Here is a 55620-nt window from a genome sequence, read left to right as displayed (position 1 = left end):
AGTTAATTCAAACGGTTGCCTTTCAATTTCTGACCCGCCTCAGGGGCGTGTCCCTCGAAAGAGATGCGTATTCTACAGAGCTCACTTGAGGTGTCAACGCGGTTTTCGATATTTTCTCAAAAACCCCGGGTTCCGTTCAATCCTTAACCAGAACACGGGCAATCTTCTTTTTGCCGGCCTGGACAACGCAGTCATCACCGAGCGCGAACATCCGCTCATCTGTTACCTGCTCGCCGTTAATATAAACGGCGCCGCGACCGAATACGTCTTTGGCGGCCTTACCATTGCTTGCCAGATTGGCTTCTTTCAGCAAAGACACGATGTGCAACTCCCCACGCCCGTTCAGGGAAACCTCGACCACGGGGACGTTCTCGGGGATCTCACCAAGACCGACCCGATTACCAGCCGACTTGTGAGCGTCCGCCGCCGCTTCCGCATCATGAAAACGGGTAATGATCTCTTCCGCCAGCAGCTTCTTGTACTCCTGAGGATTGGCACCGCTATCTACTGCCGCGTGAAACTCTTCTACTTCCGCCAGTGGCCTGAAGCTCAACAGCTCGAAGTAACGCCACAGCAGATCATCCGGCATGGAGAGCAGCTTGGTGTACATCTCCCCGGGCGAGTCGTTAACACCCACATAGTTCCCAAGGGACTTCGACATCTTCTGGACGCCATCGAGCCCTTCGAGTATCGGCATGGTAAGAACCACCTGGGGAGCCTGCCCATAATGCCTTTGCAGAATACGGCCCATCAGAAGATTGAATTTCTGGTCCGTTCCTCCCAGCTCGACGTCGGCTTCAAGAGCCACAGAGTCATAACCCTGAACGAGAGGATAAAGAAACTCGTGAATGGCAATCGGCTGTTCCGCGCGATAGCGCTTGGTAAAGTCGTCCCGCTCCAGCATTCGTGCGACCGTGTACTGACCGGCCAGGCGAATCATGTCTGCTGCCGATAGCTTGTTCATCCACTCCGAATTAAACACCACCCGGGTTTTGGCAGGATCCAGGATCTTGAATACCTGCTCTTTATAGCTAGTAGCGTTTTCGGCAACCTGCGCCTCTGTCAGCGGCGGACGGGTCGCACTTTTTCCAGTGGGGTCGCCGATCATTCCGGTAAAGTCACCGATAAGAAAAATAACTTCGTGACCCAGGTCCTGGAACTGGCGAAGTTTGTTGATCAGTACCGTATGCCCGAGGTGCAGATCCGGCGCTGTCGGATCGAAACCCGCCTTGATCCTGAGAGGACGCCCCTGCTGCAACTTTTCAATCAGCGCCTCTTCGGAAATCAACTCATCCATGCCGCGCTTGACTACGGCCAGTGCCTCATCAATAGATGCCATGAACCACACATCCTCAATTCTGATGGTTTGGGCGAAAGATCGGTTACAGACATCTACAAAAGAAATCTGTGCGTTACCGACCTCCCTGCTAAAGTATTCCTGCTCAGTTATTAAACAGGGCCGCATATTTAAGGCGGGGGATTATAGCAACCCTGGCCAAGGAAATCCGGTCTGAATCCAGGCAACGGTAATGTTTGAAGGTGTCCTGAGCGCATTTTATACGGTAATCTGTTGGACTATACTTCAACAACAGCTTTAATTAGGCAGTACAAATTGCCGGAATGCCGATCAAAACGGATGCGACACGTGCTCAAAATGTTCCCCAAAACACATATTACCATTGCCGCTGCGACCACTGTTGTCGTTGCTGCCGCCATTCTTATGAGCCCGAGCGCTGATGTGGAAGCCAACAGAATGGCTTACGCGCTGGATCTTGATAAAGGTACCATCACTGAATCAGACAAACGGTCTGTGGATCAGGCTGAAACCTATAAAAAGCCCGAGCCGGAAGCACAAGCAGACGCAGAGATAATCGCGATCATGAATGAGCCTCAGGTGCCTGAAGCACTTGATACTGCGGCTGCCACGGCGGAGGCCAGCGAGCCGGAGTTGCAATGGCAGGAATACAAGATCAAGTCAGGCGACACTCTGTCGTCACTGTTCGGCAGGGCCGGCTTCAATGATGGCGTCATGCTCTCGGTCATTCACGGCGAAGGAGAAGCCGACAAACTGCAGCGGCTATATGCTGGTGAAACCATCTCGTTTGCAACCGATGACGCCGGCGAACTGGCTGCAGTCGACCTCCAGCGCAACCTACTTGAAAGCCTTCGGGTCGAAAAGACCGAAGACGGCTTCAAAGGTGAGACCGTTGAACGTGAACCCGACGTGAAACCTGCTTTTGCTTCCGGCATTATTGATGGCTCGCTTTACATCGCCGCCCGTGAAGCCGGATTGACTGACAGGCTCTCCATGGAGCTTGCGGGCATCTTCGGCTGGAACATCGACTTTGTCTACGATGTTCGCAAGGGCGACCGGTTCGAGGTGGTGTACGAAGAGCTGTATCTGGACGGTGAAAAATTCGACACCGGCAATATTATCTCCGCCCGCTTTGTTAACCGGGGCAACGAAGTCGTTGCGCTTCAATACACCGACAGCAATGGCGATACCGACTATTACAGTCCCGATGGCAGCAGCATGCGCAAGGCGTTCCTGAGAACTCCGATCAACGCGCGGGTTTCCTCTTCCTTTAACCTCCAGCGTCGCCACCCGGTTCTGGATGTGGTTCGCCCACATGAAGGAACCGACTACGCCGCGCCTCCGGGCACACCGATCAAGGCCGCAGGCAATGGCAGGGTTCAGTTTGCCGGCTGGAAAGGTGGTTACGGACGCACCGTCGTCCTCAAGCATGGCGACAACATCACCACTCTCTATGCCCACATGAGCCGCCTCGGCAAAGGCATCAAGAATGGAACACGGGTCAAGCAGGGAGACACCATTGGCCATGTTGGCTCTTCCGGCATGGTAACCGGCCCACACCTGCACTATGAGTTCCGTGTGAATGGGTCCCCACGAAATTCCCGGACTGTGAAACTGCCGGATGCCAAGCCGGTCCCGCAGTCTGAAATGGCCCGCTTCCAAAAGTTCGCCAACCAGCAGGTGGCCAAATTCGAGCTGTTCCGCCAGGATTACCAGCAGCTGGCTCTGGCCGCAGACGAATAAAGCATGGAAGCATGGATTGGTCTGATGTCCGGCACCAGTATGGATGGCATTGATGCCATACTGGTGTCGTTCGAGGCACAGCGTATCCGGATTCATGCCACCCACACGACTGAATACCCTGCCGATATCCGCCAGCGCCTTTGCAGCCTCAGCCAGAACCACGGCACTCCCGACGACCTTGGCGAACTGGACCACACGACAGGCGCGCTGTTTGCGCTGGCCGCACGCAGCGTTATTGAAAAGTCCGATCTCCCATCAACGTCCATCAAAGCCATTGGCAGCCACGGGCAGACAGTTCGTCATCAGCCCGACGGCTCAGCCCCGTTTTCAATTCAGATTGGCGACCCCAACCTCATCGCAGAAAGTACCGGTATAACAACCGTTGCTGACTTCCGACGTCGTGATATGGCCGTTGGCGGCCAGGGCGCGCCTCTGGTGCCCGCGTTCCATAACGCGTTCTTCAGCTCTGCCGGCGAAGATCGATGCATTCTTAACCTCGGTGGTATTGCCAATATCACTCACTTGCCTGCTGATGGCCAGGCACCCGTTACCGGTTTCGATACCGGCCCATCCAATGCACTGATGGACGCCTGGTGTATGGACCAGACCGGCCGGGCTTACGACAAAGATGGTGCCTGGGCAGAGGAAGGTATCGTTGACCAGAGTCTTCTGGGGGACATGCTTTCCGAAGCCTATTTCTCGCGAAAGCCGCCTAAAAGCACCGGCACCGAAAAGTTCAATCTCGAATGGCTGAAAATACAGTTGAACCGGCATCCGGATCTGTCCGGCGCGGATGTGCAGCGAACGTTGCTGGAGCTGACCGCCGTAACCGTGGCACAGCAGATACCCCACTCTCCCGGAATGACCATTTTCGTATGCGGCGGGGGCGCAAAGAACCGAGTGTTGATGAGAGAATTGCAGCGTACCTGCAGCCCCTCCCGGATCGCCTCTACCGCGGAGCTGGGCCTGGATCCACAATGGGTTGAACCGACGGCGTTTGCCTGGCTGGCAAGCCAGACGCTTTCAGGAAAGCCCGGAAACCTTCCGGACGTAACAGGGGCAAGTGGGGAGAGAATTCTGGGCGCGGTCTATTTCGCCTGACCTGGCGTGATGCGCCCGGCGGCGCCTCAGATGGAGAAAGAGCTACCGCAGCCGCAGGTGGAACTTGCATTGGGGTTCTGCACAACGAACTGGGAGCCTTGCAACCCTTCCTGGTAGTCCACCGTTGCGCCAACCAGGTACTGGTAGCTCATGGGATCCACCAGCAACATCACACCATCCTTTTCGACCACGGTATCTTCGTCGTCCTGAGCCTCGTCAAACGAAAACCCGTACTGGAACCCGGAGCAGCCACCACCGGTCACAAACACGCGAAGCTTGAGGTCAGAGTTGCCCTCTTCCTCAACCAGTTCACGTACTTTGGACACCGCGCTAGCACTGAAAAACACCGGTGTCATTGCCTGTTGCTGAACTACACTCAAGTCCGCCTCCGGTTTGCCAAGAAAAGATCTGACCTGATTATCATATTCCTGACTAAAACAATCAACTATTCCTTGTCGGACACAGTCGCATCGTCATGACCCTCGGCCTTGTCTTCTTCAATAGCGGGGGTACTTACCTGTTGCTTATCGCGACCAAGCAGCCCGACAGGTTCGTTCTGGTGAACCAGGCTGCCATTGACCGACGCGCCCATGGCCATTTCAATCAGATTGTAATAGACGTTGCCGTGGATGGAGGCTTTTTCCGCCAGTTCAAGATGCGTGGCCGCGTAGACGTCACCGTGCACTGTGCCATTAATGATGACGTGGGGAGCCACGATGTCGCCTTCCACAGCGCCCACCTCAGAAACCCTGAGCACTGCATCGCCACCTTCTTCCGCGACTACCCTGCCGCGGATTGTACCGTCAACGTGGAGTCCGCCGGAGAAGTGCACATCCCCCTCCACGGTTGTCCGTGACGAAACGAGGGTATCGAAATGCCCACTGGGGCGACGGGGTTTCTGTTTTTTCTTGCCAAGCATGTCAGTTCTCCGTTAGTTCATCCCAGTCAAAGGTACGCTCAGCCTGGGACGATTTATTACCTTCGGCACGTGCCACCACCTGAACCTCAATGGGCTCAAAACCATCCGGTAGCCGCAACAGGCCCTCAATATCCTGGAAGTATCGATAGCGGAACCTGACGCCGAGGTCATCAATGTCATCGGACAGGTCTCGCAGTGCGATTACTTCCTTTTCGTCGTTACGCATGCCGATTACGTTCACCGCAACCACGCCTGCGATATAGCTTTTGTTGTCGCCTACCTGAGTCAGTACCAGTTTGAAGCTGTAGGCTCTGTCCTGACGCGCACTCTGCACAGCCAGACGATCGACCTGCAACCCCTTGCTGGTTTCCGAGGGCGCCATAATGTTTTTATAGAATGTCAGGTCCGCTTTCAGTGATGCGATCTGCGTTTCCAGATCAACGATGGTTCTGCGGGCCTGATTCAATGCCTGGGCGTCGATGGTTCGACCCCGCTCCAGGTTGACCAGTTGCTGACTGGTCTCCCGGTTCTGATCCCGAAGCTGTTCTACCTGGGCTTGAAGGCGATCGCGGGATTCCTCTGCGGTTGAAAACCGGAATCCACCCTGAGCCATGCCTGTCACATAACCCAGAACGGCCGCGGTAATGGTAAACACCAGCAGAATCAGGGTACGGCGAAGCCGATAGCCCGGGCGATGCCGGATTACAACGTATTCTTCAGCAGGTTTTCTGGATTCGCTCACCTGACCGACCTATGGCAGCAATGCGGGCGCTTCCAGCCCCATGGTTTCCTGCAGACCAAACATGATGTTCATGTTCTGGATCGCCTGGCCCGCAGCACCTTTCACCAGGTTATCAATAACCGACGACACGATAACGATATTGCTCTGTTCCTGGCGGTGGAGCGCCATACGGCAGTTATTGGCACCGCGGACACTGCGGGTTTCCGGATGGCTGCCAAACGGCATCACATCCACAAAAGGCTCGTCACGGAATCGGTCTTCGTAGAGTGCCTGCAGGCGATCGAAGTCCGCCGGGTTACTCAGCTCCGCATACAGGGTGGCTTCAATGCCACGGATCATTGGAATCAGGTGCGGCACAAAGGTGACCCCCACCTCACTGCCGGCCGCCAGCGACAGCCCCTGACGGATTTCCGGGAGATGGCGGTGGCCGGAGGCTCCATAGGCCTTGAAACTTTCACCCACCTCTCCATGCAGCATACCGATCTTGCCCTGCCTGCCTGCGCCGCTTGCGCCCGACTTGGCGTCGGCAATCAGTCGTGACGGATCAACCAGACCGCTTTCCAGCAAGGGCAGAAAACCCAACTGAACTGCTGTCGGATAGCAGCCCGGGTTGGCCACAAGCTGGGCGTCGCGAATTTCGTCCCGCACCACTTCCGGAAGACCATAGACTGCCTTATCAGCCCATTCGGGACTCTCGTGGGGCATGCCGTACCAGCTCGCCCAGACATCAAGATCCTTGAGGCGAAAGTCTGCTGACAGATCTACAACACGCGCACCCGCGGCCATCAGTTCCGGCATCATCCGCATTGCCACGCCATGGGGGGTTGCGAAAAAGACCAGATCACAGGCTGCCAGTGTTTTAACATCAGGCTCAGAGAACGCGAGATCGTAATGGCCACGCAGGTTCGGAAACATGTCGGCGACCGGCATGCCCGCCTCCGAACGCGATGTAATGCAGCTCACCGTCGCCTGCGGATGAACCGCCAGAATTCTCAGAAGCTCAACACCGGTATAACCGGTTCCACCTACAATGCCTACTTTTATCACCAGTTACTCCAGCTACAATTCAGGTTCCCGAAAGCACAATAGTCTAACATGTAAACCAACGACTTATTGCAGCCCGACAGGCGCTGGTTACAATATCGTCAGGAAATCACTCACCTCCGGAAAACCAGCGTTCATGCGTAAATTCTGGCACAAGACTACCGAGAACCTGATCCCTGTTTTCCGACGCCGGCTGTCCGGTGTGGATGCGCTGCCACAGCTTGCAGTACTCGGCCTGCTGTCCGGCCTGTTTACCGGCGGAGTGATCCTGATTTTCCGGCTGGCCATAGAATGGCCACTGGAATATTTCCTGCCCGGCGACGGCTCAGAATCCTTTGAAGAACTGGGCATTCTGACCCGGGCAATCCTCCCCCTTGCCGGCGCTGTCGGGCTCGGCCTGCTGATGCACAATCTTGCCACCCACGACCGCAAGGTGGGGATTGTGCACGTCATGGAACGCCTGAACTACCATCAGGGTTATATTTCCGTGCGCAGTGCTCTTGTCCAGTTCGTGACCGGTGTCAGTACCGTTGTCACCGGCCAGTCGGCGGGCCGGGAAGGCCCGGCGGTTCATCTCGGTGCAACCGTTTCCAGTCTTATGGGCCAGTGGATGCGGCTGCCCAACAACAGTATTCGCACGCTGGTCGCTTGCGGTTGCGCCGCGGCCATCTCTGCGTCTTTCAATACACCGATTTCCGGTGTCATCTTTGCCATGGAAGTGGTGATGATGGAGTACACCATTGCCGGGTTTACGCCGATCATCCTGGCTTCGGTAACAGCCGCCGTGGTGAGCCAGGCCATGTATGGTTCCGAGGTAGCGTTTACCGTGCCACCGCTGACCATGAATTCCCTGCTGGAAATTCCCTGGATTATCGCCATCGCCATTATCATCGGCGTTGCTGCGGCGGTATTCATTCAACTGGTGGACACCACTGGCCGGCATCATCACCGCCCGGTACTGCTGAGGCTGACGATCGCAGGGCTGCTGATGGTGCCTTTTGCCATCGTGGTGCCGGAAGTTATGGGTATCGGCTACGATACCGTCCAGCACACTCTCGACAACCAGTTGCCATTCTGGCTTTTGCTGGGTGCCGGCATCGCCAAGCTGATCATCACATCCGTCACGCTTGGCCTGGGCATGCCCAGCGGCGTAATCGGCCCCACCCTGTTCATGGGGGCAACCCTGGGTGGGGCCATGGGCCTGATCGGTGCACAGATCTTTCCGGACACGGCGTCCTCGGTGGGCTTCTACGCCATGCTCGGCATGGGGGCAATGATGGGGGCGGTATTGCAGGCCCCGCTTGCAGCCCTCATGGCGCTGATGGAACTCACCAGGAACCCGAACATCATATTGCCGGGGATGCTGGTGATCACGACGGCGAGCCTCGTTACCAGCGAAGCCTTCGGCAAAAAATCCCTGTTCCTGACCATTCTCAAGAGCCAGGGGCTGAGCTACCAGAACTCTCCGGTTATACAGGCACTGAGGCGGGTATCCGTTGGTGCCATCATGGACCGGAGCATTCTTCGTACCGAACGCTTCCTGTCCCGTGAAGAAGCCGGCAAGATTCTGAAATCAGAACCCAAATGGCTGGTGGTTGAAGGCAGCAACGGCCCGACGGCCCTGCTACCGGCGGTGGATCTGGCACGATACCTTGAGGACACCAAACCGTCTGCCAGCAGTGGGCAGGAAGACGAAGCGGAAGTTCCTGAACAGGTTGATCTGATGGATATTCCCGCCAATCGCCGGGATATTGCCCCGGTGCAATACCAGGCCACACTGGAAGAAGCACTGAACGAGTTCGAGCACACCAGCGTAGAAGCCCTGTATGTTCAGCGCCACGTGGCGCCGATGATTCAGCGGATATACGGCGTGGTACTGAAAGCTGATATCGAAAGCTATTACCAATACCGACGGAGTTAGCCAATGCTTTGGGTCAAAGCCCTGCATATTATTTCAATGGTGTGCTGGTTCGCCGGCATCTTTTACCTGCCCCGGCTGTTTGTCTATCACGCCGCCTGTGACGACGAGCCCGGCCGTGAACGCTTCAAGATCATGGAACGCAAGCTCTACCGGGGCATCACCACTCCCTCCATGGTGGCGACTGTCGTTTTTGGAGTCTGGCTCATCGGTTACAATGTGCAGGGCTACATGAGCCAGGGCTGGTTACATGCCAAGCTGCTATTGGTGGCTCTGCTGATTGTCTACCACTTCTACTGTGGTCATCTGGTAAAAGTGTTCCGCGACGACCGGAATACCCGCAGCCACGTGTTCTATCGCTGGTTCAATGAGGTGCCAGTTCTGGTTCTGGTTGCCGTTGTCATTCTTGCTTCCGTCAAACCATTCTGAGGAGCCTGACCATCAAACTTCACCACCGCCCTCACGTTCTTATCGTTTCCGGCCTTGACCCTTCCGGGGGAGCCGGCATCCAGGCCGACATCCAGGCCGTTACCGCACTGGGCTGCCACCCCATGCCTGTGCTTTCATGCCTGACTGTGCAGGACACCCGGAATGTCTACAATGCCACTGCAACAGACCCGGAGATTATTCGCCAGCAGCTTGAATGCCTGGCGGCCGATTCCCCCATTCATGCCATAAAGACCGGCGCCCTGGGCAATGCCGCTGTGGTGGACGTGCTGGTGGATTTCCTGGCCGCGCATCCGGACATTCCGCTGATCACCGATCCGGTCATCAAGGCTGCCGGAGGCGGCGACCTGGCAGACGAGGCGCTGATTGAACGCATGAAGGAGCGCCTGTTCCCACACGCAGAAATCATCACGCCCAACAGCATTGAGCTGGCCCTGCTGGGAGGCGATAAAGACCCCGCCCGCGCAGCGCAAAATCTGCTGGAGGCCGGCTGCGAGTCGGTACTGGCGACAGGCGGACATGGCGAAGGCGAGGAAATCATCAATTCGCTTTATTACCACGACCAGGATCCGCTGCACTTCTATATCGAGCGTATAGGCGGTGAGTATCACGGCACCGGCTGCACCCTGGCAGCGTCAATTGCTGCCGGCAGGGCTTCCGGGCTTTCCGCCCGCGCCTCTATTGCCCAGGCCCAGAATTACGTTCTGCGCGCCATCCGGCACGCACTCAAAGTAGGTGAAGGCCAGCCGGTACCAGACCGGGGCATCCCATGGGAGAACTGAACCGCAAGGGCCTGCGGCCCGGCCTGTATGCGATTACCGACAGCCAGCTGTTAACGGCAGACCGGCTGCTACCGGCAGTGGCAGCCGCCCTGCGTGGTGGCGCCGTACTGGTGCAGTACCGCGAGAAGACTGCGCCGCAGCCCGAGCGGCTGAGGCAGGCCCGGGATCTGGTCGCCCTGTGCAACAATGCCCGGGTACCGCTGATCATCAACGACGACCCGGAGCTGGCCCGGCGTTCCGGTGCCGCGGGGGTTCACCTGGGGCAATCCGACAGCTCTCTGGTGAATGCCAGACAACAGCTTGGTGAACATGCGATCATAGGGGCAACCTGCCATGCGGACCTTGCCCTGGCAGCAAGCGCAGACCGGGACGGTGCCGATTACCTGGCGTTCGGGCGGTTTTTCAACTCGAATACAAAGCCGAACGCACCCGCCGCTGACACCTCGGTACTGGCCAGAGCCCGCCAATTCGGCAGACCGGTGACCGCGATTGGTGGTATCACAGCAGACAATGGCGAAGTCCTGATCCGCGCCGGCGCGGATCTGCTGGCAGTGGTTGGTGGACTGTTCGACGGCGATCCGGCCACGATTGAGGGGCGCGCTCGCCAATTTGCCCGGCTGTTTGCAACCCATCACCCACTTTTCTCATCTTCCGTACATCAGGAGTCCTGAATCATGACCCAGTCCGAAACCCTATTCGCCGAGGCTCAGAAATACATTCCCGGAGGCGTCAACTCTCCGGTACGAGCCTTCAAGGGAGTCGGCGGTACACCGCTGTTTTTCAAGCACGCTGAAGGCGCTTATCTGTTCGACGAAGACGACCGCCGCTATATCGACTACATCGGCTCCTGGGGGCCCATGATCCTGGGCCACGGCAACCAGATCATCAAGGATGCCCTGCACGCCCAGGTGGACCAGGGGATCGGTTACGGCGCGCCTACTGCCCTGGAAACCGAAATGGCAAAGAAGGTCTGTGAGCTGGTGCCGTCCATTGATCTGGTACGCATGGTGAACTCCGGTACCGAAGCCACCATGAGCGCGGTGCGCCTGGCACGGGGTTATACCGGTCGCGACAAGATCGTGAAGTTCGAGGGATGCTATCACGGCCATGTGGATTCACTGCTGGTGAAGGCCGGCTCCGGCGCCCTCACCCTCGGCGTGCCCAATTCCCCGGGCATTCCCGCCAGCCTGGCAGAACACACGCTGACCCTGACCTTCAACGACATCGACAGCGTGCGGGAAACCTTCGCAAAAATGGGCGATGAAATTGCTGCCATTATCGTTGAACCGGTTGCCGGCAACATGAACTGCATCCCGCCGGTACCGGGTTTCCTGGACGGCCTTCGGGAAGTGTGTGACGAGCACGGTACGGTACTGATTTTCGATGAAGTGATGACCGGCTTCCGGGTATCCCTTGGCGGCGCCCAGGGCCTTTATGGTGTTACTCCCGATCTGACCGCACTGGGCAAGGTGATCGGTGGTGGCTTGCCAGTAGGCGCCTTCGGGGGCAAGCGGGAAATTATGGAACACATCTCGCCCCTGGGGCCGGTGTACCAGGCAGGCACACTCAGCGGAAACCCGCTGGCCATGTGCGCAGGGCTGGCGACGCTTAACGCCATTTCCGAACCGGGCTTTCACGACCGGCTGACTGTAAAAACCAATGCTGTTCGGGACGGCCTGAAAGAAGCGGCGGACAGCACCGGCATTCCCCTTGCCGTGCAGAGCGCCGGAGCCATGTTCGGGTTCTTCTTTACCGATGCGCCCGCCATTACACGCTTTGACCAGGTAATGGCCTGCGACGTGGAGCGGTTCAAAAAGTTCTTCCAGGGCATGCTCAAAGAAGGTATCTACCTGGCTCCGTCTGCCTTTGAAGCCGGATTTACCAGCATTGCGCTGACCGACGACGACATCCACCAGACCACAGAGGCCGCCCGCCGGGTTATGCACATGCTCTGATCTTTGCCCCCACGCTTTTGCTGGCGCCGGTTCCCAATCGCAGCATTTCCCCATCGTAGGCACTGAAATCGCTTCCACCCTTAATGCTGGAAACCGAACCGCTGATGCTGCAATCAATACCGGATGTCAGGGACGCAAAAGGACAATGATCGGGGCGGTACAAAGCCTCTAGCCGGACCCCACGCTCGAGGGCATCTCCTCCGAACCAGGACCCTGCCAGACTGAGGGTGGAGGTTAGCTCACCGGCATCGAAAGCTGAGAGCCACGAAGCGCCGACGCTGAGGTAACTGTTGTCGAATTCGGTATTACCGGGCAAGCCTTACTCTGGAGCTAATGGTGTGGCGTCCAATACCCCGCACTCAAACGTCAGGTGCGAGGAAAGCAGACCGGAGAGTATAGCAAAGATCGAAGTATTTCGTTGCGGCGGGATTTTACCAAGACAATGGATATCAGGACCTCGGCGATGAATCATGCATTGATCAAGGGTTTTGCTATTAACGCACTGGCGGCGGCTGTTGCAGCCTGTGGTGGAGGTGATAGTGGAAGTGACGATTCTGCCACTGGCACCGCGTCGTTTGGTCTGACGGATGCAGCAGTCGATAGCGTCCAGGAAGTGAACATCACGGTGGTGGGCGTGGAACTTCATTCTGGGGAAGGCGACAGAATCGGCTTTGAAGTGGAAAATCCCGAAAAACTGGGGAACATCAATCTTCTCGATCTTCAGAATGGCTCAGTCGAAACCCTTTTGACCGATCAGGAGCTGCCGGCCGGCGGGTCCGCAAGCTTTACCATCGATTTTGACGTTCGCAAGTCCCTGATAAACCCGCCTGGGCTCGAAAACTATCTGCTCAAACCGGTACTCCGGTTGGTCGATAACACCGAGCCCCCGCCTTGTGCGGGGGCATTTCAAAGGGCCCCGGCCCGCTCCTCAGCCTGATCCGCTCCCGCCACATTGCCCCTGGCACGACGAATATCCGCCAGCAGCATCCATCCCGAGCGTTGCAACGCAGAATCACTGCCTGCCAGCGACAACCCCTTGAGGGTAAACTGCTCCGCCGAACCCAACTGGTCCAGCGCCACATAGGCTTCCGACAGCTTGAAGTAAACCTCCGCAGAGCGTGGGGCAATTCGCTGCGCCCGTTCAAGTTGCGCGACGGCGGCCTGGGTGTCACCGGCGGCCATCAGGCTGTCTGCGCGTTCAATAAGGCTTCTGGCGGCAGGAGAGAGCTCATCACCTTCATCCTGATAGCTGGGCGAACTCCGTTCCGGCTCACGCACCGGCTCTTCAGGTTGCTCGCTCTTTCGCTCCACCCTTGGCTCGTCATCCCTGTCACTGGTCTGTGGTGGTTCCGGAGCTTCATCGCGGGATGAGGAATCGCCCGCCGGCACATAAATGGAACTGCCACCCGGGCCCGAAGCACAGCCTGCCACGGTGAACGCCACGGCCATTAATCCTGCATATCTGAACATGGTCACTTTCATTGGAAGAGTCCTTCAAACCAGCCTCGTACGCGCCTTTCCAGATTACCACCGCAGGAGATTTCCCTATCAGGCTCGCTGCCGGCCATAAACGGCACAAGGCGTGCATTTTCACAGTGTTCGTCGGTCAGTGCGCCCTCTATGGGATTGACCCAGTGGTAGGCCACACCATCTGGTACCACTGGCGAGAATCCATGCTGGGGTACCCGGCCCATGAACCGCGACCAGACCGGCAATGCCCCGGTAGCGCCGGTCAATGATGTGGGCCCGTTATCATCACGGCCCACCCAACTGACTGCGAGCAGATCACCGCTGAAGCCGGCAAACCAGGAGTCGCGGCCATCATCGGTGGTTCCGGTCTTGCCTGCAAGCGTAAGCTCACGGGGCACAGTGCGATAAACGGAGCGGCCGGTGCCCTCCTGCATGGTTTCCTGCATCACGTACTGGACAAGGTGCACCGCTGCCGGGTCGGCCACCTGGTTCACTTTCAGGCTGTAGCGGGAAAGCGCTTTGCCCTGTGCATCGGTTACCTGTCGGATCGTTCTCAACGGCGTATTGAAGCCCGAGGTGGCCAGGCCCTGGTAGATCTGCGCCACGGTTACCGGTGTCATGGCGACGGAACCCAGCAACATCGAAGGGTACTCTGATATACCGCTGGTTACCCCAAAGCCCTGGAGCGCGGACTTCACCTCTTCGATCCCGACATCAAGCCCGACCCTTACGGCCGGGAAGTTATAGGAGTGTGACAGGGCCTCGTGCAGGGGCACTTCCCCTCTCTCCTCGCCATCGTAATTTTTTGGCTCCCAGCGCTGGCCGTCATCAAACACCAGTGAAAAGCCCTTGTCTTCCACCGGTGTAATCAGGCTGTACCGATCAGGTCGCTGAAGGGCCGTCAGGTAGATAAAGGGCTTGATCAGCGAGCCAATCGGGCGACGGGCATCCAGGGCGCGATTGAAACCGGCGTATCGCGGATCACGGCCGCCCACCAGTGCCAGCACTTCGCCACTGTCGCGGGAGGTGACCACCAGCGCGGACTCCAGCGTGGTGTCTGAACTTCCTTCCATGCGCGACAGCATGTCCTGGACCGAAAACTCCGCGGCATACTGGATGGCGGGGTCCAGGGTGGTAAAAATGCGCAGGCCTTCACTTTGCAGGTCTTCCTGCTTGTAATCCCGTGACAGGTGGCGGCGCACCAGATCAATGTAGGCCGGGTAGCGGTTCTCCGAATACGAAGCGCGGTCAGTCACCCCAAGGGGTTGGGCGCGTGCCCTCGCGGCATCTTCCTCACTCATCAGCCCGGTTTCCGCCATTACATCAATCACCAGGTTACGACGGGAAAGCGCCTGCTCGGGTCGACGGCGTGGATTGTAATAGCTGGGTCCCTTCACCATTCCCACCAGCAATGCCACCTGATGTGGCTCGATATCACGAATGGATTCGCCGAAGTAGAACTGGCTGGCCAGGCCGAAACCGTGAATCGCGCGGGTGCCGGCCTGCCCCAGGTAGACTTCGTTGAGGTAGGTTTCGAGGATGTCGTCTTTTTCGTAATGCAGCTCCAGCAAAAACGACATCAGCGCTTCATTTCCCTTGCGCAGCAACGTCTGCTCGCGGGTCAGAAAGAAGTTTTTCACCAGCTGCTGGGTCAGCGTGCTGCCACCCTGCACAATCCGGCCGGCCTGAATGTTGGCCAGCATGGCCCGGGCAATGGACATTGGTGCGACGCCATGATGGTCATGGAAGTTGCGGTCTTCCACCGCCAGTAAGGTATCGGTGAAAAGCTCCGGCACCTCATCCAGCTGAACCAGCACCCTGTCTTCCTTATGGGCGGGGTAGATACCACCGATCTGGGCCGGCTCCAGGCGAACTATGGGCGAACTGTCACCCGACAGCACTCTGAAGTCCTGTACCCTGTCCCCGGATATGGTCAGCGACAGCCGGCGGCGGGGCTCCAGTCCGTCTGTGAACAGAAAACCACGAGTGCTGATGGTGAAGTGCCCGCCGTTTCGGCGGTAAGTACCCGCTTTGCTGCCATCTCCCGCCCGATAGCCGGACAACTCAAGCTCCCGCTGGAGCGCTCCGGAACTGACACTGGCACCATCGTACAGTTCAAGCGGCCTGGCGTAGACCCGGGACGGCACCTCAAAACGGCGGCCCTCGAAGCGGGATGTCACTACGGCATCGAGATAGACCATCCAGCCGGCGAGCAACACCACTCCAACAAAAAACACACGGAAGAACAACGGCCAGAACCAGGACGTGCGGGCGCTCTTGCCTTTGCGGTTGCTCTTTTTCGGGGATTTTCTAGGGGAGACGGATTTTTTCATGGCGGGATTATAACGAATCCGTGCATCCCTGAGGCAGGCTATCCGTGTGTTATTTCTGTAATCTGCCCGTTATGATAGGCGCAAGAAAAATCAATGAGTTCGAGGAACCCGAGGAGAGCACCGTGAGCGAAGCAACTTCCGACAACCTGATTCTGGCGCTGCAGGATCCGGCGCTGTATGACCACCCGGTGAAGGAATTTCAGGTTCTCGAAACGCATATTTCCTGGGTCATCCTCACCGGCGATTACGCCTACAAGATCAAGAAGCCCATGGATTTCGGCTTTCTGGATTTCTCGAGCCTGGAACGCCGCAAGCGCTTCTGCGAAGAAGAGCTACGCCTGAACCGACGCCTGGCCGCAAACCTCTACCTTGAGGTGCTGCCCATCACCGGCTCGGCAGCTGCGCCGGAGCTGGGTGGCCATGGTGAGGCTTTCGAATACGCCATTCGCATGCGTCAGTTCGACCAGAACGACCTGTTCGACGTGCGCCAGGAAAACAGCAAACTGACACCGGATCTGCTCACCAGCCTTGCCCGCCAGGTGGCGGATTTCCATGACAAGCAGCCACCGGTCGCTGCCGGCAAACCCTTGGGCACGCCGGACGCCGTCTACGCTGCCATGCAGGAAAACTTCGACCAGATCCGCCCGATGATTGACGATGAGGCGCTGTTACTGCAACTGGACAACCTGGAACAATGGGCCCGCACGACGTTTGAACGCCATTCATCGCTGATCGCACAACGTTACGACGAAGGCTTTGTGCGTGAATGCCACGGTGACCTGCACCTGGCAAATATCACCGTGTACGAGAATGAAGTAACGGTGTTCGATTGCATTGAATTCAGCGAGCCTTTCCGCTGGATCGACGTTATCAACGACCTGGCCTTCCTGCTGATGGACCTGGAGTCCCGCCGCGAGCCGGAACTGGCCAACCTGGTTCTCAACAGCTATCTGGAATACCGGGGTGATTTCGATGCCCTGCCTCTTCTGCCCATGTACAAGGCCTATCGCGCCATGGTGCGGGCCAAGATTGCCCTGTTCACCATGGGCAATCCGTCACTGACCGAGGCTGATAAAGAAGGCCTGATGCAGAGGTACCGCGACTACGCCCAGCTGGCAGAAGATTACAGCACCATCCCCAACCCCTACCTGCTGGCGACCACCGGGCTTTCGGCCAGCGGCAAATCGGTGGTGAGCAGCGCCATGGCCGCAGAGCTGGGGCTGATCCGGTTGCGTTCGGATGTAGAACGCAAGCGACTTTTCGGTCTTGGGCCGCTGGACCAGAGCAAATCACCGGTCGGTGGAAACCTCTACACCGAAGAAGCCAACCAGCATACGTATCAGCGACTGGCAGACCTTGCCGGCGAATTGCTGGCCGGCGGCATGCCGGTCATCGTGGATGCCGCCTGCCTGAAACAGGCCGAGCGCGACATGCTGGCGGATGTGGCGGAAAGCCGGGGCATGCCATTCGCACTGATTCACTGTGAAGCGCCACTTGAGAGCCGTCGGGAATGGATACGCAAACGTGCCGGTGATGCCTCCGAAGCCACTGAAGAGTTGCTTGAAGAGCAGGAAACCTGGTTTGAGCCACTGACCACCGAAGAGAAGACACATACCATCCACCTGCATACCGACCAGGAGCATGTGGCCGAGGCTGTCGCGGACCGTATCCGCCAGCATTTCGGGCTGCCCGGCGCCTAGATGATGAACGATGCGCTGACACCCCTTGAGGTAACAGAGGACAGCGGCACTATCCTGATCAGGCTTCCAGAATAACCGGCACAGCCTCTACCAGGGATATATCCCCTTCCGGGCCCGCCAATGCAGCCCGGTAGGCCAACAGCTCTACGCCTGCGGCATCTGCCTCACGCAGCAGTTTGCCGTAAGCCGGGTCGATATGATCCGCGGGCCGCACGCTGGTGATGCCGGTATGGTTAACCACGAAAAACAGCACGGCCCGCTCCCCGGCCCTTGCCTGGGCCATCAGCTCTCGCAGATGTTTCTGCCCACGGGTTGTCACTGCATCCGGGAAATAGCCCCGCCCTCCCTCGGAAAGGGTCACGTTTTTCACTTCCACCCAGGCGTCCGCAAGACTGGCATGGCCCGACAGGTGCAGGTCAATCCGGCTCTTCTCGGCGCCATATCGCACCTCGGCCCGGCAAGTGCCGTAGCCCGCCAGCTCTGGCACCACACCCTGATCGATGGCATTGCGGGCCTGGTTATTGGGCCGCGAGGTATTGATACAGGCCACTTCGCCAGGGGCGGTTTCAACCAGTTCCCATGTGTATTTCAGCTTTCGCTTAGGATTGTCGCTGGTGCTCAGCCACACCCGGGCATCCGCCGGCTGGCAGCCAAGCATGGAACCGGTATTGGGGCAGTGGGCGGTTACTTCATCGCCATCCGGCAACACCACGTCGGCAAGGAAACGTTTGTAGCGGCGAATAAGCCTGCCTTCAATGAGCGGAGCAGGTAACTTCATCAATGACTCCATGCTAAAGTTGTTGTCACAAGGCTGGCACCCCCGGGAGTAATCTGCTATTTTCCGCAAATTCCCGTTTCAGGACGAGTGCTTTTCAGGATTATAAGAGGCCGTATTCATGGCAGATACTGCAGCACAAACACGCGAACGCTTTACCAACTTCACCCCTTATGAAATGAAGAAGGGTGAAGAGTACATGAGTGCTGACATGCTTGAGCACTTCAAGAATCTGCTTCTGCAATGGAAACAGGAGCTGATGGAAGAAGTGGATCGCACCATGCACCATATGCAGGAAGACGCCGCAAATTACGCGGATCCCAGCGACCGCGCAACCCAGGAAGAGGAATTCAGCCTGGAACTGCGCACCCGTGACCGAGAACGCAAACTGATCAAGAAGATTGACCAGACAATCGACCGCATCGACAAGGACGACTACGGTTTCTGCGACCAGTGTGGCGTTGAGATCGGCATTCGCCGTCTCGAAGCACGCCCGACCGCAACACTGTGCATCGACTGCAAGACTCTCGCCGAAATCCGCGAGCGCCAGACTGGCATCTGATCCCCGCTCCCTGAGTACACTGGCCCCTGAACCGGGGCCAGTTGTCGCAGACCATGGCTGATTCCCTCTACCGGGGCCGTTTCGCGCCCTCTCCCACCGGTCCTCTCCATTTTGGCTCGCTGGTTACCGCTGTTGCCAGTTATCTCGAAGCCCGCAGCCGCGGTGGCACCTGGCTGGTGAGAATTGAAGACCTGGATCCACTGAGAGAATCCGCGGAAGCCACGCAACGGATACTGGCCAGCCTCGACGCCCACGGCCTGCATTCCGACGAGCCGGTGCGCTTCCAGTCTGAATGCCATGCCAGGTATCACAAGCTGATTGAAAAGCTACGGGACCAGGGGCTGGCCTACCGTTGCGCCTGCTCACGCAAGCAACTCAGGGAACATGGCGGCCGGCATCCGGAACGCTGTCGTGAAGGTCATGGAGAGCCTGGCGAACGTCCCTTCGCGATACGTTTTGCACTTCACAATGAGCACTGCCAATGGCAGGACCAGTTGCTGGGCCCGCAAAGCCAGCAGGTACAGGCTGAACTGGATGACCCGGTCATCCTGCGCAAGGAAGGGTTCTACGCCTATCAGCTGGCAGTGGTTGCCGACGACATAGACCAGCGCATCACCCATGTGGTCAGGGGTTCCGATCTGCTGGACATGACAGCCCAGCAGCAGCAGATTTACCAGGCACTGGGTGGACGCCCGCCCCACTGGATGCACATTCCGGTCATTGTCAATGCCGAGGGACAGAAGCTCAGCAAACAGAACCATGCTCCTGCGCTGGATGACCGGCTTGCGGTCGGTAATCTGAAACAGGCACTGACTGCCCTGGGACAGGACGCCACTCTGTTGTCGGGAGCATCAGACATCGATACCCTGCTCAGCCGGGCCGCAGCCACCTGGGCACCCGAGCGGATTCACCTGACAGCCCGGTGAACGACGTGTTATAAAGCTTCTCACAAACGACAGTGCGGATATCATGCCTGATGTATATCTACCGTCTGGTCTTCCTTCTGGTTCTGGCCATCTACATATTCTCGCCCAACATTCTTGACTGGTGGACCTCACCCGGGAATGCCTGGTATAGCCCGTATATCATCTGGGCGGGCCTGATTGCCATCGGCTTCTGGCTGGAATGGCGACGGGATCCCAATGAGTTTTAGTGCCCCCGGCCTGTTACTGGCCAGCCTGCTGTATCTGATACTGCTCTTCGGCATCGCATGGATTACCGAAAAGGGCGTACTGCCCCGCAGCTGGATCAGGCATCCCCTGGTCTACACATTAAGCCTCGGTGTCTATGCCGGCATCTGGGCTGTCTATGCAGCCGTGGGCATCGCAGCGGAATCCGGGTTCGGTTTCCTGGCCTACTACCTGGGTATCAGCGGCGCCTTCCTGCTGGCGCCGGTGCTGCTCAATCCGATCATGCGGATTGGTCGCGCCTATCAGCTGACCTCCCTCGCCGATCTGTTTGCCTACAGATATCGCAGCCAGTGGGCAGGCACCCTCGTTACCATCTGTTCAGGCACCGCCATTCTGGCCTTGCTGAGCATGCAGATCCAGGCGGTCTCCACCTCCGCCAGCCTGCTGGCACCGGACACCTCGCCCCGGGTCATCAGTGCACTGTTCAGCATCATCGTGGTTCTGTTCGCCATGCTGTTCGGTACCAGGCGCAGCCAGGGTTCGGAAAACCACCAGGGCCTGGTGCTGGCCATCGCATTTGATTCCCTGGTCAAGCTTTTCGCGCTGCTGACTCTCGGCGGGGTCATTCTGTTCGGCGTATTCGACGGAATGGCCGGACTGGAAACCTGGCTGGCAGACCAGAGCACACCGGTCAGCTCCATGACCATGAGCATTGATGACGGCAGCTGGCGGGCGCTGATGCTGATGTCCTTTGCCGGTGCCCTGGTACTGCCGCACATGTACCACATGACCTTCAGCGAGAATCCCTCGCCCAAGGCGCTGGCGAAAGCCAGCTGGGGCCTTCCTCTTTACCTGCTGCTGCTGGGCCTGCCGGTGCCACTGATTCTCTGGGGCGGCCAGGCGCTGGCTGCCACCACCGGCCCGGACTTTTACGCCATTGGCACCGCCCAGGCACTTGGCAGCCCGGCACTGACACTGTTGATGTATATTGCCGGCCTGTCTGCAGCCAGTGGTCTGATGATCGTCAGCACCCTGGCACTGGCAGGCATGGTTCTGAACCATGCCGTGCTGCCCCTGCGCACGCCCAAAGACCAGGGTGATATCTACCACTGGCTGAGATGGGTCAAGCGACTGCTGATCGCTGCCATAATCTTTGCGGCCCTGCTGTTCCACGAAACCCTGGGCAAGAATCTTGACCTGTCCATTCTTGGCGCCATTTCACTGGCGGGCATGCTCCAGTTGTTACCCGGCGCCCTCGGCGTCATCTACTGGCCGGAAGGCAACCGCCGCGGGCTGATCGCCGGCCTGGTATCGGGGCTGGCTATCTGGGTGGTCACACTGGTGTTGCCATTTTCCCACACCGCCAACCTGCTGGAATTCCTCGGCGCGCCGCTGGTGCCGGACTACGGCAACTGGCATATCTTTACCTTTATCAGCCTGACCGTGAACGTTATCGTGTTCACACTGATTTCAGCATTGAGCACCAGCACGGCCGATGAAGCCGGTGCTGCTGAAGCCTGCTCGCTGGGGGCGCTTTCCCGTCCCCAACGCAGGGAGTTACTGGCTACGTCGTCGGCGGATTTTGTGCGCCAGCTGGCCGTTCCCCTCGGGTTTGGCGTCGCCCGAAGAGAAGTTGAGCGGGCACTGGCCCAGCTAAAGCTGCCCAACGTCGAGTACCGGCCCTACCAGCTACGGCGCCTGCGTGACCGGGTGGAAGTGAACCTGTCAGGCCTGCTGGGCCCGGCCGTGGCCGGGGATATGGTCAAACGGCATCTTGGCTACAAGCCCATGGCCAGTGGTGGCACCGCCCAGGATATCCGCTACGTAGAGCGGGCACTGGGAGATTATCAGAACCGCCTGACCGGGCTGGCGGGCGAACTGGACAACCTGCGCCGGCATTACCGCCAAACCCTGCAGAATCTGCCCATTCCCGCCTGCTCTGTGGGCGAGGACGGAGAGATCCTGATGTGGAACAATGCCATGGAGTCGCTTACCGGCATCACCGCCGACGATGTGGTGGGGGCACGATTAATGGCATTGCCGGAACACTGGCACCTGCTGCTGGACGATTTCAACATTGGTGAAGATCTGCACCGTTACAAACACCGCCTCGACCTGAAAGGCCGTCCCCACTGGCTGAACCTTCACAAGGCGGCATTGAGTGGCCCCGACCACACCGAAGGTGGCAGCATCATACTGGTGGAAGACCAGACCGAAACCCGCCTGCTGGAAGACGAGCTGATGCACAGCGAGCGTCTGGCCTCGGTTGGCCGTCTGGCGGCCGGGGTTGCGCACGAGATCGGCAACCCGGTTACCGGCATCTCGTCCCTGGCACAGAACCTGAAACTGGAAACAGACGACCCGGACATTCTGTCCACCGCCGACCAGATCCAGCAGCAGACCCGGCGCATCTCTACCATCCTCCAGTCTCTGATGAATTTTGCCCGCACCGGCAACCACGCCCATGCCAACCGCTATGAGCCGGTGGCCATTCGCCGCTGTGTGGACGAATCCATCAACCTGCTATCCCTCAGCGACAAGTCCATGGGCGTTCATTACCTGAACGACTGCCCGGCGGATCTGGTGATCCTGGGCGACGAGCAGAGACTGGTCCAGGTATTCATAAACCTTCTGGCCAATGCCCGTGACGCCTCACCGTTGGGCGGAAAAGTCTGCATCAGTGGAAACCTTGATGGCTACTCCGCTATTATCGAGGTCTCTGACGAAGGGTCTGGCATACCAACAGAACAGCTGGACCACATTTTCGAGCCTTTTTACACCACCAAGGCGCCCAACAAGGGAACCGGTCTTGGACTATCACTGGTGTACAGCATCATTGAAGAGCACTACGGCAACATACAGGTGGTCAGTCCGGCAAATACTGACCTGGGCCGGGGGACCTGCGTGCGCATGAGGTTACCCGCCTACGAACCGGACACCGGAAACACCATCAGCCAGAACCAAAGGTCGTAAAACTGTTATGCCTCGCATTCTGATCGTAGAAGACGAAGAGATCATCCGTTCAGCGGTCCGCAAACTGCTCACTCATGCCGGCTACGAGGTTGCTGACGCAGGATCGGTCGAGGAAGCGGAAGACAACCACGACCCCGCACAATTCGACCTGATCATTTCCGACCTGCGACTGCCCGGAGCCCCTGGTACCGAACTGATCAGGCGCGCGCCGAACACCCCGGTACTGATCATGACCAGCTACGCCAGCCTGCGATCCGCCGTGGACTCGATGAAAATGGGGGCCGTGGAATACATTGCCAAGCCATTCGATCACGACGAAATGCTAGAAGCAGTGGAGGGCATTCTTGCCAGGCAGCCGTCAACGGCAAGCGCCGCTGAGGAACGAATCGACCGCGGCACCGCCAGTGACCCTGACAGCGACCCCGCTGCCATTATGTATGGCCACTGCGACGCCATGCAGAAGGTGTTCACGCTGATACGCAAAGTGGCACCGACCGAAACCACGGTGCTGATCCAGGGCGAGTCGGGCACGGGTAAGGAGCTGGCGGCCCGGGCACTGCACCTGATGAGCCCGCGCGCCTCCAATCCACTGATTTCCGTGAATTGCGCAGCCATTCCGGAAAGCTTGATCGAGTCGGAACTGTTCGGCCACGAAAAAGGCTCCTTTACCGGCGCGGTATCTGCGCGTACGGGCCTGATTGAAGCCGCAGACGGCGGCAGCCTTTTCCTGGATGAAATCGGCGAACTTCCGGCAGAAGCCCAGGCCCGTCTGTTACGAGTGCTCCAGGAAGGTGAGATCCGCAAGGTCGGTTCCACCCAGAGCCGCCAGGTGGACGTTCGCATGATTGCCGCCACACACCGTAACCTCAAGGCCATGACACGCACCGGCGAGTTCCGGGAGGATCTGTTCTATCGCCTGAACGTCATGCAGGTTCGCATCCCGCCTCTGCGGGAACGGCAGGCTGACATTCTTGGCCTGGCCCAGCGCTTTCTGAAACGACAGGGCGAGAAAATGGGCAAGCCCGATCTGAACCTGACTCCGGAGGCCATGCGGGCACTGGAAAGACATCGGTGGCCCGGCAACGTCCGGGAACTGGAGAACGCCATTGAACGGGCCACTATCCTTTGCGATAACGGCCTGATCACACCCTCCCTTCTGGACCTGGACGGCGAAGGTGGTGACGTGAACATTCCGGAGTCCCTGGTGGCTGGCAATAACGAGCAAACGCTATCGCGGGAGGCAGAAGCAACCAGTGACCTTTCCCTTGAGGACTATTTCCAGCACTTTGTACTGGAAAACCAGGACCGCATGAGTGAAACAGAACTCGCGCAGAAACTGGGCATCAGCAGAAAGTCGCTGTGGGAGCGGCGCCAGCGCCTTGGCATTCCCCGCAAGAAGAGCTCAGGCAACTAAAGTCGCAACTTGAAAGCCCGCGGGTGTTACCGGCAAACTATGAACCCGCGCTCATTTGTTACCCCGTGTTCCTCACGGTAACACTCGTGATCTAAAAACCGGACGCACAGTAACACTTGGTACTTATACGTACTCTCCCGGAAAGATTTCAAAACACTAACTTGCTGTTAATAAACAATTTTCAAAAACTGGCACACGGACTGCACTCTATAGGGCGCACAACAACAAAAACAACAGTGATAACGCAGTGCCAACAACAAGAACAAAAAGCTGTAGAAGACGTTCGGTAACAAAAACAAAAACAGAACGTGAGCGAACTGAGTGTTTTGGGTACTTAGCTTTTTAGTGGTCCCACGGCACGTGCGGGTTGTAGATGTGGAGAAGAATCGTCATTCAGACGGCACTGCATTTACCTAAACGGCCTGTTCGATGTCTCTGACCGCTCTGTGTATTCAAAGCTTTCCGTTTGCACTACTGAGATCCCTTTATTTGGGGATTGACAGTGGGGTAGAAAAACGAAGAAAAATCCCGGTAAAAACAAAAACAATGCAGATCGTCAACGCTTTCAGGGCGGGTTCGTGAAAACGGATCCGCCTTTTGATTATCTGGCCCAACGGTTTTCCGGCCTGGCCAAACTCTTCCTCCACAAGCAGTTTTCCCCGGCTTATGGTGCCAGACATGTGCAAATCCCGCCCAAACCGTTAAACTCTCGCTTTTGCTCAGCGCAATAACGGAATTCAATGTCTACTAATACACAGAACTTCTTGTCATCAACCGTCGAGAAATTCCGGTCGCTCCTTCAGGGTAACGGGAAGAAAAAGGCCCGTACCTACCAGCGCCGGGAAATCCCGCGGGATCAGCACAACGTCTCCCGCTCGGTCATCAGTGAGCCTGCGAAAAAGGTGCTCAACCGCCTCAACAACGCCGGCTACGAGGCCTACCTGGTGGGCGGTGGTGTTCGCGACATCCTGCTGGGCGGCAAGCCCAAGGATTTTGACATCGCGACCAACGCCACCCCGGAAGAGGTGCACGACCTGTTCCGTAATTCACGGCTGATCGGCCGGCGCTTCCGCATTGTCCACGTGCTATTCGGACGCGAAGTCATCGAAGTCACTACCTTCCGGGGTAACGCCACGGAAGCGGAAGACGACAGCGACGATGACGATGACCGCAGAACCAGCGAGCACGGTCTGCTGCTGCGGGATAACGTCTACGGCAACCAGGAAGAAGACGCCCTGCGCCGGGACTTCACCGTCAACGCTCTCTATTACTGTATCCGTGATTTTACCGTGGTGGACTTTGCCAACGGCATCGAGGACCTGAAAAACCGGCAGATGCGCCTGATTGGCGACCCGGAAACCCGCTACCGGGAAGACCCGGTACGCATGCTCCGCGCCGTGCGCTTCGCTGCCAAACTCGGGTTTGATATCGAACCGGACACCGAGGCCCCGATCCGTGAACTGGCGCCGCTGCTGACCCACATCCCGCCTGCCCGGCTGTTTGAGGAAGTGCTGAAACTGTTTTCCGCCGGCCACGGTGAAGCCACCTACGACCTGCTCAGCAAGTACAACCTGCTGGCGCCGCTGTTCCCGGAGACGGTGCAGGCTACCGATAATGGTCAATCGGATGAACTCATCCGCAAAGCATTGCGCAACACCGATGCCCGTATCGCCAAGGGCAAGTCGGTCACCCCCTACTTCCTGTTTGCCGCCATGCTCTGGCCGGCCCTGCAGGCAGAATGGCGCAAGCGACAGGATAACGGCGAGCCGGTACAGCCGGCCCTGCACCAGGCCATCGCCAAAGTGATCGGCCGCCAGGTCCAGGCAACGTCGATACCCAAACGTTTCTCGGGCCCGATGAAAGAGATCTGGGAACTGCAGATGCGCCTGCCAAGACGCCAGGGAAAACGGGCATTTGTCACCATGTCCCATCCGCGCTTCCGCGCAGCCTATGATTTCCTTCTGGTGCGGGAAGAGTCTGGTGAAATCGAGCCCGGGCTCGGCCAGTGGTGGACCGAGTTCCAGGAAACAGACGAACGCGGACAGGAACGCATGCTGACCCAGCTGGGCAGCGATGGCCCCAAGAAGCGCCGCCGCAAGAAGCCTGCAAAGAAGACCTGATCATGGCAGCCTCAGACGCCTTTGTCGGGCTTGGCAGCAACATGGCAGACCCCTCTACGCAACTGGCCGGCGCGGTGGCACGGCTGGCCGCGCTGTCAAAAACCGAACTGGTGGCCCAGTCCCCGTTCTACAGCAGCAAACCAGTCGGCCCCCAGGACCAGCCTGATTTCGTCAATGGCGCCGTCTGGCTGCGTACGCAACTGACTGCACTGGAGCTACTGGATCAGTTGCAGGCCATCGAACAGGCCCATGGCCGCGAGCGAATACGGCACTGGGGGCCCCGAACACTGGATCTGGACCTGCTGCTGTATGGCGATGAAACCATCACCAGCGAGCGACTGACGGTTCCCCATGCCGAACTGACCAACCGGGACTTCGTTATCCAGCCACTGCTGGACCTTGACCCACAACGGCGCCTGCCGGATGGCCGCAGCCTTGCATCCCTGAGACAGCAATGCCCGGACAACAACCTGCAGAAGCTCAATCCGGTGGCACGGATACCCACCCCGCCCGGCTGATACAAATGGCTCGGTGTGCCGCTATTGCCTCGAGCACAGCGCCGGATTACCCTTGAGACCTGATTGCCGGCATACTCCGGCCCGGTTTTAGCCCATCCACCCACAAGGCAAGGATTCTATGGCTGTTACCATCAATACCCTGCGGGACTACAAGCAGAAGGGCGAAGCCTTTTCTGTGCTGACATCCTACGACGCTACTTTCGCCCAGATCGTGAGTGAGGCGGGCGTAGACGTTATTTTGATCGGCGACTCTCTGGGCATGGTCCTCCAGGGGCATGACAGCACCCTGCCTGTCACCATGGCCCAGATGGTGTATCACGTATCCTCCGTGGCCAAGGGCAACCGCGGCTCGCTGATCATGGCCGACATGCCCTTCATGACCTATGGCACCACCGAGGCTGCCCTTGAGAACGCCGCGGAACTGATGCGTGCCGGCGCTCACATGGTCAAGCTGGAAGGCACTGACTGGATGAAAGACACCATCCATGCCCTCAGCGAAAGGGGCGTACCGGTGTGTGCCCACCTGGGCCTGACACCGCAATTCGTCAACAAGTTCGGCGGCTACAAGGTGCAGGGTCGGGATGAGAAGCATGCCGAGCTGATGATCGAGCACGCCTGTGAGCTGGTTGCCGCCGGCGCAGATGTGATCCTGCTGGAATGCGTGCCTGCCCCGCTGGCCGCCCGTATTACCCAGGCGGTACAGGCACCGGTTATCGGCATTGGTGCCGGCGCGGATACTGACGGACAGGTATTGGTGGTTCACGATATGCTGGGCATGACCACTGGCCGCAAGCCACGTTTCGTGAAAAACTTCCTCGCGGAATCCGATTCCGTTCAGGGCGCCATCGAAGCCTATGTGGCTGCCGTTCGCGACCGCTCATTCCCCGCCGAGGAGCATACGTTCAAGGCATGAGAACCGTACATACCCTAAAAGAACTCCGCGCCATGCTTCGCAGCTATCGCCAGCAGGGCAAACGCATCGGGCTGGTACCCACCATGGGCAACCTGCATGAGGGGCATATCTCGCTTGTACGAAAAGCCCGGGAAGCAGCTGACATCGTGGTCACCAGCATCTTCGTCAATCCCATGCAGTTTGGCGCCACTGAAGATCTGGATACCTACCCACGTACGCTGATTGAAGATCAGGAACGGCTTGAGGAGGCTGGCAGTACGCTGGTGTTCGCGCCTTCCAACGAAGAAATCTACCCCCATGGGCTGGCACGACACACCCGGGTTATCGTACCCGAAGTCAGTGAAGGCCACTGTGGCGCCAGCCGGCCCGGGCACTTCGAGGGTGTAGCAACGGTCGTTACCATGCTGTTCAATATGGTCCGGCCCGACATCGCTGTATTTGGCGAGAAGGACTTTCAGCAACTGGCTGTGATCCGCAAGCTTACGCGGGATCTGATGATACCAGTGGAAGTGATTGGCAGCCCGACCATCCGCGAAGCCGACGGGCTGGCAAAAAGCTCCCGTAACGGCTTTCTCACGGAGGAAGAGCGGGCCATCGCTCCCATCATCTATCGCACCCTTAAAAACACGGCAGAACAGATCCGCAAGGGCCGCACTGATTTCTCCGCGCTGGAACAGGAAGCCAACCAGGCCCTCAGCGAAGCCGGCCTGCGCCCGGACTACTTCAACATTGCCAACAGCCTGACCCTCAAGCCCGCCAGCGACGGTGATACCGAGCTGACGCTGTTGGCGGCGGCATTCCTGGGCACCACGAGGCTGATCGACAACCTGTCCGTCACCCGATAACCGCAAACAACAAGAAAGGATTCCACTATGTCCCAGGGCTCTGCTCCTCTCACCAGCCGGCCCGAGTGGCAGGCACTGAAAAGCCATAAGGCGGAACTGGAAAACACCCACATGCGGGACCTGTTCCGGGACGACCCTGACCGGGCCAGCCGCTTCTTCATCAGCGGCGGCGGCCTGTCACTGGACTACTCCCGCAACCGCATGACCGACGACACCATCGCCGGGCTGATGGCACTGGCACGCAGCTGCGGTGTGCCGGAACGCACCGCGGCGATGTTCCGCGGTGATCACATCAACGTGACGGAAAAACGCCCGGCATTACACGTTGCGCTGAGGGGCAGCAGCGGTGATCCCATTCTTGTCGACGGCACCAACATTACGCCGGAAGTGGAACACACCCTCGACCGCATGGAACAGTTCGTGGACGACGTGCTCAGCAAACGCTGGCAGGGCCATACCGGCAAACCTTTCACTGACGTGGTCAGCATTGGTATCGGCGGCTCCTTTCTTGGCCCCAAACTGGTATCGGAAGCCCTGCGCCCCTACTGGCACGGCCAGCTGAACTGCCACTATGTGGCCAATATCGACGGCACCCAGATCGCCGAAGTGCTGCGCCGGGTTAACCCGGAAACCACCCTGTTCCTGATCCAGTCCAAATCCTTCCGCACCCAGGAAACCCTGGAGAACAGCAAGGTAGCCCGGGCCTGGTTCCTGGATAATGGCGGCAGTGAGGACCAGATCGCCAAGCACTTTGTAGCGGTCACCGCCAATACACCGGAAGCGGTGAACTTCGGGATTTCCGAAGACAACATCTTCCCGATGTGGGACTGGGTTGGTGGACGTTACTCGCTATGGTCCGCCATTGGCCTGCCAGTGGCACTGACCATCGGCATGAAAAACTTTCGCGCCCTGCTCGCCGGTGCCAACGGTATGGACCAGCACTTCCGCAACGCACCACTGGAGCAGAACCTGCCCGTGGTGATGGCGATGCTCGGGCTCTGGTACAACAACTTCTGGGGCGCGGAAACCTACACCATTCTTCCCTACGACCATTATCTGCGCAGCCTGCCGGCGCACCTGCAACAGCTGGATATGGAAAGCAATGGCAAGAGCGTTACCCAGAACGGCGAGCCATTGACCTGCCACAGTGGCCCGGTGATCTGGGGAGGCGTCGGCGCCAACGGCCAGCACGCCTTCCACCAGTTGCTGCACCAGGGCACCCGCCTGATTCCCGCGGATTTTATCATCCCCCTGGAAACCCACAACCAGGTGGCCAGCCACCATGTGACTCTGTTCGCCAACTGCCTGAGCCAGTCACGGGCGCTGATGTCCGGCAAGACCCTGGACGAAGCCAAAGCGGAACTGAAAGCCGAAGGCATGAATGCGGACGACATCGACAAGCTGGCACCCCACAAGGTGATCCCCGGCAACAAGCCCAGCAATACGCTGCTGATGGACAAATCCACACCGGAAACCGTGGGCGCGCTGATTGCGCTCTACGAGCACCGCACCTTTGTGCAGGGCATCATCTGGGACGTGGATTCGTTCGATCAGTGGGGCGTGGAACTGGGCAAGCAGATGGGCAAGGGCATTCTGGACCGCCTCACCGGTGATTCCGCCGGGGGTGACGGCCCGATCGACAGTTCAACAGACCATCTGATCCGGATTTTCCGCTCGCATCACTCGTCTTGAAGGAAGTCGGTGGGCTTAACTGGCAGCGGCGCGGGATATCAACCGGCCCTGCCAGGTGAAATCCACAGGCCAGAGCTTCTGGTCACGGTCATATCCCTGCCACAGCGCCTCATACCGTTTGCCACAGACCGGATGGACATCCGCCGGCGCAATTTCCGCCAGTGGCAGCAGCACAAACGCATTTTTCAGAATCTCACCCCGGGGCAGCTCCACACCGTCGACACTGCCGACCTCGTTATCGTAGGTAAGAATATCCAGGTCCAGGGTCCGGGCACTGAATTTTGGCACATCGCGCCGCCGGCCGTTATCTGCTTCCAGTTGCTTGAAGCGGGCCGAGAGCTCTGCCACGGTAAGCGCCGTATCGACACCCACCACCAGGTTATAGAAAGGCGTGCCATCAAAACCGACAGATTCACTTTCGTAGACCGAAGAAATCAGCAACCTGTCAAACCAGACATCCAGCGCGTCCAGAGCTGCAGTAATATTGCACTCGCGATCAATGTTGCTGCCGATGCTGATATACACCCGTGCCATTAGCGGCTCCCTCTTTCGATCCTGACACCCACCGCTGCTGCGGCCGGTACGGCGCCAGGTTTGCGAAGCGTCAACCGCAGCCAGCGCACGCCGAATTCATCCTGTAGCAGGCTGGTGATGCCCTCGGCGGCGGTTTCCAGCAACTGCGGGCGGGCCTGAACCAGATAGGCAGAAACCCGCTCACTGACCCGAGCATAGTCCAGCGCATCGCTGACATCATCGGAAGCTGCCGGCACCCGGTTGTCCCAGGCCATTTCCAGGTCCAGCAACAGGCGCTGGCTGACCTCCCTTTCCCAGTCGTAAACGCCGATGATTGCCTCAACGGCCAGACCTTCGATCAGTACATCATCTGTCAACGGATCGTACTCCCGGGCTTACACTCTTTGCTGATTGAATAACGTACAGGCAGCGGATACTGTGTAATGCCTGACCTGCATCGTCTCGCGGGGCCGGCATTTTCTCATAAATGATCGGTGCGCGTCTTTGCGTCTTAATAACTTTGCCAATGAACGCTGCCGATGAGTTATCTGAGTGATCCGGTACTGACTGTCCTGCTGTGCGCACTGGCCTACCTGGCCGGCTCGGTACTCTTTGCGCTGCCGGTATGCCGGGCCTGGCATCTGCCGGACCCACGCGCTCTGGGCTCCGGCAACCCCGGTGCCACCAACGTCTACCGCACCGGTGGCTGGCCACCGGCGGCAATGACGCTGTTGCTGGACGCGGCCAAGGGTTGGCTGCCGGTATTTCTGGCCCACCAGGCAGACCTGACGATTCTCTCCCAGGCCATGGTGGCACTGTGCGCAGTGACCGGGCACATGATTCCGCTGTTCTATCGCTTCAAGGGCGGGAAAGGCGTGGCAACCGCACTGGGCGCAGGACTGGCACTGGCGCCGGTGACCACGCTGATGCTGGCCGCGATCTGGGCGGTGGTGATGTGGCGCTGGAAGATTTCCGCGCTGGCGTCGATCGTCGCCATCGTCAGCGGGCCAGTCATCAGCGCCCTGATCGAACCGGACACCCTGCCCCTGTTCGGCCTGCTGGCGATACTGATCGTGGTGCGGCATCGTAACAACCTGATCCGCATGGCCCAGGGCCGGGAGCCAGGATTCTAGGGCCTAATCGACGAGCCCGTTCGCCCTTGGCTCACCCACGGGCGGAAGTGTGTTCATGGGCCAGCGCGGCACTGCTACAATTCGGTCACCGTCCTGTTGCCCGGCCTGCATCCGCTGGCAACCCGCGTACGCAATCATGGCACCGTTATCGGTACAGAACTCAGGGCGGGCGTAAAACACGCCAGCACGGAGTTTTTCGGTCATTTTCTCGAGCCCTGCCCGCAACCGCTTGTTGGCACTTACACCACCGGCAATCACCAGGCGCTTGCAACCGGTCTGCTCCAGGGCCCGGCGGCACTTGATGGTCAGGGTATCCACCACCGCCGCCTCGAAAGCCAGCGCAATATCGGCGCGGGTCTGGTCATCCAGGCCACCGGCATTTTCTGCGGCTGTCACGGTATTGAGAGTGAACGTTTTCAGACCGCTGAAACTGAAGTCCAGCCCCGGCCGGTCGGTCATCGGGCGCGGGAAACGATAACGCCCCGGTGTGCCTTTCTCCGCCAACGCCGCCACCCTTGGGCCGCCGGGATAGTCCAGCCCCAGCATCTTCGCCGTTTTGTCGAAAGCTTCACCGGCGGCATCGTCCACGGACTCACCCAGCATTTCATACTCGCCAATGCCGTTGACCAGCACCAGCTGTGTATGCCCGCCGGAAACCAGCAGGGCAACAAAGGGAAACGCCGGGGGATTGTCCTCCAGCATCGGTGCCAGCAAATGACCCTCCATATGATGGACGCCCAGCACCGGCACGCCCAGTGCAAACCCCAGCGCGTGGGCGACCGAGCCGCCCACCATCAGCGCCCCCACCAGACCCGGGCCTGCCGTGTAGGTAATGCCCTCGATATCGCCGCGCACCCTGCCAGCATCCGCCAGCACCTGGTCGCATAAAGGCAGCAGCTTACGTACATGGTCGCGGGACGCCAGCTCCGGCACCACGCCGCCATAGTCCGCGTGCATGTCGATCTGGCTGAACAGAGCGTGCGCCAGCAGCCCCTGCTCGCTGTCATACAGGGCAACGCCGGTTTCATCACAGGAGGTTTCAATACCGAGGATCAGCATAAATAAGGGCCACAACTCCGGGCTGGTGAACGTCAACGGAGCATTTTAGCAGAAACCCGAAACCCTCCGTCAGTTTCATCGAACAAACATTGACCTTGGCCATGAGCAGGCGCTATCATTGCCGGCCTTAAATAAGCACTGGTCGAGTTTTAGCCAATCTGGCCAGTTATCGAGTCGATTTGACAGACAGGTCGATCAGACAAAACAGAAACCGAATCAATCAGGTAGGTGATTTTCGAATGCCAGCTGTTAAAGTGAAAGAGAATGAACCGTTTGACGTAGCCCTTCGTCGCTTCAAGCGCTCCTGCGAAAAAGCAGGCGTTCTGTCGGAAGTACGTCGCCGTGAGCACTACGAGAAGCCGACAGCCGTGCGCAAGCGCAAGGCAGCTGCAGCCGTCAAGCGTCATCTCAAGAAGCTTCAGCGGGAGCAGCGCAAGTTCGAGCGTCTGTACTAAGCTATATCCGGACGCCGCTTGACTGTAAGCCTATAATTGCCTGTGTGACCGCGGGCCGCGGATTATACAGAGCGATACCAAAATGCCGCCGAGGCCTGGCTTCGGCGGCATTTTTGGCTGTACTTGCAGGCCTGGCACTTTCCGCGCGACCGGAGACATCATGAGTGGACTGATCCCGCAACGTTTTGTTGAAGACCTGCTCGACCGGATTGACCTGGCCGAGTTGATCGGATCACGTATCACCCTTAAAAAGGCCGGCGGCAACTACAAGGCCCGCTGCCCCTTTCATGATGAGAAAACGCCGTCTTTCAACGTTCGGCCGGACAAGGGCTTCTATCACTGCTTTGGCTGTGGCGCCCATGGCGATGCCATCAGCTTTGTCCGCGAGTTCGATGGCCTCGGGTTTACCGATGCGGTAGAAGAACTGGCCCGCCGTGCCGGCATGGAAGTGCCCTACGACCAGAGCGCGCGCCAGGAAATGCAACAGGCGCGAACCCTGACGGACGCCCTGGATTACGCCAGTCGCTTCTACCAGGGCGCACTCAGGGGCCAGCAAGGGGAATTCGCCCGGGACTACCTGAAACAACGGGGCCTGGACGACAGCATTATTGAACAGTACCAGCTGGGATACGCTCCCGGCACCGGCACTGCACTGTTCGACAGCGCCAGCAAGGACCTGCAGGGGCCGCTGATCGAAACCGGCACGGTATCCGACCGCTACGGGCGGCCACGGGACCTGTTCCGCAACCGGGTGATGTTCCCGATCCGCAACAGCCGCGGCCGGACTATCGCCTTTGGCGGACGCACCCTGGGTGACGACAAGGCCAAGTACATCAACTCTCCTGAGTCTGATGTCTTTCATAAAAGCCGCGAGATCTACGGCCTTTATGAAGCGAAACAGTCTATCCGCCAGCTGGACAGACTGCTGGTGGTGGAAGGTTATATGGATGTCATTGCGCTGGCGCAGAATGGCATCCACTTCGCTGTGGCGACGCTGGGCACGGCGACAAACCAGGATAGCCTCGCAGCCCTGCTGAAACAGGTACGCCACCTGGTGTTCTGCTTCGACGGCGATCAGGCCGGCTACCGTGCGGCAGACAAGGCCATGGAGAACGCCCTGGAATTGCTGACCGACGGTCTGCATCTGCAGTTCCTGATGATGCCGGACGGCGAAGACCCGGACACCCTGGTACGCAAGGAAGGCGCGGAAGCGTTCCAGAAGCGTATTGATGGTGCCATGCCCCTGTCCCGCTACCTGTTTAACCGGCAGAGCGAAGGGCTGGACCTGGCGCTGCCGGAGGACCAGGGCGAACTGAAGGCGCGGGTAAAACCGCTGCTTGAGAAAATGCCCCGCAGCACCCTCAGGGACGCCATGTGGCATGAAATGCTGCGACTGTGCGGTACCAACCGCGGTGACTGGCAGAACCGCCGCCAGCAGAACGCCAGAGGCGGATACGGCGAACGCCGGGTGCAGGAACAGCGGATTGACGTAAAGCTCAGCAAGGACACCCAGCTGTGCCTGGCGCTGCTGGAAGCACCGGACATGGCCAGCGAAATTGCCGAGCTTTGCAGTAGCAGCCGCCAGTATCGGCAGGCAGGCCAGTTTGCCACCTGGATCCTGGAGAATGAAATCAGGGACCGGCGTTCCCTGACGCGCCAACTGGCAACGGATAACCAGGCCAGAGAACGATTTTACAGCCTGTTCGACGGCATCGAACATGTGCCCGCCAGGGAACAGACCCTGGCAGGGGCACGGGAAATGCTGAATCCGAACCGGGAGGTCGCGCGCAAACAGCGCCTGGCGTCCCTGCTCTCGGAAAAGCGCAGCCTCGCGGACCTAACCGCCGAAGAGCGGCAGGAACTGAAAGCGCTGTCAGGCCAGAGCAACGACTGAACAGCGCAGGCTACACAGTGCCGGCGGGCCATAAAACGCAAAAACTGCAGCCGGAAAGGCTACTGCACTTGAAACTTGCAGTGCTGATCACCATCTAACCATCCGGTGGCAGAGCAATACCGTGACAGCTATAATGGCTGTTTAACTTTTTTACTTTTACCAGCGAGTCCACAGGGTGTCTATGTCAGGCAATTCGCAGAAATCACGTTTAAAAGATCTCATTGCACGAGGCAAAGAGCAAGGTTACCTGACTTACGCTGAGGTAAATGACCACCTCCCGGAAGACATTGCTGACCCGGACCAGGTCGAAGACATCATTCGCATGATCAACGACATGGGCATTCAGGTCTCTGAAGTTGCACCGGACGCAGACACGCTTCTGATGACCGACGGCGATTCCACTGCCGACGAAGCCGCTGCCGCCGAAGCCGCTGCCGCGCTTGCTGCGGTGGAATCCGACGCTGGCCGCACCACCGACCCGGTCCGCATGTACATGCGGGAAATGGGCACCGTGGAGCTGCTGACCCGCGAAGGCGAAATCGTGATTGCCAAGCGCATCGAGGAAGGTATCCGCGATGTGATGGCAGCCGTTGCGCACTTCCCCGGCATCGCCGGCACTGTTATCCAGGCCTACGACCGCATCATCGAGAACGAAGGCCGCCTCAGCGACATCGTATCCGGTTTCCTCGATCCGGATGGCGCCGAGCCGTTCATGGACGAAGACAACACCCCGGACACGTCCAGCAACAGCTCGGACAGCTCGTCCGACGATGACGATGACGACGACAGCGAAGAAGAAACCGAGAGCGGTCCGGATCCTGAAGAAACCCGCCTGCGTTTCGAGCTGTTGAAAGAAAAGCTTGATGCCGCCGATGCCTGCCTCGCCAAGCACGGCCGCAGCCACAAGAAAACCCAGGAGGCCCTGAATGAGCTGGGCCAGGTTTTCGCACCGTTCAAGCTGGGCAACAAGGCGTTTGATGAACTGGTGAACGTGGTCCGCTCCACCAATGATCTCGTCCGTGAAAACGAGCGCGCGATTATGAAAATCTGCGTGCGTGAGTGCAAGATGCCACGCAAGGATTTCATCAAGTCGTTCCCCGGCAACGAAACCAGCCTGGACTGGGCAGAGAAGATTGCCAAGAGCAAGAAGCCCTACGCTCCGCTGATTGCCGAGCGCATCGACGAGATCGTCCGCCTGCAGAAGCGCATTGCCAACATCCAGACCGAAGTGGATCTGGACGTTTCCGACATCAAGGAAATCAACCGCCGCGTTTCCATCGGCGAAGCCAAGGCCCGCCGTGCCAAGAAGGAAATGGTGGAAGCCAACCTGCGTCTGGTTATTTCCATTGCCAAGAAATACACCAACCGTGGCCTGCAGTTCCTGGATCTGATCCAGGAAGGCAACATCGGCCTGATGAAGGCCGTCGACAAATTCGAATATCGCCGTGGCTACAAGTTCTCTACCTACGCCACCTGGTGGATTCGTCAGGCCATCACCCGCTCCATCGCGGACCAGGCCCGCACCATCCGTATTCCGGTGCACATGATCGAGACCATCAACAAGCTCAACCGCATCTCCCGCCAGATGCTGCAGGAGATGGGCCGCGAGCCCACCCCGGAAGAGCTGGGCGAGCGCATGGAAATGCCCGAGGACAAGATCCGCAAGGTATTGAAGATCGCCAAGGAACCGATTTCCATGGAAACCCCGATCGGTGATGACGAAGACAGCCACCTGGGCGACTTCATTGAAGACATCCAGGCCCTGTCACCCGTTGACTCGGCAACCGCCGAAGGCCTGCGCGAAGCCACCCGCTCCGTGCTCTCCGGCCTGACCGCCCGCGAGTCCAAGGTGCTGCGCATGCGCTTCGGTATCGAAATGAACACCGATCACACCCTGGAAGAAGTGGGCAAACAGTTCGACGTTACCCGCGAGCGAATCCGCCAGATCGAAGCCAAGGCCCTGCGCAAACTGCGCCATCCTTCCCGCTCCGACCACCTGCGCGGCTTCATCGACGACCAGGGCAACGGATAACATCACAACAGTAGCGGGCGCCACCCCTCACCGGTATAATGGCGCCCGCTTTGTTGCTCCCGCCCGGAAGCAACACCCCAAAAGCAAACCTTTAAGCAGCATCCGCTGACAAAAGGGCCTATAGCTCAGTTGGTTAGAGCAGAGGACTCATAATCCTTTGGTCCCTGGTTCGAGTCCAGGTGGGCCCACCATTTTTCAATGGCTTACGAATCCCCAAAACCGTCAACACCGGCTCAGGTGTCAACCAAACGTCAACGGCTCTTTTTCTATCGTTGCAAGAGACGATCCGCCACCAAGGTTCTGTTATGCTTTCCGGCTGTAATACCGGAGGAACCCATGAGCGGAATCTACACTGACACACCGATGGCGAAAGCCATTTTTGAAATGTTCGATAACCTGGCTGACTTCCTGAAAGGTCGAGGGGCCAAGCCTGGTAGCTGTAAGGCGTACATTTTCGGCGGGTGTGCTCTCCATCTCCACACAAACGCTCGTGGTAGCAGTGACCTGGACATAGAGCTGGAAGCAATGGAGAGGATTTCGCCGGATGAGCTGGTCCTTGCTCTGGATGAAGTCTTCTTTGATGATCCGGAAACCGGTCCTTCATCTATCGTATTCGATCCAAATTTCACCCCAACACTCGCCCCGCTGCATGAGAATTACCAGGAAGACGCTATCTGGCTTAACCGGAACGAGGAGGAGTCACCGATCTGGGTCTACCTGGTTCAAAAAGTGGACCTGGCCGTCTCAAAACTCGGGCGCTATGGCGACCAGGACATCGAAGATATACACACGCTGTTTGATCACGGGCTGTCCATCGGCGAGTTCAAATACCGGGCTGAAGAGGCCCGTAAGTACTTTCCCGGCAACCTGGACAGATTGACAGGGAATATCACTCACGTTATAAAAACGTATACAAAGTGATCAACATGGATCTTTTATGAATTCCTTACTCAACGTCGCACACAAAGGACTCGACCGTGTGACAGACCAAGAGGTTGTAAAAGCAGCCCTTGAGGTCTGGCACCAAGGTTATGTCCCTACGCTTTCGGGTTTACCCCCGGAAGAGCGACGCCTGGCTGGCTACCTTGTTGACCGCTTATCCCGATTCAACTGCCTTAGTGCCGCTCAGAAGAAAGAATTACAGGCCGTTGCCTCTGAAGCAAAAGCAAATCTGCCAGAACGTGTGTCTCGGGAACGAGTCGATGGTCTGGCACGATCCTGGGGCCTGGATTACGATCTGCGTCCGTTTATGAAGGCCCTGCTCCCCTTCCAAACACGGCACTACAAGCGCGGGCTCGATAAAACCGCAGCCTGAACCAACCATTCAGGCTAACTGCCGTTTCTCTGTGACCTCATTCAGGTAATCCGGTGCCAAGCGCGCATACCGCATTGTCAGCTTAAAAACTGAATGTCCCAGGACCTTCTGAAGCGGGCCAACGGTTCCCTCACTACTTAAATTAGCCTCTGCCCATTACTCACCGTGTGATCAGTGCTCACCAGAGTTATGGCCCCCTCATCCGTCTTAATCCCGGTCACCAGGCACTCCGACAGGAAAGGACCAATCTGTTTAGGCGGGAAGTTGGTTACCGCAAGCACCTGCCGACCCAAAAGCTTCTCGGGATCATATAAATCTGTAATCTGGGCACTGGATTTGCGGACGCCCACTTCCGGACCAAAATCGACTTTCAACTTGTACGCCGGTTTTCGAGCTTCCGGGAATTCGTTTACTTCAATGATGGTGCCGATACGTAGTTCTACGTTTTCGAAGTCTTCCCAACCGATCATGGTTCGTTTCTCTCATCCCGAAATCGCTTTGCTGAATGCGTCAGCTTCGTATACAACTAGTGTAAGCACGTTAAAATAACACAAGGAAGCAACCATGCACTTTACGTCCGATCACATCGATGAACTCAATCTCCTCGCAATGTTTGACCTTTCTTCTGCCCAGGAGGGAATCAAGGTTCACCAGCACTCTGCAGCTCCCGAAATCGTTGCTGCAGCTGAACGCCTCCACCTCAAAGGGCTGATAACACAAAAAGATGGTGGGTATCTGACGAGCCTGGGTAGTGAAGTGGTTGAGCATGTGCAGAGAGTATTGTCTGTACTCAACAGCTGAGACTCACGCATCTGACACGGAGGCAACGTCAACCTTTTTTACACATCTGATGAGGTGTCAACCGGTCACCTCACTCATCTAATTGTAAATATAACCGTTTTCAATGGTGGCATTATTCATGTTCTCTATCTTCCTTGGTAAGGATAATTTAACAGGAGTAGGGACGATGAATACGAAAACGAAGTTTTGCGCGGTTGTGATTTCGGCAGCGGTTGTAGGACTCATGGTTTCAAGCCCGGTGACGGCCTCAGTTATCAAGTGCCAGGACGCAACAAATTTCATGGGCATGGACGACGCCTATGCTTCCAAGTGCCTCGCTTCAGGCGACGACAACCCCGCCTTTACAAGCAACGACAAGAATATGTTCCTCAAAAACCCCGCAGGAGAGGGCTACACATATCTCGATAAGTCGGAAGGTGCCACAGATAATTTCGAAGGCATTCTGGATTCGGAACTTGGTTACAATCAAGTCGATAACAATCTGGGATACGAAGACCCTCAGTGGAGTTCATACGGCAACTGGACGTTTGATAGCGACCTTTGGGCAAGCTATGACACCATTGCTCTGGGCTTCAAGTTCGGCGGTAGCAATGACCCCGACAACTGGTTTGTCTATGAGATAAATCCAAATACGTCCCAAGGTACGTGGGCTTATTCAGGTAGTGGCGATGGACTTTCAAACATAAGCGTCTATGGCAAAAATCCTGTTGCGGTCCCAGAGCCTGGCACCCTTGCGCTCTTGGGCTTAGGCGTTTTCGGCCTCGCGTTGTCCCGCAGAAAAGCTCGTTCTGTTTAGACTGTCAAGTTTTTATGCAGACATACAGACAGCACACGCTCCCTTGGAGGGGGCGTGTGCTGTCTGTCGTTGAAGTCAACCGATTCCAGTGATGGCCTGCAACAAAAAGCATACTTTCGGGTCTGACGCAGGCTACGACACAGTCACATACTGACCGAGCCAATTCTCGTGCTGGCCCTGTTCAATGACCGGCATAGCCGAAAACCGGTTTTCCCCTCTTATCAATTTCCTGCTAATCTGGTTGCCTGTTGAAACCAACTCCGAAGTCCGGGGCCAGGCGGGGACGGTATTCCGAAACCGTGCGGAGCCATGGGTGAAGCGCAAAGCGCTTCACGGGCAAGCCACGGACGGCTTGCCCAGGACCTTTGGGGCGACGCAGGAGCAGTAAGCCACAAAGGGCGGAGCCCGATCCTACAGTGACGTATTCACAGCGTGTTTCGGCACACCGTCCCCGCTTGGCCATACTCAGAGTAAGACAATAAAAACCTGTTTGGAGAGACCCATGGAAAACGGCACCCACTATCGTACCTGCCACCTGTGTGAAGCCATGTGCGGTGTTGCGATCGAGGTGAAAGACGGGCATGTTGCCTCCATCAAGGGCGACGAAGACGACCCGTTAAGCCGTGGCCATATCTGCCCCAAGGCGGTAGCGCTCCAGGACCTTCACGAAGACCCTGAACGGTTGCGCAAACCGGTGCGCAAGACCGCAGAGGGCTGGCAGGAGATGGAATGGGACGACGCCTTCGACCTGGTGGCGGACCGCCTGCACAGCGTGCGCAAGGAACACGGCCGCAACAGCATTGGCGCCTACCTGGGTAACCCCAACGTACACAACCACGGGTCACTGGTGGCCACCATGCCGTTCCTGAGAGCACTGGGCACCCAGAACCGCTTCTCTGCCACCTCCAATGACCAGCTGCCGCACATGCTGGCCAGCCTGGAAATGTTCGGGCACCAGATCCTGTTTCCCATCCCGGATATCGACCGCACCGAACTGTTCATCTGCATCGGCGCAAACCCCATGGCCTCCAACGGCAGCCTGATGACTGTCCCGGATTTCCGCGGCCGCCTGAAGGCGCTCAAGAAGCGCGGCGGCAAGATGGTTGTGGTGGATCCCCGCCGCACCGAAACCGGCAAGCTTGCTGACGAATTTCATTTTATCCGGCCCGGGACTGATGCCCTGTTGCTGATGGCCATGGTGCGCACCCTGTTCGAGGAAAACCTGGTCAATCTCGGACACGCCGAATCCTTTACCAGGGATGTCGACCTGGTACGGCTGGCCTCCCTGGGATTCACACCGGAAGCCGTGAGCGAACAGACCGGAATGCCAGCGGCAGAGATACGCAACCTGGCGCGCCAGCTTGCCACCACACAGCGGGCCGCTCTCTACACGCGCATGGGCACCAGTACCCAGGCCTTCGGCGGCGTCGCCACCTGGCTGGCTTACGTGCTCAATATCCTGACCGGAAAGCTCGACAGCACCGGTGGCGTGATGTTCACCCAGCCGGCCATCGACCTTATCGCCCTTGGCGGCATGGCCGGCCAGCGCGGGCACTTTGCCAAGCGTTTCAGCCGGGTGAAAAAGTTGCCCGAGTTTGGCGGTGAATACCCCGCCAGCACCATGGCAGACGAAATTCAGACCCCGGGTGAGGGCCAGATCCGTGCTTTCGTGACGGTAGCCGGCAACCCGGTGCTCTCCAGCCCTAACGGTGGCCGTCTCGACGAAGCATTCAGCGGGCTGGATTTCATGGTATCGGTGGACTATTACCTCAACGAAACCACCCGCCATGCGGATGTAATCCTGCCGCCAACCGCTGGCCTGGAGCGCAGCCACTACGACCTGATTTTCAGCATGATGGCTGTCCGTAACACCGCCAAGTACAGCCCCGCCCTGTTCGATGCTGGCAAGGATACCCGTCACGACTGGCAGATCCTGCTCGAGCTCGCCCATCGCCTGGAGAAAAAACGCAAGGGCGGGCGATTGCCTGTACGGGCCGAAATGGGCTGGCGCGCTTTCAAGCAGATCGGGCCCGACCCGATTCTCGACATGATGCTCCGTGCCGGACCTTATGGTGCCGACATTGGCCGTGTCCGCGGCATTGTCCAGCCGGCCATTGACCTGGTCATGGACATTCTACCGGAGCGCCATCCGCTGCGCGGCCTTGCCAAACTCAGCCCGCTGAACCGGCACTGGCAGGATCTGCCCAAGGGACTTTCCATCAACGCCCTGAAACAGCTACCCAATGGCGTAGATCTGGGGCCGCTGCGCCCGTGCATGCCTGGCCGGCTCTTTACCCGTGATCGCAAGGTAAACCTGGCCCCGCGCCGCTACCTCCAGGACCTTGAGCGCCTGCACGCTCTGCTGTCTGCCCCTCCCACAGACGGCCTGCTGCTGATCGGGCGCCGGCATGTTCGCAGCAATAACTCCTGGATGCACAACAGCCAGCGGTTGGTAAAAGGCAAAGAGCGCTGTACCCTGATGTTGCACCCTCAGGACGCCTCCCGTTGCGGGCTTCAGGCCGGGGATTCGGCCGAGGTTGCCTCGTCTGCCGGCAAGATTGTATTGCCTGTGGAAATTACTGACGACATCATGGCAGGTGTGGTGTCGGTGCCCCATGGCTGGGGCCATCATCGCGACGGTACCAGGCAGTCGGTCGCTGTTGCACACGCCGGAGCCAGCATTAATGACGTTATCAGCGACGAGCAGACAGATCCGCTGGTTGGTACTTCCGTACTTAATGGACAGACGGTGAAAGTGAAAGTCTGGCGCGCGGAGCGACCACGTAAACTGGCCTGAACCACTGAACGGAGAAACCTATGCCCCTGTGGCTGCAATGGACACTGATTATCACCGGCCTTCTGGCCATCGCCTTGCTGGTAGCGTTTATCATCCGCCAGTCCCGTACTCTGCAGGATGGCAAGAAACGACAGGCCAAGACCGAAGCGTTCCAGAAGGAACGTCGTGAAAACATGGTGGAAAGCATCCGCGTTCTGGCAATGGCGGTGGAAGAGGATCAGGTGGAGTATTCCGAGGCCTGCCTGCGTATCAAGGGGCTGCTTGATCACGTCTCCCCTGAGCTGCTGGAACAGTCGCCCTTCCGGGTGTTTCAGGAAGTGCATGACCTGATCCAGCATATGCCAACCCATCGGGCACGTCAGGAAACAGACGGGCGGTTCGTAGAGAAGATGGATCGGGAAAGACTGGCCGTTGAGGAAGAACACGCTGATGCCATTCGACGCGCGGCTACGGCTATTCGTCACCATTCCTTCTAGCTCTCAGGCCGGCTGCCTGCCGGCCATGGGACCATCCTGTAATTATTTTTGTAACTTTTTGTAAATCAAATAACCGCCCGGAGATATGATTAGCTTTACAAATCAATCTCTTCAGTTGTTACAGAAATATGACTCCCCGATCACTTACCAAACACTAACACGACTGGCTTTTATTTCCCTTCAGATTGGCTACTTTTAAACCAGAACGTTGCCTTTACTGACCCAGCAACGGCTCTTGTTGTTTTCTCCTGAACACGTTTGGTTTGATCTGCAACAAGCGGGTGAGCTTGCCGGCCTTCGGGCCGGCTTTTTTGTGGCTACTGGCTCATCATTCCTGCCATGGCCATGATGCTGTCCTTGTTGTGGACAAGTTCGTCGAACTGATCCTCAACCTTTTCCCGGTCCAGCCCCAGTGACTCATAGAATTCAGCGCTCACTTCCTCTCCAGCCCCCAGCGCCACACCCCGCCGGGTCAGCAATTGCCGGCCCAGCCACAACAGTTTTCCATAAACCGCATGGGCACCGTCATAGTCAGGATTCTTCTGGTTGCGAATGGCCAGGCAGACTTCGTCGGGCATGCCCCAGTTCTGCATCAGCTCCGCTGCAATCTGCTCGCGGGTTACCCCCAGCAGAAAATGCTCGATCAGCGAAGAGTCCATATGGGGGTTGGCTTCCAGTGCCCGGCATACAAGCTTGAAGTGCGGCGGAAATACCTGGGCCAGCACCAGGTAGCCAAAGTTGTGCAGCAGGCCTGAAAGGTAGGCCAGGCCGAATACCGGGCGTTCACCGCGGGGCATCATGCTGGCGAGGATGCCTGCAGACTGGGCCTGCCAGATGGCCTGCTGCCAGTAGTCGACATAACCTTCCGGGTGATCCTGGGGCTGTTTCAGAGCGCGGCCGAGGGACAGCCCCATGGCCAGGTTCATGACCAGGTCGAATCCCAGAATCCGTGATACCGCATCGTGCACCGAGCGCACCTGCCCTGCTGCGGCATAGAAAGACGACGAGGCCCAGCTGACCACCTGGGCCGCAAGGCTGGGATCACTTTCCACCACATCCACCAGATCGCCCATGACCGAATTGGGATTGACCCGCAAATGGATAATCCGCTGTGCAGTTTCAGGCAGCGGAGGCAGTTCCAGGGTATCTTCGAGACGTTGCTGAATGCGCAGGGTGGTAAATCGCCGAATAGCGGAATGCAGCTGGTCGCGGTCCCGTTCGGGGCTGTTCAGGTTGACGGCAATGGTGTCTGGCGCCACTGAGAACGCCTTTCTCTCGGCCGCAGCGGTAATTGCCCTGAACTCATCACCGGGCATGACCACGCAAAGGTTCTGGTCACCGAGTACCAGCGCGACAGAGGCCTGCTCATCCACCCGCGTATCCACGACGGCGGGCCATCCGGTCAGGGACGGCAGCGCCGGCAGCTCAGCAAGGCCGGAGCGCTCCCGGATGCGAACCTGCTCCCGTCTTTTCATCACCCGCAGGTCCCGCCCGAGCTCTTTATTCAGGGCGTCGATATCAAGCATGTCTCCCTGCCGACAGATGGCCTGCAGATTTCCCTGTTCGTCGCTGAGCAGCACCATCCGCAGCAGTTCATCGTCTCTGGCCTGACTCACATCACGCAGGGAAACGCCGGCGGCTGAATCTCCCAGTGCCTGCCGGACTACGACAGGTAGCTCCATAAGTTTCTCCCACAATAATGACGGTACCACGCTGGGCACGTTGGTTATCATCCAGTATAGGGTACAAACCACAACCCGACGTTGACTTCAGACTAGTTCCTGCCGGCTTTTGATGCGAATTCACGTCCCGGTTATACATCACCGTAGCGAATTCGCTCGCCCAGCCAACGGCGGATCAGGCCATTGACCAGAGCCGGCTGCTTCATCAGGCCCGGCGCCATTTCCCGCACGGGTTCTATCCAGCCCTTGTCGCGCTCGAAATCCGCCAGGCGGAACTGCATCATGCCGGTCTGGCGGGTACCCAGCACCTCACCAGGGCCCCGTATTTCCAGGTCTTTTTCCGCGATCACGAAGCCGTCCTGGCTGTCTCTCAGCGCCTGCAACCTTGACTTGCCGTTGAGGGAAAGGGGCGGATGATACATCAGCACACAAAAGCTGGCCTCTTCTCCCCGGCCAACCCGGCCTCGCAGCTGGTGAAGCTGGGCAAGCCCCAGGCGCTCCGGGTTCTCGATAATAATAAGCGAGGCGTTGGGGACATCAACCCCCACTTCGATCACGGTGGTGGCCACCAGGAGATCCAGCTCCCCCTGCTTGAACTGCTCCATCACCGCCGCCTTCTCGGCAGCTTTCAGCCGACCATGAACGAGCCCAAGTTTCAGATCCGGCAATCGTTCCGCCAACTCCTGGGCGGTCACCTCTGCCGCCTGGCACTGCAATGCTTCCGACTCTTCAATCAGAGTACACACCCAGTAGGCCTGCCGGCCTTCCCGGCAGGCCTTGCGGACGCGATCGGTGACATCGTCACGGCGGCTGTCGGGGATGGCGATGGTTTCGATCGGTTTGCGGCCGGGCGGGAGCTCATCAATCACCGAGGTATCCAGGTCCGCGTAGGCACTCATGGCCAGGGTACGGGGAATCGGGGTTGCCGTCATGATCAGCTGGTGTGGCGCCATGGTGCCGCCCACACCTTTCTCCCGCAGCGCCAGGCGCTGGTGCACGCCGAAACGGTGTTGCTCATCCACGATCACCAGTGCCAGCCGGTGGAAAGCCACGTCTTCCTGGAACAACGCATGCGTGCCAATCGACACCGACGCGCTGCCACTGCCGATCTCCTCAAGAGCTTCCTTGCGGGCCCTGCCCTTGATCTTTCCGGACAGCCACGCCACCCGTATGCCCAGGGGCTCGAGCCAGCCGCGGAAGTTGTGGTAATGCTGCTCGGCCAGTATTTCGGTGGGCGCCATCAGAGCTATCTGAGCGCCGGCACCAATGGCCTGCAGCGCAGCCAGGGCGGCCACCACGGTTTTACCGGAACCCACATCGCCCTGGACCAGTCGCAACATCGGGACTGGCTGGCTCAGATCCTGCCGAATCTCGCTCATTACATGACGCTGGGCACCGGTGAGGCTAAAGGGAAGAAGGTCAAGAAAACGCTCTGGCAGGTCGCCGGTGGGAAGTAAAGGCAGGGCTTCCCGGGCCTGAACCTGCTGGCGAACCTGTAACAGGCTGAGCTGGTGTGCCAGCAGCTCTTCCATCACCAGCCGTTGCTGGGCCGGGTGCCGCCCCTCTACCAGTAAATGAACCGGTGCGCTGGCCGGTGGGGAATGCACCAGCTCTACCGCCTCGGTGATGCCGGGCAGCTGATAGCTTGCCAGCAATTCTGCCGGCAGCCATTCACGGATCGGGTAACGTTTCAGGTAGCCCAGCGCCTGCTGGCAAAGACTTCGCACCCGCGGTTGCTGTATGCCTTCGGTGAGGGGGTATACCGGTGTCAGTGTTGCTTCGCCCCGGGCCGGCATGGGCGGGGGGTTGACCTGATATTCCGGATGGTAGAACTCATAACCCGCCCGCCCCGGCCGCACCTCCCCGAAGCACCGGACCCGCGCGCCCTCGGTAAGCTGGTTTTTCTGGGCTGCGTTGAAATGGAAAAAACGCATGACCAGGAAACCGCTGCTGTCTTTCAGGGTCACCTGCAGGCTGCGGCGGCGCCCCATTACCAGGTCGGCCTTCATCACCTCCCCTTCCACCACGCCAACATCGCCGATGCGAAGATTACCCATGGGAATGATGCGGGTGCGATCCTCGTAACGGTGCGGCAGATGAAACAGCAGGTCCTGCAGTGACTGGATACCCAGTTTCGCAAGCTTTTCCGCGAGGGCGCCGCCAACGCCCCTGAGAGTGGTAACCGGGATGCCTTCCAGTGACGTCATATCCTGGCTCAGGCAGTTACGGCAGCAGCGGGGGTTTCGATTTTCGCTTTTTCAATCACCCGGCACTGGCTGGCTGCCAGTGACAACACATCAATCGCCTTGGGCCGCGGAAAAGTCACCCGCCACGCCAGCGCAACGGTCCGGAAAGGTACCGGTGCCGAGAACGGCCGGACCGCCAGGATGCTCTCGTCGTATTGCATGGCTGTGGCTGCGGAAAGCGGCAGCACTGTAATACCCAGGCCGGAAGCCACCATGTGACGAATGGTTTCCAGGGAACTGCCTTCGGTAACCAGCGCCGGAGACGTTGCACTGTTCGGGTTACGGGTGACCGCGTCAACCAGCGGCGGGCACGATTCCAGTACCTGGTCACGGAAACAGTGACCCGGGCCCAACAGAAGCAGCTGCTCCTGCACCAGTTCGTCTGCCGTCAGGCTTTCCCGCTCAGTCAACGGGTGGCCGCCAGGCAGAAGCACCACGAACGGCTCGTCATACAATGGCAGAGTCACGACTTCAGGCTCTTCGAAGGGCAGCGCGATGATAATGGCATCAAGCTCGGACTGGCGCAGTTTCTGGCGCAGCGAAGCGGTGTAGTTTTCTTCGATGTACAGCGGCATCTCCGGGGCTCCGCGGCGCAATTCCGGTAGCAGATGCGGAAACAGGTAGGGCCCGATGGTATAAATGGCCCCGACTTTCAGGGGTGCGTTGAGCTGGTTCTTGCCATCCTGAGCCATGTCGCGGATAACGCCCACCTGGTCCAGAACCCGCTGCGCCTGCTCGATGATCCGCTTGCCGGTTTCGGTAACGCGGATGCTATTCTTGCTGCGCTCGAACAGGGGAATGCCCAGTTCGTCTTCCAGCTTCTTGACCGCCACACTAAGGGTAGGCTGGCTGACATGGCAACGCTCGGCAGCGCGGCCAAAATGCCTTTCCCGTGCGAGGGTAACAACGTATCTTAACTCGGTGAGAGTCATGGTGGGCTCCGGTCAGATCTCGTCCAGCTCAGGGCGCAATTGGGCGCCCTTCTAAATTTATTAGCCAAAGCATAAGGATTGATATTGCCTATGGCAATCACTGAACACAAGCAGATGCCCCGCGTACTCGTCGCAGGCTGCGGCAAACTCGGTGGCGCTATTGCAAAAAGTCTTTTACGGCAGGCAGAGGTATTCGGTTTACGGCGCAATCCGGCCCGGATTCCCCAGGGGGTTCACCCCCTGGGCGCCGATCTGCTGGACAGACAACAGATTGAGTCAGTGCTGCCGGATGATCTCGATATCGTGATCTATTGCCTGACCCCCTCCAGCTACGATGAGCAGGGCTACCGCAATGCCTACGTCCGTGGCCTGGAAAACCTGTTGGCTGCCCTGGGTTCCCAGCCGCTCAAGCGCCTGATCTTTGTGAGCAGCAGCAGCGTCTATTCCCAGGATGATGACTCCTGGGTTGATGAGAGCAGCCCCACGAAACCTGCCCGTTTCAGCGGCCAAATGGTCCTGGAAGGCGAACAGACGGCGCTGACCAGTGGTCATCCTGCCACTGTCGTGCGTTTCAGTGGCATTTATGGGCCCACACGCCAACAGTTTCTGGACGCGGTCATGAACGGCCGTATGGACCCGGCATCCCCTGCCCCGTTCAGCAACCGGATCCATGAGGCCGATGCCACAGCGGTGGCCTGCCACCTGGTGAATCTGGCATTGGAAGGCAAAGCTCTGGAACCGTGTTACCTGGCCAGCGACTGTGAACCGGTGAGGCTGGACGAAGTGGTGACCTGGGTGAGAGAGCAGGCACCCTGCGCGGCTCCGCAGCCTGATGCCCGTAAGGGCGGCCGAGCAGGCAGCAAACGCTGCAGTAACAAACGTCTGCTGGAATCCGGATTTCGCTTCCGTTACCCGGATTTCCGGGCCGGTTACCGGGAACTGATTGCCTGGCACCAATAAAAAAGGCGGCCTGTAGCAGGCCGCCTCAGCGATTCGCTGGCGCGGGAATCAGCTCAGTACCATCACCGCTTCCATCTCCACCGGAACCCCCTTGGGCAGGGCTGACACCCCGACAGCGGCGCGGGCAGGATAAGGTTCCGGAAAATAGGTCGCCATGATCTCGTTTACCGTGGCGAAGTTGCTCAGGTCGGTCATGTAGATATTGAGCTTGACGATGTCCTTGAGTTCACCGCCGCCGGCCTCGCAAACGGCCTTCAGGTTTTCGAACACCTGACGGGTCTTGGCAGCGAAGTCACCCGCCACGACTTCCATGGTTTCCGGTACCAGCGGAATCTGTCCGGAAATATAAACGGTGTCCCCGGCTTTTACAGCCTGGGAGTAGGTACCGATCGCCTGCGGCGCATTTTCGGTCTGGATTACGGATTTGTTGGTCATGACCTTGGGGCCCTCTGTTTCAAAACGCCAATCGTCACCTCTGGGCGACCGGCCTGTCAACACACTGAAAATGCCGCTCAGCCGAGCGATCAGTTGCTGCCTCAGTGCCTCACCCGGTTTATATGGATAATGGCGCGAATATTCCTGATCCGCCGCATCACCCTGGCCAGATGCCGGCGACCGTTCACATGCACCACCAGGCTGACGATACCCAGCCTGGCGTTCTGCTCTTCTACGTTGATGCGTTCAATATTGCCGTCCGCCATGGCCACGGCGTTGGCCAGTTCTGCAATCACACCACGTTGGCGCTCCAGCTCTACCCGGAGCTCAACTGAAAACTCGTTGGCAATGTCCTTGGCCCATTTCAGGTGAGTCAGGCGCGCCCGGCCCTCGTCGTCTTCCGGCAACCTGGTGCAGGTGTCCGAATGGATGACCATGCCTTTTCCGGAATCCATGGCACCTACCACCGGGTCCCCCGGAATGGGTTTGCAACAGTTGGCGAAACGCACCAGCAGGCCTTCGGTGCCCCGGATGGTGACCGGGCTGCTGTCGGCCTTGTCCATGACCGGCGCCGAGGCGGCATCCGACGCTTCACCTTCCGCGCTGCCGCTGACCAGTTGCCGGGCAACCAGATACGCCATACGGTTACCCAGGCCAATATCGCTGACCAGATCGTCGAAGCTTTCCACCTGGTTGTGGGTGACAACGGCCTGGATCTGCTGTTCGCTGATCTTCGACAGGCTGGTTCCAAAACCCTTGAGAGATTTCTTCAGCAGGGTCTTACCCAGGTCCAGGGATTCGGCGCGCTTCTGATTCTTGAGCACATGACGAATGCTGCTGCGGGCCTTGCCGGTGACCACGAAACTGAGCCAGGCCGGATTCGGTCGGGCGCCAGGTGCGGTAATGACTTCCACCGTCTGGCCACTCTGCAGAGGCTGGCTCAGGGAACCCAGAGTGCGATTGATGCGGCAGGCCACGCAGGCATTTCCGATATCGGTATGAATGGCATACGCGAAGTCCACGGGCGTAGCGCCGCTGGGCAGCTCCATGATCTTGCCCTTGGGAGTGAACACGTAGATCTCGTCCGGGAACAGATCCACCTTAACGTGCTCGATGAATTCCAGCGAATCGTCCGCGCGCTCCCGCATTTCCATCAGGCCCTGCACCCAACGGTCTACCCGCGACTGATTAGCGCTGGTAACACTGGAAGGTTCATTCTTGTACATCCAGTGAGCCGCAATACCATTGTTGGCGATGTGCTCCATTTCCTCAGTGCGGATCTGGATTTCGATGTTCACATGCATGCCAAACAGGGTGGTGTGCAGGGACTGGTAGCCATTGGCCTTGGGCATGGCTATGTAATCCTTGAAGCGGCCCGGCAGCGGCTTGTAGAGGCTGTGTACAGCGCCAAGGATGCGGTAACAGTCGTCTTCGGTGTCGGTAATGATTCTGAAGGCGTAAACATCCATGATTTCATGGAAAGATTTCTGCTTGAACTTCATCTTGTTGTAGATGCTGTTCAGGTGTTTTTCCCGCCCCAGGATGCGCCCCGGCAGACTGCGCTCTTCCAGCTTCTCCTGCAGCTTGCCGCGGATATCGTCGATAATCTCCCGGTGACTGCCACGCAGTTTTGCCACCGCCTTGGAAATATACTTCGAGCGCATCGGATACAGGGATGAAAAGCCCAGGTCTTCCAGCTCGGTACAGATCGAATGCATCCCCAGACGGTTGGCAATCGGCGCGTAGATATCGAGGGTTTCATTGGCGATGCGCTGACGTTTTTCATAGGGCATGGGCCCGAGGGTACGCATGTTGTGCAGGCGGTCCGCCAGCTTGACCAGGATCACGCGTATGTCCCGCGCCATGGCCAGGGTCATCTTCTGGAAGTTCTCGGCCTGGGCTTCGGCACGGGAGCGGAATTCGATCTGGGTCAGCTTGCTGACGCCGTCCACCAGTTCGGCGACATCGTCACCAAACTGTTCGGACAGTGCATCCTTGGGAATGCCAGTGTCTTCGATCACGTCATGGAGCATGGCTGCCATCAGGCTCTGGTGATCGAGCTTCAGGCCGGCAAGGATATGGGCGACTGCCAGGGGATGGGTGATGTAGCGGTCACCGCTCTTGCGCATCTGCCCTTCATGGGCCTGTTCGGCATAATAGTAGGCTCTTCGCACCTGATTGATGCGATTGGTATCGAGATAGGTGCTGAGTTCACTGGCCAGCACATCAACCGTTGCCTCTGCCGACACCGCGCCTCCGTGGGGATACTGAATTTCAGGGATAAAAAAACCCGAATGCGTGCATTCGGGTCCTTCCGACGTAATTCCGGTAATGCCTACAGATACACTATAAAACCGCAGTACCAGATTTCAATGCTTTCGGCGGGTTAACAGCAAATATTCCCGCCTCACATGCTACTCGTCGTCATCTTCCGTGAGGAGATCACGGGAGATTTTGCCTTCGGCAATTTCGCGCAAGGCAATAACGGTTGGCTTATCGTTCTCTTCGGCAACCAGCGGCTCGTAGCCCTTGGTAGCGATCTGGCGGGCGCGCTTGGTGGCCAGCATAACCAGCTGGAACCGGTTATCAACGTGTTCAAGGCAATCTTCAACGGTAACTCGTGCCATAACTTCCCCGACAATAACAAAAATGACTGATTTCAGCAGACCGAGTAGTGTAATCCCGCCGGCTCAATTTGTATACAGTTAAAACCCGTGGTCAGCGGCGCTCGGACAATCTGGCCAGCAACCCGGAATAGCGGATCTGTTGCGTCTGCATGCGCAGGCGATGGCAGCGAACGATCGACAACAAGTCTTCCAGCGCAACGTTGAAATCGTCGTTGACCACCAGGTAGTCGAACTCCACCGCGTGGCTGCACTCGTCCGCGGCTTCGTTGAGACGCCGCTCCACCACCTCCGATGCATCCGTTCCACGCCCATTCAGGCGTTTCCTCAGTGACTCCGGTGACGGCGGCACGATAAAAATACTGACGCAGTCCGGCATCAGGCGACGCACCTGTTCCGCACCCTGCCAGTCAATTTCCAGAATCACATCCTGGCCGGCGGCCAGCTTCTTTTTCACCCAGACCTGAGACGTGCCGTAATAATTCCCGAAAACATCCGCGTGTTCCAGGAAATCGCCACGGCCAATCATCGCCTCGAACTCCTCGCGGCTGACGAAATGATAGTTCACGCCATCCTGCTCACCAGTGCGCATGGACCGGGTTGTATGGGACACGGAAACGCCGAGTTTCTCGTCCTGCTCCAGCATTCCCGCCACCAGGCTGGTTTTACCGGCACCCGACGGGGCGGAGATCACGTAAAGCGTGCCTTGTTCTGATTGCTGGCTCATGGCGCAAACAACTCCGGAGCTTGTCTGGTTTTCAGCTGGCGCGGGGCAAACCGGCCACCGTAATAATAGCGAGGGCGGGATTATACGGCGTTTTCACTGCCCCCGCATCCAGCGAGCGTCACTCCAGGTTCTGCACCTGCTCCCGCATTTGCTCGATCAGCACTTTCAGGTCCACAGCGGCCCTGGTGACCCGGGCATCAATGCTTTTACTGCTGAGCGTGTTGGCCTCACGGTTGAGCTCCTGCATCAGGAAATCCAGCCGCCGCCCGATGGCATCATCGCCCTGAAGGGTTTCAGACACTTCGGTGATATGGGCATCCAGCCGGTCCAGCTCTTCGGCGACGTCACTTTTCTGGGCCAGCATCACCATTTCCTGGGCAATGCGATCCGGGTCGATCTCCACCTTTGCCTGTTCGAACCGGTTTTTCAGGTGTTCCTCCTGGGCGCTGATCAACTCCGGCATTCGCTCCCGCACTTCGGCAACCAGATCACCCATGGTGGCAAGGCGGTCTTCGAACAGCGGGCGCAGACGCTCCCCTTCACGCTCTCTGACCGTGACCAGCTCACTTACCGTGCGCTCGAACAGCTCTCCTGCCGCCTTTTTGGCCGGGCCGTAATCCTGCTCCATGGACGCCAGTACCCCGGGCCATCTGAGAATATCCAGGGCGCTGATGTGTGCCGGATTATCCAGCATTTTGTTAATGCGGTTGGCCGCCTCGTTCACGGCGTGGGCCACGTCTTCATCAATCTCGACGCCCTGGGACGCCGTTTCCGTCGTCTGCAGACGAATCGCCACATCCACCTTGCCCCGGCGCAGCTGTTTGCGCAGCTGCTCGCGGAAACTGTTTTCCAGCTCCCGCAACGCCTCGGGCAGTCGGAAGGACGGCTCCAGGTAGCGGTGGTTGACCGTGCGAATCTCGCAGGTAAGGGTGCCCCAGCTCTCCTGGGTATCCTGGCGGGCAAAGGCCGTCATACTTCTGATCATGGTGACTCCGCGTTGGCAAAGAAGCAGATATTCCAGTCTAGCAGGGTGACTGCCTGCACAGCGAACAGACACCCCTGACTGCGTGTTATACTCCGCAATCTTTCGACATTGCAATCGACCGGGACTGGTGTCCCGTCTGGCTCCCGAGGGGCGAGACGGGACACTACCCCGGACACTCACTACTGATACCAGGAATGACTATGAGACCGAGCGGAAGAACGCCGGAACAATCCAGAGATATTCGCATTACGCGCCACTACACCCGCCACGCCGAAGGCTCCGTGCTGGTGGAGTTCGGCGACACCAAGGTGATCTGTACCGCCTCCATCGAAAACAAGGTTCCGCCTTTCCTGCGCGGCGAAGGCAAAGGCTGGATCACGGCTGAATACGGCATGCTGCCCCGCTCCACCGGCAGCCGCATGGGCCGGGAAGCCGCCCGCGGCAAACAGGGTGGCCGCACCGTGGAAATCCAGCGCCTGATCGGCCGCTCCCTGCGCGCCGCGGTGGACCTGAGCGCCCTGGGCGAGCACTCCATTACTATCGACTGCGACGTCATCCAGGCTGACGGCGGCACCCGTACAGCGGCCATTACCGGTGGCTGCGTGGCACTTGTGGACGCGCTGAATCACCTGGTGAAAGAAGGCCGGCTGAAGAAGTCGCCCCTGAAGCAGATGATTGCGGCTTTTTCAGTCGGTGTTTACAAGGGTACGCCAGTGCTGGATCTTGATTACCCGGAAGACTTCGAAGCCGAGACCGACATGAATGTGATCATGACGGATCAGGGTGGTTTCATTGAGATCCAGGGAACGGCCGAGGGTGCGCCTTTTGAGCAGGAAGAGCTTGATGGCATGCTTAAGCTGGCAAAGCTGGGTATTGGGCAGTTGTTTGAGGCCCAGAAGGCGGCTTTGGAAGCTTGATTTTCTGGAAGCTGGTTTGTCGGATTACGCCTTCGGCTAATCCGGTATCTACGGTTTTCGGTTAACTCTGGAGTCTGGGCGGGCTTGGGGAGATGGGCCTTCCCGGACCGTCTCCGGCCAGGGATGGCCGGAGTCGAGCGCACAGGGATGTGCTTGTAGCGTGTCCGGGAAGGCCCATCTCCCCGAGACCGCTTACTCGGAAATTTACAACCCAATCTCTATGTCGTAATCCATAATCACCGGCGCGTGGTCAGAGAAGCGGGTGCTGTCATCGATCCAGCCATCGCGGATGGTCTTGCGGATGCCCGGTGTCAGTAGCTGGTAATCCACTCGAATGCCGGCATTCCTGCGGGACCCCTCGGCCTGTTCTGGCCACCAGGTGAACTGGTTGCTCTGCTTGTTGATGTCGCGGAATGCGTCAACACAGCCC

General features: G+C 58.3%; 51 protein-coding genes, 1 tRNA gene and 1 pseudogene. 32 read left to right on the top strand and 21 right to left on the bottom strand.

Annotation, left to right across the window (positions count from 1 at the left end; genetic code table 11):
* Positions 1 to 136: 136 nt before the first annotated feature.
* Positions 137 to 1339 (bottom strand): tyrosine--tRNA ligase, encoded by a 1203-nt coding sequence (gene tyrS, locus ACESMB_RS04820; RefSeq protein ID WP_372971023.1) that lies wholly within the window; start codon positions 1337 to 1339, stop codon positions 137 to 139.
* A gap of 306 nt (positions 1340 to 1645) precedes the next feature.
* Between tyrS and ACESMB_RS04815 the strand changes: the two genes are divergently transcribed.
* On the top strand, positions 1646 to 3058 hold the full coding sequence (locus ACESMB_RS04815) for a peptidoglycan DD-metalloendopeptidase family protein (RefSeq protein ID WP_372971022.1): 1413 nt from the start codon (positions 1646 to 1648) through the stop codon (positions 3056 to 3058).
* 3 nt (positions 3059 to 3061) lie between these two features.
* The gene (locus ACESMB_RS04810) at positions 3062 to 4159 is read left to right on the top strand and encodes an anhydro-N-acetylmuramic acid kinase (RefSeq protein WP_372971021.1); all 1098 of its coding nucleotides are present in this window, start codon (positions 3062 to 3064) and stop codon (positions 4157 to 4159) included.
* A gap of 26 nt (positions 4160 to 4185) precedes the next feature.
* Here ACESMB_RS04810 and erpA read toward each other — a convergent pair whose 3' ends face one another.
* The 4 genes from erpA to argC form a co-directional block, all read right to left on the bottom strand.
* The gene (gene erpA / locus ACESMB_RS04805; protein ID WP_372971025.1) at positions 4186 to 4515 is read right to left on the bottom strand and encodes an iron-sulfur cluster insertion protein ErpA; all 330 of its coding nucleotides are present in this window, start codon (positions 4513 to 4515) and stop codon (positions 4186 to 4188) included.
* Between the two features lie 89 nt (positions 4516 to 4604).
* Positions 4605 to 5078, bottom strand: a complete 474-nt coding sequence (locus ACESMB_RS04800) for a polymer-forming cytoskeletal protein (protein ID WP_372927738.1) — start codon at positions 5076 to 5078, stop codon at positions 4605 to 4607.
* A 1-nt stretch (position 5079) separates the two neighbouring features.
* Positions 5080 to 5820, bottom strand: a complete 741-nt coding sequence (locus ACESMB_RS04795; RefSeq protein ID WP_372927739.1) for a DUF6776 family protein — start codon at positions 5818 to 5820, stop codon at positions 5080 to 5082.
* Positions 5821 to 5829: 9 nt separating this feature from the next.
* Positions 5830 to 6867: an N-acetyl-gamma-glutamyl-phosphate reductase gene (gene argC / locus ACESMB_RS04790; RefSeq protein ID WP_372971020.1), complete on the bottom strand. Its 1038-nt coding sequence runs from the start codon at positions 6865 to 6867 to the stop codon at positions 5830 to 5832.
* Between the two features lie 133 nt (positions 6868 to 7000).
* On the opposite strand from argC, the gene ACESMB_RS04785 reads away from it, so the two are divergent.
* The 6 genes from ACESMB_RS04785 to ACESMB_RS04760 all read left to right on the top strand — a co-directional run bounded on the left by ACESMB_RS04785 (position 7001) and on the right by ACESMB_RS04760 (position 12903).
* Complete coding sequence (locus tag ACESMB_RS04785) at positions 7001 to 8785, top strand: chloride channel protein (RefSeq protein WP_372971019.1); 1785 nt, start codon at positions 7001 to 7003, stop codon at positions 8783 to 8785.
* A 3-nt stretch (positions 8786 to 8788) separates the two neighbouring features.
* Positions 8789 to 9211, top strand: a complete 423-nt coding sequence (hemJ, locus tag ACESMB_RS04780; protein WP_372927424.1) for a protoporphyrinogen oxidase HemJ — start codon at positions 8789 to 8791, stop codon at positions 9209 to 9211.
* A 41-nt stretch (positions 9212 to 9252) separates the two neighbouring features.
* The gene (locus ACESMB_RS04775) at positions 9253 to 10011 is read left to right on the top strand and encodes a hydroxymethylpyrimidine/phosphomethylpyrimidine kinase (protein WP_372971024.1); all 759 of its coding nucleotides are present in this window, start codon (positions 9253 to 9255) and stop codon (positions 10009 to 10011) included.
* Positions 9999 to 10682: a thiamine phosphate synthase gene (gene thiE, locus ACESMB_RS04770; RefSeq protein ID WP_372971018.1), complete on the top strand. Its 684-nt coding sequence runs from the start codon at positions 9999 to 10001 to the stop codon at positions 10680 to 10682. Before ACESMB_RS04775 ends, thiE begins: the two co-directional genes overlap by 13 nt.
* A gap of 3 nt (positions 10683 to 10685) precedes the next feature.
* Positions 10686 to 11966, top strand: a complete 1281-nt coding sequence (gene hemL, locus ACESMB_RS04765) for a glutamate-1-semialdehyde 2,1-aminomutase (RefSeq protein ID WP_372971017.1) — start codon at positions 10686 to 10688, stop codon at positions 11964 to 11966.
* A 463-nt stretch (positions 11967 to 12429) separates the two neighbouring features.
* Entirely contained in the window at positions 12430 to 12903 is a 474-nt protein-coding gene (locus ACESMB_RS04760) for a DUF4382 domain-containing protein (protein WP_372971016.1), read from the top strand.
* On the opposite strand, the gene ACESMB_RS04755 is transcribed toward ACESMB_RS04760, so the two are convergent.
* Together ACESMB_RS04755 and mrcB are read right to left on the bottom strand one after the other, a co-directional pair.
* Positions 12873 to 13436 (bottom strand): tetratricopeptide repeat protein, encoded by a 564-nt coding sequence (locus tag ACESMB_RS04755; protein ID WP_372971015.1) that lies wholly within the window; start codon positions 13434 to 13436, stop codon positions 12873 to 12875. The two genes, ACESMB_RS04760 and ACESMB_RS04755, sit on opposite strands and share 31 nt — an antisense overlap.
* Before the next feature lie 8 nt (positions 13437 to 13444).
* Entirely contained in the window at positions 13445 to 15769 is a 2325-nt protein-coding gene (gene mrcB / locus ACESMB_RS04750; RefSeq protein ID WP_372971014.1) for a penicillin-binding protein 1B, read from the bottom strand.
* A 71-nt stretch (positions 15770 to 15840) separates the two neighbouring features.
* Between mrcB and ACESMB_RS04745 the strand changes: the two genes are divergently transcribed.
* Positions 15841 to 17469, top strand: a complete 1629-nt coding sequence (locus ACESMB_RS04745; protein ID WP_372971013.1) for an AAA family ATPase — start codon at positions 15841 to 15843, stop codon at positions 17467 to 17469.
* A 58-nt stretch (positions 17470 to 17527) separates the two neighbouring features.
* Here the strand turns inward: ACESMB_RS04745 and sfsA are convergent, their stop codons facing one another.
* Positions 17528 to 18247: a DNA/RNA nuclease SfsA gene (gene sfsA / locus ACESMB_RS04740; RefSeq protein WP_372926692.1), complete on the bottom strand. Its 720-nt coding sequence runs from the start codon at positions 18245 to 18247 to the stop codon at positions 17528 to 17530.
* A gap of 118 nt (positions 18248 to 18365) precedes the next feature.
* Here sfsA and dksA point away from each other — a divergent pair, with 118 nt between their 5' ends.
* From dksA to pgi, 10 genes are all read left to right on the top strand, one after another.
* Complete coding sequence (dksA, locus tag ACESMB_RS04735) at positions 18366 to 18806, top strand: RNA polymerase-binding protein DksA (RefSeq protein ID WP_027830840.1); 441 nt, start codon at positions 18366 to 18368, stop codon at positions 18804 to 18806.
* 53 nt (positions 18807 to 18859) lie between these two features.
* Positions 18860 to 19732 (top strand): tRNA glutamyl-Q(34) synthetase GluQRS, encoded by an 873-nt coding sequence (gluQRS, locus tag ACESMB_RS04730; protein ID WP_372971012.1) that lies wholly within the window; start codon positions 18860 to 18862, stop codon positions 19730 to 19732.
* A gap of 50 nt (positions 19733 to 19782) precedes the next feature.
* The gene (locus ACESMB_RS04725) at positions 19783 to 19959 is read left to right on the top strand and encodes a hypothetical protein (RefSeq protein WP_027830838.1); all 177 of its coding nucleotides are present in this window, start codon (positions 19783 to 19785) and stop codon (positions 19957 to 19959) included.
* On the top strand, positions 19949 to 22909 hold the full coding sequence (locus tag ACESMB_RS04720) for an ATP-binding protein (RefSeq protein WP_372971011.1): 2961 nt from the start codon (positions 19949 to 19951) through the stop codon (positions 22907 to 22909). Before ACESMB_RS04725 ends, ACESMB_RS04720 begins: the two co-directional genes overlap by 11 nt.
* 7 nt (positions 22910 to 22916) lie before the next feature.
* Complete coding sequence (locus tag ACESMB_RS04715; RefSeq protein ID WP_372926695.1) at positions 22917 to 24323, top strand: sigma-54-dependent transcriptional regulator; 1407 nt, start codon at positions 22917 to 22919, stop codon at positions 24321 to 24323.
* Between the two features lie 740 nt (positions 24324 to 25063).
* Complete coding sequence (gene pcnB / locus ACESMB_RS04710; RefSeq protein ID WP_372926696.1) at positions 25064 to 26443, top strand: polynucleotide adenylyltransferase PcnB; 1380 nt, start codon at positions 25064 to 25066, stop codon at positions 26441 to 26443.
* A 2-nt stretch (positions 26444 to 26445) separates the two neighbouring features.
* Entirely contained in the window at positions 26446 to 26961 is a 516-nt protein-coding gene (folK, locus tag ACESMB_RS04705) for a 2-amino-4-hydroxy-6-hydroxymethyldihydropteridine diphosphokinase (RefSeq protein ID WP_372971010.1), read from the top strand.
* A gap of 118 nt (positions 26962 to 27079) precedes the next feature.
* On the top strand, positions 27080 to 27874 hold the full coding sequence (panB, locus tag ACESMB_RS04700; protein WP_372971009.1) for a 3-methyl-2-oxobutanoate hydroxymethyltransferase: 795 nt from the start codon (positions 27080 to 27082) through the stop codon (positions 27872 to 27874).
* Positions 27871 to 28719 (top strand): pantoate--beta-alanine ligase, encoded by an 849-nt coding sequence (gene panC, locus ACESMB_RS04695; protein WP_372926699.1) that lies wholly within the window; start codon positions 27871 to 27873, stop codon positions 28717 to 28719. The genes panB and panC overlap by 4 nt, the downstream gene beginning before the upstream one ends.
* A gap of 27 nt (positions 28720 to 28746) precedes the next feature.
* A complete protein-coding gene (gene pgi / locus ACESMB_RS04690) occupies positions 28747 to 30411 on the top strand; it encodes a glucose-6-phosphate isomerase (protein WP_372971008.1) in 1665 nt (554 codons plus the stop codon).
* Between the two features lie 15 nt (positions 30412 to 30426).
* Here pgi and folK (ACESMB_RS04685) read toward each other — a convergent pair whose 3' ends face one another.
* Together folK (ACESMB_RS04685) and folB are read right to left on the bottom strand one after the other, a co-directional pair.
* Positions 30427 to 30945: a 2-amino-4-hydroxy-6-hydroxymethyldihydropteridine diphosphokinase gene (gene folK / locus ACESMB_RS04685; protein ID WP_372926701.1), complete on the bottom strand. Its 519-nt coding sequence runs from the start codon at positions 30943 to 30945 to the stop codon at positions 30427 to 30429.
* Positions 30945 to 31301, bottom strand: a complete 357-nt coding sequence (folB, locus tag ACESMB_RS04680) for a dihydroneopterin aldolase (protein WP_372926702.1) — start codon at positions 31299 to 31301, stop codon at positions 30945 to 30947. The genes folK (ACESMB_RS04685) and folB overlap by 1 nt, the downstream gene beginning before the upstream one ends.
* 162 nt (positions 31302 to 31463) lie before the next feature.
* Between folB and plsY the strand changes: the two genes are divergently transcribed.
* Positions 31464 to 32057 carry a glycerol-3-phosphate 1-O-acyltransferase PlsY gene (plsY, locus tag ACESMB_RS04675; protein ID WP_372926703.1) on the top strand — a complete coding sequence of 198 codons (594 nt, stop codon included), beginning with the start codon at positions 31464 to 31466 and terminating at the stop codon, positions 32055 to 32057.
* Between the two features lie 3 nt (positions 32058 to 32060).
* On the opposite strand, the gene tsaD is transcribed toward plsY, so the two are convergent.
* Positions 32061 to 33116, bottom strand: a complete 1056-nt coding sequence (gene tsaD / locus ACESMB_RS04670; RefSeq protein WP_372926704.1) for a tRNA (adenosine(37)-N6)-threonylcarbamoyltransferase complex transferase subunit TsaD — start codon at positions 33114 to 33116, stop codon at positions 32061 to 32063.
* Between the two features lie 239 nt (positions 33117 to 33355).
* Between tsaD and rpsU the strand changes: the two genes are divergently transcribed.
* The 6 genes from rpsU to ACESMB_RS04640 all read left to right on the top strand — a co-directional run bounded on the left by rpsU (position 33356) and on the right by ACESMB_RS04640 (position 38812).
* Positions 33356 to 33571, top strand: a complete 216-nt coding sequence (gene rpsU / locus ACESMB_RS04665; RefSeq protein ID WP_007153483.1) for a 30S ribosomal protein S21 — start codon at positions 33356 to 33358, stop codon at positions 33569 to 33571.
* 160 nt (positions 33572 to 33731) lie between these two features.
* The gene (gene dnaG / locus ACESMB_RS04660; RefSeq protein ID WP_372926705.1) at positions 33732 to 35465 is read left to right on the top strand and encodes a DNA primase; all 1734 of its coding nucleotides are present in this window, start codon (positions 33732 to 33734) and stop codon (positions 35463 to 35465) included.
* 181 nt (positions 35466 to 35646) lie between these two features.
* Positions 35647 to 37497, top strand: a complete 1851-nt coding sequence (gene rpoD, locus ACESMB_RS04655; protein WP_372926706.1) for an RNA polymerase sigma factor RpoD — start codon at positions 35647 to 35649, stop codon at positions 37495 to 37497.
* A 114-nt stretch (positions 37498 to 37611) separates the two neighbouring features.
* A tRNA-Ile gene (locus tag ACESMB_RS04650) sits at positions 37612 to 37688 on the top strand.
* A gap of 145 nt (positions 37689 to 37833) precedes the next feature.
* Entirely contained in the window at positions 37834 to 38418 is a 585-nt protein-coding gene (locus ACESMB_RS04645) for a DUF6036 family nucleotidyltransferase (protein ID WP_372926707.1), read from the top strand.
* A gap of 16 nt (positions 38419 to 38434) precedes the next feature.
* Entirely contained in the window at positions 38435 to 38812 is a 378-nt protein-coding gene (locus ACESMB_RS04640; protein ID WP_372926708.1) for a hypothetical protein, read from the top strand.
* Between the two features lie 137 nt (positions 38813 to 38949).
* Here the strand turns inward: ACESMB_RS04640 and ACESMB_RS04635 are convergent, their stop codons facing one another.
* Positions 38950 to 39282 carry a tRNA-binding protein gene (locus ACESMB_RS04635; protein WP_372971007.1) on the bottom strand — a complete coding sequence of 111 codons (333 nt, stop codon included), beginning with the start codon at positions 39280 to 39282 and terminating at the stop codon, positions 38950 to 38952.
* Positions 39283 to 39376: 94 nt separating this feature from the next.
* Between ACESMB_RS04635 and ACESMB_RS04630 the strand changes: the two genes are divergently transcribed.
* The 4 genes from ACESMB_RS04630 (at position 39377) to ACESMB_RS04615 (ending at position 43682) form a co-directional block, all read left to right on the top strand.
* Positions 39377 to 39613 carry a TIGR02647 family protein gene (locus tag ACESMB_RS04630; protein ID WP_372971006.1) on the top strand — a complete coding sequence of 79 codons (237 nt, stop codon included), beginning with the start codon at positions 39377 to 39379 and terminating at the stop codon, positions 39611 to 39613.
* A 166-nt stretch (positions 39614 to 39779) separates the two neighbouring features.
* Positions 39780 to 40409, top strand: coding sequence for a PEP-CTERM sorting domain-containing protein (locus ACESMB_RS04625; RefSeq protein ID WP_372971005.1), 630 nt, complete (start codon positions 39780 to 39782; stop codon positions 40407 to 40409).
* Positions 40410 to 40911: 502 nt separating this feature from the next.
* Entirely contained in the window at positions 40912 to 43206 is a 2295-nt protein-coding gene (locus ACESMB_RS04620; protein ID WP_372971004.1) for a molybdopterin-dependent oxidoreductase, read from the top strand.
* 20 nt (positions 43207 to 43226) lie between these two features.
* The gene (locus tag ACESMB_RS04615; RefSeq protein ID WP_372927218.1) at positions 43227 to 43682 is read left to right on the top strand and encodes a DUF2489 domain-containing protein; all 456 of its coding nucleotides are present in this window, start codon (positions 43227 to 43229) and stop codon (positions 43680 to 43682) included.
* Positions 43683 to 43999: 317 nt separating this feature from the next.
* Here ACESMB_RS04615 and ACESMB_RS04610 read toward each other — a convergent pair whose 3' ends face one another.
* From ACESMB_RS04610 to ACESMB_RS04600, 3 genes are all read right to left on the bottom strand, one after another.
* Positions 44000 to 45364, bottom strand: coding sequence for an HDOD domain-containing protein (locus ACESMB_RS04610; RefSeq protein ID WP_372927219.1), 1365 nt, complete (start codon positions 45362 to 45364; stop codon positions 44000 to 44002).
* A 131-nt stretch (positions 45365 to 45495) separates the two neighbouring features.
* Positions 45496 to 47571, bottom strand: coding sequence for an ATP-dependent DNA helicase RecG (gene recG / locus ACESMB_RS04605; protein WP_372971003.1), 2076 nt, complete (start codon positions 47569 to 47571; stop codon positions 45496 to 45498).
* Positions 47572 to 47579: 8 nt separating this feature from the next.
* The gene (locus ACESMB_RS04600) at positions 47580 to 48542 is read right to left on the bottom strand and encodes a hydrogen peroxide-inducible genes activator (RefSeq protein ID WP_372927221.1); all 963 of its coding nucleotides are present in this window, start codon (positions 48540 to 48542) and stop codon (positions 47580 to 47582) included.
* Between the two features lie 90 nt (positions 48543 to 48632).
* On the opposite strand from ACESMB_RS04600, the gene ACESMB_RS04595 reads away from it, so the two are divergent.
* Positions 48633 to 49502, top strand: a complete 870-nt coding sequence (locus tag ACESMB_RS04595; RefSeq protein ID WP_372927222.1) for an NAD-dependent epimerase/dehydratase family protein — start codon at positions 48633 to 48635, stop codon at positions 49500 to 49502.
* Between the two features lie 48 nt (positions 49503 to 49550).
* Here ACESMB_RS04595 and ACESMB_RS04590 read toward each other — a convergent pair whose 3' ends face one another.
* From ACESMB_RS04590 to ACESMB_RS04570, 5 genes are all read right to left on the bottom strand, one after another.
* On the bottom strand, positions 49551 to 49937 hold the full coding sequence (locus ACESMB_RS04590) for a RidA family protein (RefSeq protein WP_372927223.1): 387 nt from the start codon (positions 49935 to 49937) through the stop codon (positions 49551 to 49553).
* 101 nt (positions 49938 to 50038) lie between these two features.
* Positions 50039 to 52186, bottom strand: coding sequence for a RelA/SpoT family protein (locus ACESMB_RS04585; RefSeq protein ID WP_372971002.1), 2148 nt, complete (start codon positions 52184 to 52186; stop codon positions 50039 to 50041).
* A 165-nt stretch (positions 52187 to 52351) separates the two neighbouring features.
* A complete protein-coding gene (gene rpoZ / locus ACESMB_RS04580; protein ID WP_372927225.1) occupies positions 52352 to 52564 on the bottom strand; it encodes a DNA-directed RNA polymerase subunit omega in 213 nt (70 codons plus the stop codon).
* A gap of 91 nt (positions 52565 to 52655) precedes the next feature.
* Positions 52656 to 53288, bottom strand: a complete 633-nt coding sequence (gene gmk / locus ACESMB_RS04575) for a guanylate kinase (RefSeq protein WP_372927226.1) — start codon at positions 53286 to 53288, stop codon at positions 52656 to 52658.
* 118 nt (positions 53289 to 53406) lie between these two features.
* On the bottom strand, positions 53407 to 54273 hold the full coding sequence (locus ACESMB_RS04570; RefSeq protein WP_372971001.1) for a YicC/YloC family endoribonuclease: 867 nt from the start codon (positions 54271 to 54273) through the stop codon (positions 53407 to 53409).
* A 200-nt stretch (positions 54274 to 54473) separates the two neighbouring features.
* Between ACESMB_RS04570 and rph the strand changes: the two genes are divergently transcribed.
* Entirely contained in the window at positions 54474 to 55190 is a 717-nt protein-coding gene (rph, locus tag ACESMB_RS04565) for a ribonuclease PH (RefSeq protein ID WP_372971000.1), read from the top strand.
* A 204-nt stretch (positions 55191 to 55394) separates the two neighbouring features.
* On the opposite strand, the pseudogene ACESMB_RS04560 reads toward rph, so the two are convergent.
* A pseudogene (locus ACESMB_RS04560) lies at positions 55395 to 55620 on the bottom strand (exodeoxyribonuclease III); the annotation flags it as partial.

Origin of the sequence: Marinobacter sp. (genome assembly GCF_041686475.1) — a bacterium.
Classification (GTDB): Bacteria; Pseudomonadota; Gammaproteobacteria; order Pseudomonadales; family Oleiphilaceae; genus Marinobacter.
Note: the sequence above shows the minus strand (reverse complement) of the source record. Positions and strands in the feature narration are given on the sequence as shown.

What these genes read in the sequence shown, in the direction of transcription:
- tyrS (WP_372971023.1), bottom strand. Translation starts at nt 1,339, where the DNA reads ATGGCATCTATTGATGAGGCACTGGCCGTAGTCAAGCGCGGCATGGAT.
- ACESMB_RS04810 (WP_372971021.1), top strand. Translation starts at nt 3,062, where the DNA reads ATGGAAGCATGGATTGGTCTGATGTCCGGCACCAGTATGGATGGCATT.
- erpA (WP_372971025.1), bottom strand. Translation starts at nt 4,515, where the DNA reads ATGACACCGGTGTTTTTCAGTGCTAGCGCGGTGTCCAAAGTACGTGAA.
- ACESMB_RS04800 (WP_372927738.1), bottom strand. Translation starts at nt 5,078, where the DNA reads ATGCTTGGCAAGAAAAAACAGAAACCCCGTCGCCCCAGTGGGCATTTC.
- ACESMB_RS04785 (WP_372971019.1), top strand. Translation starts at nt 7,001, where the DNA reads ATGCGTAAATTCTGGCACAAGACTACCGAGAACCTGATCCCTGTTTTC.
- hemJ (WP_372927424.1), top strand. Translation starts at nt 8,789, where the DNA reads ATGCTTTGGGTCAAAGCCCTGCATATTATTTCAATGGTGTGCTGGTTC.
- thiE (WP_372971018.1), top strand. Translation starts at nt 9,999, where the DNA reads ATGGGAGAACTGAACCGCAAGGGCCTGCGGCCCGGCCTGTATGCGATT.
- hemL (WP_372971017.1), top strand. Translation starts at nt 10,686, where the DNA reads ATGACCCAGTCCGAAACCCTATTCGCCGAGGCTCAGAAATACATTCCC.
- ACESMB_RS04760 (WP_372971016.1), top strand. Translation starts at nt 12,430, where the DNA reads ATGAATCATGCATTGATCAAGGGTTTTGCTATTAACGCACTGGCGGCG.
- ACESMB_RS04755 (WP_372971015.1), bottom strand. Translation starts at nt 13,436, where the DNA reads ATGTTCAGATATGCAGGATTAATGGCCGTGGCGTTCACCGTGGCAGGC.
- mrcB (WP_372971014.1), bottom strand. Translation starts at nt 15,769, where the DNA reads ATGAAAAAATCCGTCTCCCCTAGAAAATCCCCGAAAAAGAGCAACCGC.
- ACESMB_RS04745 (WP_372971013.1), top strand. Translation starts at nt 15,841, where the DNA reads ATGATAGGCGCAAGAAAAATCAATGAGTTCGAGGAACCCGAGGAGAGC.
- sfsA (WP_372926692.1), bottom strand. Translation starts at nt 18,247, where the DNA reads ATGAAGTTACCTGCTCCGCTCATTGAAGGCAGGCTTATTCGCCGCTAC.
- dksA (WP_027830840.1), top strand. Translation starts at nt 18,366, where the DNA reads ATGGCAGATACTGCAGCACAAACACGCGAACGCTTTACCAACTTCACC.
- gluQRS (WP_372971012.1), top strand. Translation starts at nt 18,860, where the DNA reads ATGGCTGATTCCCTCTACCGGGGCCGTTTCGCGCCCTCTCCCACCGGT.
- ACESMB_RS04725 (WP_027830838.1), top strand. Translation starts at nt 19,783, where the DNA reads ATGTATATCTACCGTCTGGTCTTCCTTCTGGTTCTGGCCATCTACATA.
- ACESMB_RS04720 (WP_372971011.1), top strand. Translation starts at nt 19,949, where the DNA reads ATGAGTTTTAGTGCCCCCGGCCTGTTACTGGCCAGCCTGCTGTATCTG.
- ACESMB_RS04715 (WP_372926695.1), top strand. Translation starts at nt 22,917, where the DNA reads ATGCCTCGCATTCTGATCGTAGAAGACGAAGAGATCATCCGTTCAGCG.
- pcnB (WP_372926696.1), top strand. Translation starts at nt 25,064, where the DNA reads ATGTCTACTAATACACAGAACTTCTTGTCATCAACCGTCGAGAAATTC.
- folK (WP_372971010.1), top strand. Translation starts at nt 26,446, where the DNA reads ATGGCAGCCTCAGACGCCTTTGTCGGGCTTGGCAGCAACATGGCAGAC.
- panB (WP_372971009.1), top strand. Translation starts at nt 27,080, where the DNA reads ATGGCTGTTACCATCAATACCCTGCGGGACTACAAGCAGAAGGGCGAA.
- panC (WP_372926699.1), top strand. Translation starts at nt 27,871, where the DNA reads ATGAGAACCGTACATACCCTAAAAGAACTCCGCGCCATGCTTCGCAGC.
- pgi (WP_372971008.1), top strand. Translation starts at nt 28,747, where the DNA reads ATGTCCCAGGGCTCTGCTCCTCTCACCAGCCGGCCCGAGTGGCAGGCA.
- folK (WP_372926701.1), bottom strand. Translation starts at nt 30,945, where the DNA reads ATGGCACGGGTGTATATCAGCATCGGCAGCAACATTGATCGCGAGTGC.
- plsY (WP_372926703.1), top strand. Translation starts at nt 31,464, where the DNA reads ATGAGTTATCTGAGTGATCCGGTACTGACTGTCCTGCTGTGCGCACTG.
- tsaD (WP_372926704.1), bottom strand. Translation starts at nt 33,116, where the DNA reads ATGCTGATCCTCGGTATTGAAACCTCCTGTGATGAAACCGGCGTTGCC.
- rpsU (WP_007153483.1), top strand. Translation starts at nt 33,356, where the DNA reads ATGCCAGCTGTTAAAGTGAAAGAGAATGAACCGTTTGACGTAGCCCTT.
- dnaG (WP_372926705.1), top strand. Translation starts at nt 33,732, where the DNA reads ATGAGTGGACTGATCCCGCAACGTTTTGTTGAAGACCTGCTCGACCGG.
- rpoD (WP_372926706.1), top strand. Translation starts at nt 35,647, where the DNA reads ATGTCAGGCAATTCGCAGAAATCACGTTTAAAAGATCTCATTGCACGA.
- ACESMB_RS04645 (WP_372926707.1), top strand. Translation starts at nt 37,834, where the DNA reads ATGAGCGGAATCTACACTGACACACCGATGGCGAAAGCCATTTTTGAA.
- ACESMB_RS04640 (WP_372926708.1), top strand. Translation starts at nt 38,435, where the DNA reads ATGAATTCCTTACTCAACGTCGCACACAAAGGACTCGACCGTGTGACA.
- ACESMB_RS04635 (WP_372971007.1), bottom strand. Translation starts at nt 39,282, where the DNA reads ATGATCGGTTGGGAAGACTTCGAAAACGTAGAACTACGTATCGGCACC.
- ACESMB_RS04630 (WP_372971006.1), top strand. Translation starts at nt 39,377, where the DNA reads ATGCACTTTACGTCCGATCACATCGATGAACTCAATCTCCTCGCAATG.
- ACESMB_RS04625 (WP_372971005.1), top strand. Translation starts at nt 39,780, where the DNA reads ATGAATACGAAAACGAAGTTTTGCGCGGTTGTGATTTCGGCAGCGGTT.
- ACESMB_RS04620 (WP_372971004.1), top strand. Translation starts at nt 40,912, where the DNA reads ATGGAAAACGGCACCCACTATCGTACCTGCCACCTGTGTGAAGCCATG.
- ACESMB_RS04615 (WP_372927218.1), top strand. Translation starts at nt 43,227, where the DNA reads ATGCCCCTGTGGCTGCAATGGACACTGATTATCACCGGCCTTCTGGCC.
- ACESMB_RS04610 (WP_372927219.1), bottom strand. Translation starts at nt 45,364, where the DNA reads ATGGAGCTACCTGTCGTAGTCCGGCAGGCACTGGGAGATTCAGCCGCC.
- recG (WP_372971003.1), bottom strand. Translation starts at nt 47,571, where the DNA reads ATGACGTCACTGGAAGGCATCCCGGTTACCACTCTCAGGGGCGTTGGC.
- ACESMB_RS04600 (WP_372927221.1), bottom strand. Translation starts at nt 48,542, where the DNA reads ATGACTCTCACCGAGTTAAGATACGTTGTTACCCTCGCACGGGAAAGG.
- ACESMB_RS04595 (WP_372927222.1), top strand. Translation starts at nt 48,633, where the DNA reads ATGGCAATCACTGAACACAAGCAGATGCCCCGCGTACTCGTCGCAGGC.
- ACESMB_RS04590 (WP_372927223.1), bottom strand. Translation starts at nt 49,937, where the DNA reads ATGACCAACAAATCCGTAATCCAGACCGAAAATGCGCCGCAGGCGATC.
- rpoZ (WP_372927225.1), bottom strand. Translation starts at nt 52,564, where the DNA reads ATGGCACGAGTTACCGTTGAAGATTGCCTTGAACACGTTGATAACCGG.
- gmk (WP_372927226.1), bottom strand. Translation starts at nt 53,288, where the DNA reads ATGAGCCAGCAATCAGAACAAGGCACGCTTTACGTGATCTCCGCCCCG.
- ACESMB_RS04570 (WP_372971001.1), bottom strand. Translation starts at nt 54,273, where the DNA reads ATGATCAGAAGTATGACGGCCTTTGCCCGCCAGGATACCCAGGAGAGC.
- rph (WP_372971000.1), top strand. Translation starts at nt 54,474, where the DNA reads ATGAGACCGAGCGGAAGAACGCCGGAACAATCCAGAGATATTCGCATT.